The organism is Arthrobacter sp. K5, assembly GCF_040448525.1.
In the GTDB taxonomy this organism is placed as follows: domain Bacteria; phylum Actinomycetota; class Actinomycetes; order Actinomycetales; family Micrococcaceae; genus Arthrobacter; species Arthrobacter globiformis.
The window spans coordinates 2,687,897-2,744,746 of record NZ_CP159279.1 but is presented as its reverse complement, the minus strand read 5'-3'; the positions used below and the strand labels follow the sequence as shown (position 1 = coordinate 2,744,746).

The 56,850-nt window shown below is 67.8% G+C and carries 49 protein-coding genes, 1 tRNA gene and 2 riboswitches (1 of these 52 running past the window's edge); of the genes, 25 read left to right on the top strand and 25 right to left on the bottom strand.

Annotated elements, in window-relative coordinates; all coding sequences use genetic code 11:
* Positions 1-922: the 3' portion of an amino acid permease gene (locus tag ABRP34_RS12435; protein ID WP_003803293.1), read on the top strand. It extends 539 nt beyond the left edge of the window; 922 of the gene's 1,461 nt are visible here — the last part of the coding sequence; the start codon falls outside the window, past its left edge; the stop codon is at positions 920-922.
* Positions 923-1,202: 280 nt separating this feature from the next.
* A complete protein-coding gene (locus ABRP34_RS12430) occupies positions 1,203-4,727 on the top strand; it encodes a bifunctional proline dehydrogenase/L-glutamate gamma-semialdehyde dehydrogenase (RefSeq protein ID WP_353710421.1) in 3,525 nt (1,174 codons plus the stop codon).
* 82 nt (positions 4,728-4,809) lie between these two features.
* Here ABRP34_RS12430 and ABRP34_RS12425 read toward each other — a convergent pair whose 3' ends face one another.
* On the bottom strand, positions 4,810-5,064 hold the full coding sequence (locus ABRP34_RS12425; RefSeq protein WP_353710420.1) for a hypothetical protein: 255 nt from the start codon (positions 5,062-5,064) through the stop codon (positions 4,810-4,812).
* A gap of 136 nt (positions 5,065-5,200) precedes the next feature.
* Positions 5,201-6,055, bottom strand: coding sequence for a LysR substrate-binding domain-containing protein (locus ABRP34_RS12420; RefSeq protein ID WP_003803288.1), 855 nt, complete (start codon positions 6,053-6,055; stop codon positions 5,201-5,203).
* Between the two features lie 133 nt (positions 6,056-6,188).
* On the opposite strand from ABRP34_RS12420, the gene ABRP34_RS12415 reads away from it, so the two are divergent.
* Complete coding sequence (locus ABRP34_RS12415; RefSeq protein WP_353710419.1) at positions 6,189-7,517, top strand: MFS transporter; 1,329 nt, start codon at positions 6,189-6,191, stop codon at positions 7,515-7,517.
* Positions 7,518-7,547: 30 nt separating this feature from the next.
* Here ABRP34_RS12415 and ABRP34_RS12410 read toward each other — a convergent pair.
* Positions 7,548-7,621, bottom strand: a tRNA-Gly gene (locus tag ABRP34_RS12410).
* A 242-nt stretch (positions 7,622-7,863) separates the two neighbouring features.
* On the opposite strand from ABRP34_RS12410, the gene ABRP34_RS12405 reads away from it, so the two are divergent.
* Positions 7,864-8,310, top strand: a complete 447-nt coding sequence (locus tag ABRP34_RS12405; RefSeq protein WP_003803283.1) for an SRPBCC family protein — start codon at positions 7,864-7,866, stop codon at positions 8,308-8,310.
* A gap of 4 nt (positions 8,311-8,314) precedes the next feature.
* Here ABRP34_RS12405 and ABRP34_RS12400 read toward each other — a convergent pair whose 3' ends face one another.
* Positions 8,315-10,135 carry a CAP domain-containing protein gene (locus ABRP34_RS12400; RefSeq protein ID WP_353710418.1) on the bottom strand — a complete coding sequence of 607 codons (1,821 nt, stop codon included), beginning with the start codon at positions 10,133-10,135 and terminating at the stop codon, positions 8,315-8,317.
* A 106-nt stretch (positions 10,136-10,241) separates the two neighbouring features.
* Between ABRP34_RS12400 and dcd the strand changes: the two genes are divergently transcribed.
* On the top strand, positions 10,242-10,817 hold the full coding sequence (dcd, locus tag ABRP34_RS12395) for a dCTP deaminase (RefSeq protein WP_003803277.1): 576 nt from the start codon (positions 10,242-10,244) through the stop codon (positions 10,815-10,817).
* 93 nt (positions 10,818-10,910) lie between these two features.
* On the opposite strand, the gene ABRP34_RS12390 is transcribed toward dcd, so the two are convergent.
* The 3 genes from ABRP34_RS12390 to ABRP34_RS12380 form a co-directional block, all read right to left on the bottom strand.
* A complete protein-coding gene (locus ABRP34_RS12390; RefSeq protein WP_003803275.1) occupies positions 10,911-12,095 on the bottom strand; it encodes a cation:proton antiporter in 1,185 nt (394 codons plus the stop codon).
* Positions 12,096-12,100: 5 nt separating this feature from the next.
* Complete coding sequence (locus ABRP34_RS12385) at positions 12,101-12,583, bottom strand: cation:proton antiporter regulatory subunit (RefSeq protein WP_003803273.1); 483 nt, start codon at positions 12,581-12,583, stop codon at positions 12,101-12,103.
* A gap of 123 nt (positions 12,584-12,706) precedes the next feature.
* Positions 12,707-14,110, bottom strand: coding sequence for an MFS transporter (locus ABRP34_RS12380; RefSeq protein WP_353710417.1), 1,404 nt, complete (start codon positions 14,108-14,110; stop codon positions 12,707-12,709).
* Positions 14,111-14,300: 190 nt separating this feature from the next.
* Here ABRP34_RS12380 and ABRP34_RS12375 point away from each other — a divergent pair, with 190 nt between their 5' ends.
* The 6 genes from ABRP34_RS12375 to mnhG are packed head-to-tail and all read left to right on the top strand — an operon-like array spanning position 14,301 to position 20,717.
* Complete coding sequence (locus ABRP34_RS12375) at positions 14,301-17,333, top strand: Na+/H+ antiporter subunit A (RefSeq protein WP_353710416.1); 3,033 nt, start codon at positions 14,301-14,303, stop codon at positions 17,331-17,333.
* The gene (locus ABRP34_RS12370; protein WP_003803268.1) at positions 17,330-17,908 is read left to right on the top strand and encodes a Na(+)/H(+) antiporter subunit C; all 579 of its coding nucleotides are present in this window, start codon (positions 17,330-17,332) and stop codon (positions 17,906-17,908) included. Before ABRP34_RS12375 ends, ABRP34_RS12370 begins: the two co-directional genes overlap by 4 nt.
* Positions 17,905-19,494, top strand: a complete 1,590-nt coding sequence (locus ABRP34_RS12365; RefSeq protein WP_353710415.1) for a Na+/H+ antiporter subunit D — start codon at positions 17,905-17,907, stop codon at positions 19,492-19,494. Before ABRP34_RS12370 ends, ABRP34_RS12365 begins: the two co-directional genes overlap by 4 nt.
* Positions 19,491-20,036 (top strand): Na+/H+ antiporter subunit E, encoded by a 546-nt coding sequence (locus ABRP34_RS12360; protein ID WP_353710414.1) that lies wholly within the window; start codon positions 19,491-19,493, stop codon positions 20,034-20,036. Before ABRP34_RS12365 ends, ABRP34_RS12360 begins: the two co-directional genes overlap by 4 nt.
* Positions 20,033-20,311, top strand: a complete 279-nt coding sequence (locus ABRP34_RS12355; protein WP_314194345.1) for a monovalent cation/H+ antiporter complex subunit F — start codon at positions 20,033-20,035, stop codon at positions 20,309-20,311. The genes ABRP34_RS12360 and ABRP34_RS12355 overlap by 4 nt, the downstream gene beginning before the upstream one ends.
* Positions 20,301-20,717, top strand: coding sequence for a monovalent cation/H(+) antiporter subunit G (gene mnhG / locus ABRP34_RS12350; RefSeq protein ID WP_353710413.1), 417 nt, complete (start codon positions 20,301-20,303; stop codon positions 20,715-20,717). Before ABRP34_RS12355 ends, mnhG begins: the two co-directional genes overlap by 11 nt.
* Positions 20,718-20,787: 70 nt before the next feature.
* On the opposite strand, the gene ABRP34_RS12345 is transcribed toward mnhG, so the two are convergent.
* From ABRP34_RS12345 to ABRP34_RS12335, 3 genes are all read right to left on the bottom strand, one after another.
* Positions 20,788-22,770, bottom strand: coding sequence for a hypothetical protein (locus ABRP34_RS12345; RefSeq protein ID WP_353710412.1), 1,983 nt, complete (start codon positions 22,768-22,770; stop codon positions 20,788-20,790).
* Positions 22,771-23,241: 471 nt separating this feature from the next.
* Positions 23,242-23,505 carry a DUF4235 domain-containing protein gene (locus tag ABRP34_RS12340; protein ID WP_003803257.1) on the bottom strand — a complete coding sequence of 88 codons (264 nt, stop codon included), beginning with the start codon at positions 23,503-23,505 and terminating at the stop codon, positions 23,242-23,244.
* Between the two features lie 57 nt (positions 23,506-23,562).
* Positions 23,563-24,114 (bottom strand): heme-degrading domain-containing protein, encoded by a 552-nt coding sequence (locus tag ABRP34_RS12335; protein WP_353710411.1) that lies wholly within the window; start codon positions 24,112-24,114, stop codon positions 23,563-23,565.
* 119 nt (positions 24,115-24,233) lie between these two features.
* Positions 24,234-24,377: riboswitch (TPP riboswitch) on the top strand.
* 72 nt (positions 24,378-24,449) lie between these two features.
* On the opposite strand from ABRP34_RS12335, the gene ABRP34_RS12330 reads away from it, so the two are divergent.
* Genes ABRP34_RS12330 through ABRP34_RS12320 form a run of 3 tightly spaced genes read left to right on the top strand, consistent with a single transcriptional unit; the run spans position 24,450 to position 27,531 of the window.
* Positions 24,450-25,070: an ECF transporter S component gene (locus ABRP34_RS12330; RefSeq protein ID WP_003803254.1), complete on the top strand. Its 621-nt coding sequence runs from the start codon at positions 24,450-24,452 to the stop codon at positions 25,068-25,070.
* Entirely contained in the window at positions 25,070-26,731 is a 1,662-nt protein-coding gene (locus ABRP34_RS12325) for an ABC transporter ATP-binding protein (protein ID WP_353710410.1), read from the top strand. Before ABRP34_RS12330 ends, ABRP34_RS12325 begins: the two co-directional genes overlap by 1 nt.
* Positions 26,728-27,531: an energy-coupling factor transporter transmembrane component T gene (locus tag ABRP34_RS12320; protein WP_353710409.1), complete on the top strand. Its 804-nt coding sequence runs from the start codon at positions 26,728-26,730 to the stop codon at positions 27,529-27,531. Before ABRP34_RS12325 ends, ABRP34_RS12320 begins: the two co-directional genes overlap by 4 nt.
* Here ABRP34_RS12320 and ABRP34_RS12315 read toward each other — a convergent pair.
* Positions 27,528-28,022: a GNAT family N-acetyltransferase gene (locus ABRP34_RS12315; protein WP_353710408.1), complete on the bottom strand. Its 495-nt coding sequence runs from the start codon at positions 28,020-28,022 to the stop codon at positions 27,528-27,530. The two genes, ABRP34_RS12320 and ABRP34_RS12315, sit on opposite strands and share 4 nt — an antisense overlap.
* 58 nt (positions 28,023-28,080) lie before the next feature.
* Positions 28,081-29,076 carry a hypothetical protein gene (locus tag ABRP34_RS12310; protein ID WP_353710407.1) on the bottom strand — a complete coding sequence of 332 codons (996 nt, stop codon included), beginning with the start codon at positions 29,074-29,076 and terminating at the stop codon, positions 28,081-28,083.
* Between the two features lie 238 nt (positions 29,077-29,314).
* Between ABRP34_RS12310 and ABRP34_RS12305 the strand changes: the two genes are divergently transcribed.
* From ABRP34_RS12305 to ABRP34_RS12295, 3 genes are all read left to right on the top strand, one after another.
* Positions 29,315-30,838, top strand: coding sequence for a UDP-N-acetylglucosamine 1-carboxyvinyltransferase (locus ABRP34_RS12305; RefSeq protein ID WP_353710406.1), 1,524 nt, complete (start codon positions 29,315-29,317; stop codon positions 30,836-30,838).
* 152 nt (positions 30,839-30,990) lie between these two features.
* Positions 30,991-32,223, top strand: a complete 1,233-nt coding sequence (locus ABRP34_RS12300; protein ID WP_043419079.1) for a glutamate--cysteine ligase — start codon at positions 30,991-30,993, stop codon at positions 32,221-32,223.
* A gap of 271 nt (positions 32,224-32,494) precedes the next feature.
* On the top strand, positions 32,495-33,148 hold the full coding sequence (locus ABRP34_RS12295; RefSeq protein ID WP_353710405.1) for an aspartate/glutamate racemase family protein: 654 nt from the start codon (positions 32,495-32,497) through the stop codon (positions 33,146-33,148).
* Positions 33,149-33,164: 16 nt separating this feature from the next.
* Here the strand turns inward: ABRP34_RS12295 and ABRP34_RS12290 are convergent, their stop codons facing one another.
* On the bottom strand, positions 33,165-35,726 hold the full coding sequence (locus ABRP34_RS12290; RefSeq protein WP_353710404.1) for an AMP-binding protein: 2,562 nt from the start codon (positions 35,724-35,726) through the stop codon (positions 33,165-33,167).
* Positions 35,727-35,831: 105 nt separating this feature from the next.
* On the opposite strand from ABRP34_RS12290, the gene ABRP34_RS12285 reads away from it, so the two are divergent.
* Positions 35,832-36,104, top strand: a complete 273-nt coding sequence (locus ABRP34_RS12285; RefSeq protein WP_353710403.1) for a DUF1905 domain-containing protein — start codon at positions 35,832-35,834, stop codon at positions 36,102-36,104.
* A gap of 34 nt (positions 36,105-36,138) precedes the next feature.
* Here ABRP34_RS12285 and ABRP34_RS12280 read toward each other — a convergent pair whose 3' ends face one another.
* From ABRP34_RS12280 to ABRP34_RS12265, 4 genes are all read right to left on the bottom strand, one after another.
* Complete coding sequence (locus ABRP34_RS12280) at positions 36,139-36,513, bottom strand: YegP family protein (protein ID WP_050934359.1); 375 nt, start codon at positions 36,511-36,513, stop codon at positions 36,139-36,141.
* A 343-nt stretch (positions 36,514-36,856) separates the two neighbouring features.
* Positions 36,857-38,065, bottom strand: a complete 1,209-nt coding sequence (locus ABRP34_RS12275) for an O-succinylhomoserine sulfhydrylase (RefSeq protein WP_353710402.1) — start codon at positions 38,063-38,065, stop codon at positions 36,857-36,859.
* Position 38,066: 1 nt separating this feature from the next.
* The gene (locus ABRP34_RS12270; RefSeq protein WP_003803232.1) at positions 38,067-38,477 is read right to left on the bottom strand and encodes a rhodanese-like domain-containing protein; all 411 of its coding nucleotides are present in this window, start codon (positions 38,475-38,477) and stop codon (positions 38,067-38,069) included.
* Positions 38,474-38,782 (bottom strand): DUF1737 domain-containing protein, encoded by a 309-nt coding sequence (locus ABRP34_RS12265; protein WP_003803230.1) that lies wholly within the window; start codon positions 38,780-38,782, stop codon positions 38,474-38,476. The genes ABRP34_RS12270 and ABRP34_RS12265 overlap by 4 nt, the downstream gene beginning before the upstream one ends.
* A 13-nt stretch (positions 38,783-38,795) precedes the next feature.
* Positions 38,796-38,910, bottom strand: a riboswitch (SAM riboswitch).
* 230 nt (positions 38,911-39,140) lie between these two features.
* Between ABRP34_RS12265 and ABRP34_RS12260 the strand changes: the two genes are divergently transcribed.
* The 3 genes from ABRP34_RS12260 to ABRP34_RS12250 are packed head-to-tail and all read left to right on the top strand — an operon-like array spanning position 39,141 to position 43,211.
* A complete protein-coding gene (locus ABRP34_RS12260) occupies positions 39,141-40,469 on the top strand; it encodes an NtaA/DmoA family FMN-dependent monooxygenase (protein ID WP_353710401.1) in 1,329 nt (442 codons plus the stop codon).
* A 4-nt stretch (positions 40,470-40,473) separates the two neighbouring features.
* Entirely contained in the window at positions 40,474-42,165 is a 1,692-nt protein-coding gene (locus ABRP34_RS12255; RefSeq protein ID WP_353710400.1) for an aromatic amino acid ammonia-lyase, read from the top strand.
* The gene (locus ABRP34_RS12250) at positions 42,162-43,211 is read left to right on the top strand and encodes a cysteine synthase family protein (RefSeq protein WP_353710399.1); all 1,050 of its coding nucleotides are present in this window, start codon (positions 42,162-42,164) and stop codon (positions 43,209-43,211) included. The genes ABRP34_RS12255 and ABRP34_RS12250 overlap by 4 nt, the downstream gene beginning before the upstream one ends.
* Positions 43,212-43,244: 33 nt before the next feature.
* Here ABRP34_RS12250 and ABRP34_RS12245 read toward each other — a convergent pair whose 3' ends face one another.
* A complete protein-coding gene (locus ABRP34_RS12245; RefSeq protein WP_353710398.1) occupies positions 43,245-44,342 on the bottom strand; it encodes an EAL domain-containing protein in 1,098 nt (365 codons plus the stop codon).
* A gap of 152 nt (positions 44,343-44,494) precedes the next feature.
* Positions 44,495-45,427, bottom strand: coding sequence for an aminodeoxychorismate lyase (locus ABRP34_RS12240; protein ID WP_003803221.1), 933 nt, complete (start codon positions 45,425-45,427; stop codon positions 44,495-44,497).
* 93 nt (positions 45,428-45,520) lie between these two features.
* Here ABRP34_RS12240 and cls point away from each other — a divergent pair, with 93 nt between their 5' ends.
* Positions 45,521-46,996 (top strand): cardiolipin synthase, encoded by a 1,476-nt coding sequence (gene cls / locus ABRP34_RS12235; RefSeq protein ID WP_353710397.1) that lies wholly within the window; start codon positions 45,521-45,523, stop codon positions 46,994-46,996.
* Positions 46,997-47,067: 71 nt separating this feature from the next.
* Here the strand turns inward: cls and pabB are convergent, their stop codons facing one another.
* The 5 genes from pabB to ABRP34_RS12210 all read right to left on the bottom strand — a co-directional run bounded on the left by pabB (position 47,068) and on the right by ABRP34_RS12210 (position 51,981).
* Positions 47,068-49,125: an aminodeoxychorismate synthase component I gene (pabB, locus tag ABRP34_RS12230; RefSeq protein WP_353710396.1), complete on the bottom strand. Its 2,058-nt coding sequence runs from the start codon at positions 49,123-49,125 to the stop codon at positions 47,068-47,070.
* A gap of 115 nt (positions 49,126-49,240) precedes the next feature.
* Positions 49,241-49,807 (bottom strand): low molecular weight protein-tyrosine-phosphatase, encoded by a 567-nt coding sequence (locus ABRP34_RS12225; protein WP_353710395.1) that lies wholly within the window; start codon positions 49,805-49,807, stop codon positions 49,241-49,243.
* Between the two features lie 116 nt (positions 49,808-49,923).
* Entirely contained in the window at positions 49,924-50,547 is a 624-nt protein-coding gene (locus ABRP34_RS12220) for a LysE family transporter (RefSeq protein WP_003803213.1), read from the bottom strand.
* 57 nt (positions 50,548-50,604) lie between these two features.
* Positions 50,605-51,420, bottom strand: coding sequence for a methyltransferase domain-containing protein (locus ABRP34_RS12215; RefSeq protein ID WP_353710394.1), 816 nt, complete (start codon positions 51,418-51,420; stop codon positions 50,605-50,607).
* Positions 51,421-51,471: 51 nt separating this feature from the next.
* The gene (locus ABRP34_RS12210; RefSeq protein ID WP_353710393.1) at positions 51,472-51,981 is read right to left on the bottom strand and encodes a MarR family transcriptional regulator; all 510 of its coding nucleotides are present in this window, start codon (positions 51,979-51,981) and stop codon (positions 51,472-51,474) included.
* Positions 51,982-52,138: 157 nt separating this feature from the next.
* On the opposite strand from ABRP34_RS12210, the gene ABRP34_RS12205 reads away from it, so the two are divergent.
* On the top strand, positions 52,139-54,319 hold the full coding sequence (locus ABRP34_RS12205; RefSeq protein WP_353710392.1) for an efflux RND transporter permease subunit: 2,181 nt from the start codon (positions 52,139-52,141) through the stop codon (positions 54,317-54,319).
* Here ABRP34_RS12205 and ABRP34_RS12200 read toward each other — a convergent pair.
* Complete coding sequence (locus ABRP34_RS12200; protein ID WP_353710391.1) at positions 54,316-55,278, bottom strand: NAD-dependent epimerase/dehydratase family protein; 963 nt, start codon at positions 55,276-55,278, stop codon at positions 54,316-54,318. The two genes, ABRP34_RS12205 and ABRP34_RS12200, sit on opposite strands and share 4 nt — an antisense overlap.
* A 152-nt stretch (positions 55,279-55,430) precedes the next feature.
* On the opposite strand from ABRP34_RS12200, the gene ABRP34_RS12195 reads away from it, so the two are divergent.
* A complete protein-coding gene (locus ABRP34_RS12195) occupies positions 55,431-56,153 on the top strand; it encodes a TetR/AcrR family transcriptional regulator (RefSeq protein WP_353710390.1) in 723 nt (240 codons plus the stop codon).
* Positions 56,154-56,280: 127 nt separating this feature from the next.
* Complete coding sequence (locus tag ABRP34_RS12190) at positions 56,281-56,703, top strand: hypothetical protein (RefSeq protein ID WP_353710389.1); 423 nt, start codon at positions 56,281-56,283, stop codon at positions 56,701-56,703.
* Positions 56,704-56,850 lie beyond the last annotated feature (147 nt).

The following is a 56,850-nucleotide window of genomic DNA, read 5'->3' as shown; positions in this document are numbered from 1 at the left end:
CTGGATCCTCTCGCGCGGTACCAAGACTTTCGGCCGGTTTGAACTGATTGCCGTTGCCATCAAGGTTGTTTTGATCCTGTTCATCATTGGGCTGGGCGTCTTCTACATCAACACCCAGAACTTCAACCCCTTCATGCCCAGCGGCTTTGGTCCCGTCCTGGCCGGCTCGGCCACCGTGTTCTTCGCCGTGTTCGGCTACGACGCCATGAGTACCGCCGCCGAAGAGGCAACCGACGGCAAGAAGCACATGCCCAAGGCCATCGTCCTGTCCCTCATCATCGCCATGCTGCTTTACGTTGCCGCCACCCTCGTGCTCACCGGCATGCAGAACTACAAGGACATCGATCCCGCCGCCGGATTTGCTTCGGCATTCCAGGGCGTCGGCCTTCCCGTCATCGCCACCATCATCTCGGTCTTCGCCGTGCTGTCCATCCTGACCGTGATGCTCACCTTCCTCCTCGGCGTCACCCGCGTGTGGTTCTCCATGAGCCGCGACGGACTCCTCCCCGGCTGGTTCTCGAAGACGGACCGGCACGGAACCCCGCAGCGCGTGACCTGGATCGGCGGCATTGCGTCGGCCCTTTTGGCCGGCGTGTTCCCGATCAAGGCCGTCGCCGATCTCACGAATATCGGCATCCTCGCCGCATTCGTGGTGGTGTGCGTTTCCGTGATCATCTTCCGCTACACCAAGCCGGAGGCCCCGCGGACCTTCCGCCTGCCGCTGATGCCTGTGGTTCCCGCATTCGGTGTGCTGGCCTCCGCCTTCCTGATGTTCCAACTGCACTGGGAAACCTGGCTGCGTTTCGGCATCTGGCTCGTCATTGGCCTGGTGATTTACTTCGGCTACGGCAAGCGGCACTCCCTGATGAACCCGAACAGCCCGCGGCACGACGAGGCCGTGGAGATGCACACGCCCGTGTAGTTCTCTTTATCGGTCATCCGGCGCCAAACCGACAAACCCTCCCGCACCGCTCTCAGGTGCGGGAGGGTTTGTCGTTTAGCGGCGAAAGCTGCGGGAGGGTTTGTCGTTTAGCGGCGAAAGCTGAGCCGGGAGGGCGGCAAATTGGGGCCGCCAACGCAAAAACAAACCGATCGGTTTTTCTAACGTGTATCGCTCAGTAAAGATCGCTTTATCTTAAGGGAAGTGAAGCTCATACTGATGGATAAGACGATCCAATCGCACTGAAAGAACGAGGAAAGCCATGACCAACACCGCAACGGATCACCGCGTGCAGGCAGGCAAGGACGCCGCTGTTACCGGCGCCGTCGCCACCCCCTCGGCAGGGTCCGCCGTCGCCGAAGCGACGGCTCTGGCCACCGACGCCATCGCCCTCGTCCGCCGCTGGCTGACCGAAGCCAGCAAGGTTCCGGTGGACGCATCCGCCGAGCAGCTCGCCGGCGTCCTCAAGGACCCGAACGGGCTGGACTTCACCGTGGGCTTCGTGGACGGCGTAGTCCGTCCCGAGGACCTGCACGTTGCCGCCCGCAACCTCGCCGCCCTCGCCCCGAAGGTTCCCGCCTTCCTGCCCTGGTACATGCGCAGCGCGGTCCAGGCGGGCGGCCTCATGGCCCCGGTCCTGCCGCAGGTTGTCATTCCGGTGGCCCGCAAGGTCCTGCGCGAAATGGTGGGCCACCTCATCGTTGACGCCACCGACTCCAAGCTGGGCCCCGCCATCGCCAAGATCCGCAAGGACGGCATCAAGCTCAACGTGAACCTGCTCGGCGAGGCTGTGCTGGGCGAGCACGAGGCCTCCCGCCGGCTCGAGGGAACCCACACGCTGCTGGCCCGCCCGGATGTGGACTACGTCTCCATCAAGGTGTCCTCCACCGTAGCCCCGCACTCCGCCTGGGCCTTCGACGAGGCCGTGGAGCACGTCGTCGAGAAGCTCACGCCGCTGTTCGCCCGTGCAGCCTCCTTCCCGAAAGCCAAGTTCATCAACCTGGACATGGAGGAGTACAAGGACCTGGACATGACCATCGCGGTCTTCACCCGGATCCTGGACAAGCCTGAGTTCAAGAACCTGGAAGCAGGCATCGTGCTCCAGGCCTACCTTCCGGACGCACTGTCCGCCATGATCCGCCTGCAGGACTGGGCCGCCGCCCGCCGTGCCGATGGCGGCGCGGCCATCAAGGTCCGCGTGGTCAAGGGCGCCAACCTTCCCATGGAGCAGGTGGAATCCTCGCTGCACGACTGGCCGCTGGCCACCTGGGGCACCAAGCAGGACTCGGACACCAACTACAAGCGCGTCATCAACTACGCGCTGCACCCGGACCGGATCAGCAACATCCGCATCGGCGTTGCCGGCCACAACCTGTTCGACATCGCCTTCGCCTGGCTGCTGGCCAAGCAGCGCGGCGTCGAGTCGGGCATCGAATTCGAGATGCTGCTGGGGATGGCGCAGGGACAGGCCGAGGCAGTCAAGAAGGACGTCGGCTCCCTGTTGCTCTACACGCCGGTGGTCCACCCGGCCGAATTCGACGTCGCCATCGCCTACCTGATCCGCCGCCTCGAAGAAGGCGCCAGCCAGGAAAACTTCATGTCCGCCGTCTTCGAGCTCAGTGAAAACGAAGCACTCTTCGAGCGCGAAAAGCAGCGCTTCCTGTCCTCCCTGGAGAAGCTCGACGACGAGGTCCCGGCGCCCAACCGCCGGCAGAACCGCAGCCTCCCGGCCGAGCCGATGCCCCGGACCGGTTTCCGGAACACCCCGGACACGGACCCGTCCCTGCCCGCCAACCGCGACTGGGGCCGGGCCATCCTGGACCGGGTGCCGACGTCGACCCTGGGCAACGCCTCCGTTGAAGCCGCCACCATCGCGGACGCGGACACGCTCAACACCGTGATTGCCACAGCCGTGGAAAAGGGCAAGACCTGGGGTGCAATGTCCGGCGCCGAGCGCGCCGGGATCCTGCACCGCGCCGGCGACGTCCTCGAGGCCCGCCGCGCTGAGCTGCTCGAGGTCATGGCCAGCGAGACCGGCAAGACCATCGACCAGGGCGACCCCGAGGTCAGTGAGGCGGTTGACTTCGCCCACTACTACGCCGAATCCGCCCGCAAGCTCGACGACGTCGACGGCGCCACGTTCGTTCCGGCGAAGCTCACCGTGGTCACCCCGCCGTGGAACTTCCCGGTGGCCATCCCCGCCGGTTCCACGCTCGCGGCACTCGCCGCCGGCTCCGCCGTCGTCATCAAGCCCGCCAAGCAGGCCCGCCGCAGCGGCGCCGTCATGATCGAGGCGCTGTGGGAGGCGGGCGTGCCCAGGGACGTGCTCACCATGGTGCAGCTGGGTGAACGCGAACTCGGCCGGCAGCTGATCTCCCACCCCGCGGTGGACCGCGTCATCCTCACCGGCGGCTACGAGACCGCCGAACTCTTCCGCTCGTTCCGCAAGGACCTGCCGCTGCTGGCCGAAACCAGCGGCAAGAACGCCATCATCGTCACCCCCAGCGCTGACCTGGACCTCGCCGCGAAGGACGTGGCCTACTCAGCCTTCGGCCACGCCGGACAGAAGTGCTCCGCGGCCTCGCTGGTGATCCTGGTGGGCTCCGTGGCCACCTCGAAGCGGTTCCACAACCAGCTGATCGACGCCGTGACCTCCCTCAAGGTGGGCTACCCGCAGGACCCCACCAGCCAGATGGGCCCGATCATCGAGCCGGCCAAGGGCAAGCTGCTCAACGCGCTGACCACCCTCGGCGAGGGTGAGAACTGGGCCGTCGAGCCCCGCAGGCTCGACGACACCGGCCGGCTCTGGAGCCCGGGCGTGCGCTACGGCGTCAAGCGCGGCTCCTACTTCCACCTGACCGAGTTCTTCGGCCCCGTCCTCGGCGTCATGACCGCTGACACCCTGGAAGAGGCCATCGCCATCCAGAATCAGATCGAGTACGGCCTCACGGCCGGCCTGCACTCCCTCAACACCGACGAGCTGGGACTCTGGCTGGACACCATCCAGGCGGGCAACCTTTACATCAACCGCGGCATCACCGGTGCCATCGTGCAGCGCCAGCCGTTCGGCGGGTGGAAGAAGTCTGCTGTTGGTGCCGGAACCAAGGCCGGCGGCCCCAATTACCTCGCCGGCCTCGGCGGCTGGACCAGCACCGAGAGCACCCGGGGCGCCGCGGCGGGCATCGCCAACCGCAGGGTGCAGCGCCTCGTGGACGCCGTGAAGGGCGAACTCGGCGCCGCTGACATCGAGGCCCTGCAGCGGGCGCTTGGCTCCGACGCCATCGCCTGGGCGGACGAGTTCGGCACCGCCAAGGACGTCTCGGGCCTGAGCGCCGAGCGGAACATCTTCCGCTACCGTGCGCTGCCGGTCACCGTCCGGCTTTCCGACGGCGAGCCCCTCCGGGCGCTCGTCCGGACAGTTGCCGCCGGCGTACTTGCCGGTGCCCCGGTCACCGTATCGTCCGGCGTCGACCTTCCCGCCCGGCTGCGTTCCGTGCTCACCGGACTGGACATCCCCGTGACGGTGGAGGACGACGCCGCGTGGCTGGCGTCCGTAGGCAGACTCGCCGCGGCGGACAAGCTGTCCGGCGGGCGCATCCGCCTGATCGGCGGCTCCGCCGCTGAGCTGGCCGACGCGACCGGCGGCCGCCCGGACCTGGCCATCTACGCCCACGAGGTGACGGAGGCTGGCCGTGTTGAAATGCTGCCGTTCCTGCACGAACAGGCCGTCAGCATCACGGCGCACCGTTTCGGTACGCCGAACCACCTCTCCGATTCACTGATCTAGGGGCCTGCTGATCGAGCGAACAGGGCAATAGAACGGGCGGGCACCCACAAGGTGCCCGCCCGATCTGTTTGCCTGTTGCTGCTTAACCCAAATACCAGCCGGGTGGAGTCCACGACGCGGGAACGCTGTGTGCGGAAAAGTCCTCGCAGCGCGTGCAGGTGTACGCGACTTCGCCCAGCTTGCGGACGGTGCCGTCCTGGCGGTGCTTGGGCGGCACAAAGGACTCAAGGTAGATGAACTCGTCTGTTCCGCACTTTTCGCAGTTTGGTTGGCCGACATATTCGGCGTCGACGGCCATGGAGTGGTTGGTATAGCGGGGGTTTGCGGCTGTGGTCACGGCGTACCTATCCCGAACACGCGGGCGTCATTGCCAAGCAATGTTCGTTATCGAAACCTGTGTGTTATCGGCCGCTGCATGACCGCAACAGTCACAGCATAAGACAGCTGCGAACCGTTATCAATCATTTTCCGGCTCAAACAGGCTTCTTCAGGGTCCTTCCCATGATGGCCTGGGTCAGGGCATCGATGACTTCGGCGTTCGCCAAGGGGTTCCGGATCAGTGTGAAATCGACATCCCCCACAGGCGGCAGCTCGAAGCGCCGGGTGATGATTTTCAGGTCGTCCGGTACCAGCGACGAGGGCATCACGGCCACCCCGATGCCGGCGCGGACGGCCGCCAGCACGCCGCTGATCTGCTTGGTGGTGCACGTGATGCGCCACGTCCGGCCCACGGACTCGAGGGCGTCGATGGCAAGCTTGCGGCTCAGGCTCGGGGCCGGGTAGGCGATGAGCGGCACCGGATGGCCCGGCTCCAGGGCGGTCTGTTCGAGGCCCACCCAGGAGAACGTGTCGTGCTGGACCACCGTGCCGTCCTTGGCGCCGGCAACCCACTTCACGAAGACGAGGTCCAGCTGGCCGGAATTCAGGCGCTTGTACAGCTGGTCGCTCTGGCCGACCGTGAGCTCGAGGTTGATCTGCGGATAGATCTGCCGGAACTCACGCAGGATGCGCGGCAGACCGGTAATGGCGAGGTCGTCGGCGGTGCCGAAGCGCAGGCGGCCGCGCATGGCCGAACCGGAAAAGTAGCGGGCGGCGGCATCGTGGGCCGCCAGGATGCTCCGCGCGAAGCCTGCCATGGCATCGCCGTTGTCCGTCAGCCTGACGTCCCGCGTGTCCCGGCTGATCAGCGTCCGCCTGGCGGCAGTCTCAAGCTTGCGCACGTGCTGGCTGACCGTCGGCTGGGCCAGGCCCAGGCGTTCTGCCGCCTTGGTGAAGCTCAGCGTTTCGGCGACGGCGAGGAACGACCGGAGCTGGGCCGGTTCGAACATGCGTCCTCCTCGACGGCGGGGCATCATTACGTTCAGCAATGATAGTTATAGGAGCAATAGTCTTCCACAATTGGAAGGGTGCGCCATAGCGTTGAGGACATCCCCGCCGGCCCGCTCACCTGAGGAAACCCCTGTGACACCCCCACCGCCGCCGCTGGCCACCGTCACCCAGCCCGTCGCCGTCGTCAGTGAACGCCTTCCGTGGCGGCACACCTTCATCTCACTCCGGGTCCCCAACTTCAGGCTCTTCGCCACGGGCCACTTCATTGCCGTCATCGCGATCTGGATGCAGCGGATCGCCCAGGACTGGCTGGTGCTCCAGCTCTCCGGATCGGTCACCGCCGTCGGCTTCACGGTGGCGCTTCAGTTCCTGCCATCCCTGATCCTGGGACCGTGGGGCGGAATGGTCGCGGACCGGTTCGCCAAGCGCAGGATTCTCATCATGTGCCAGTCTGCCGCTGCCATCCTCGCCGCTGCGCTCGCGGCCCTCGCACTCACCGGGAGGATCGAGGTCTGGCACGTCTACGTCATCGCCCTGGTGCTCGGTTTGGTCACCGTACTGGACCAGCCAGCCCGGCAGGTCTTCGTCCACGAGCTGGTGGGGCCACGGTACCTGCGCAACGCCATCAGTGTGAACTCGACGACGTTCCAGCTGGGAGGGCTGATCGGGCCGGCCATCGCCGGGGTGCTGCTCACGGCCGTCGGTGCGGGCTGGGCCTTCGCCGCCAACGCCGCGGCCTGCTGCTCCACCGTGGCCATGCTCCTGCTGCTGCGCCGGGACGAGCTGTTCGTCAGCGCGCCGGCACCCAAGTCCAAGGGCATGCTGCGGGAAGGACTGCGGTACGCGCTGAGCAAACCCACCATCTACTGGCCGTGGCTCATGGTGGGGTTCATCTCCGTGTTCGCCATGAGCCTGCCGGTCCTGCTCGCCGCCTTCGCGGACCGCGTGTACAGCATCGGCGCCGGCGGTTACGGGATGCTCAATGCGCTCGTGGCCCTCGGGGCGCTGACCGGGGCGGTCGCCTCCACCCGTCGGCGGCAGCTCCGGCTGCGGTCGGTGGTCCTCGCGGCCGGGATGTACGGGCTGATGCTGTGCCTCTCCGCCGCCGTCCCCACCCTGCCGCTCTTCGGCGCCGCCCTGGTGCTGTCCGGGTTCTGGTGCCTGATGTTCCTCACCGCATCCAACCAGCTGGTGCAGACCAGCTCCAACATGAGCATCCGCGGCCGCGTGATGAGCCTGTACATCATGGTGCTGATCGGCGGCCAGGCCCTCGGCGGACCGATGATCGGTTTCATCGCCGAGCACTTTGATCCGCATGCCGGACTGCTGGTGGCCGGAGGGGTGCCGGCGCTCGCCGCGGCGACTGTCGCCGTCGTGCTTGCCCGCAAAGGTGAGCTGACGCTGAAGGTGGACCTGCGGAACCGGCGGGGACCACTGCGGGTGGTGCGCCGGGCGGCATGACGCCGCAGGCGGCGCGTTCAGGAGGTGGTTTGGAGCGGCTGACGGGAATCGAACCCGCGTATCAAGCTTGGGAAGCTAGCGCTCTACCATTGAGCTACAGCCGCAGTCGCACCGGAAACTGCCCGGGGCAGAACCTAGCTTAGCGCAGTTGTGCGGCGACTCCGGCCATCTGGATCACGGGTCCGGGCGCGTCGCAACACGGACGAAAGCCCTCCCGTAACTGTTCGGTAAAGGCCCGGGCGGTGCGCGGCCGCGGGCCGGTGCGGGTGACTATCCTGAATCTCGTTAGCTGCAGTAAGGGGAACGGGCTACGCAGGGTAAGGCCCGACGTCGGAAAAGGATCCCCATGGCAGGTGCAGAACACGAGGTCCTCGTTGCGCGCGACGCCATGACGGTCTACTCATTCCTCCTGGACGGCGCGAATCTGCCCATTTGGCAGGCCGACGTCCGGAGCATAGGGCTCAGCTCGGGTAGCGCCGGCAGCGTGGGAGCCAGGTACCAGGTCACCATGGACGGTCCCCGGGACCGGCCAGTGGCGCGCGATTACGAGATCACCCAGGCGCGGCCCGGCGCCGAAATACAGTTCCAGGTGGTGGCCGGTCCGTCCCTCCTGCGCGGCGGCTTTTACCTCAGCACCGAGAGCGCCGGAACCCGGGTGCGGTTCGCACTTGAGGCGCCGACACTCGGTTTCTGGAGCTTCCTCCGTCCGGCATACCGGCGCCAGCTCCGTGCGGCCGTGGGACAGCTTGCCAAGCTGCCCGCCGTCATCGAAGAGCGGACGACGGCGGACTGAGACTTCACTGGGCCAGCCGCTGGCCCGCCCATGTCCCGGGGACGGACGACGGCGGTGACAGGACTCCGGCGTCGAGACTCCAGTACTGCACGGGGCTGGTCTGCCCGGCGGTGCCGGTGCGCTGCAGGACCAGGCCGACGGAGTAGGTGCCGGTGACGCCGTGCAGTGCGCGGACGGCTGTCACATCACCCCACCCGCTGGCGACGAGTGTCCGGGTTTCGGCTTTGGGCGACGGCCCTCCGGAACCCCGGTACAGCAGAACGTTGCCGTCGCCCCGGCGGGCCAGCAGGTCCTGGAAACCGTCGCCGTCGTAATCCACCATGGCGAGCCGCGTCGCTGCGACGCCGGAAGCGATGAGGGTCCGCTGGACGAGGTCGACGGCGCCCCGGTTGGGATAGAGCCAGAGGTTTGAGTCGGAGTCGACGGCCAGCAGCTCGGGAAGCCTATTGGTGGAACACCATCCGCCGACAGCCAGCGTCATGCCCGCCCAGCCGGACTGCCCCAGCGTGACCGACGGCAGGAACCCGCCCGCCAGTTGCCCTGGATACAGGGTCAGGCGGCCATCGGACCATTGCGCCAGGACGTCGAAAACACCGTCCCGGTCCCAGTCGGTAACAAGAACCTGCCGCGCGGCCGCGAAGCCGGAGCCGATGGTTCCGGGCGGGCCGAACTGTCCGGCGCCCAGTGCGGGCCGGTTGATGAGCTGCCCCGCTGCGTCGACCGACACGATGTCCCCGGCACCCTTGATGGCCGCCGTGGCCAGGTCCAGCGTGGGCGGCATGTGCTTGACCAGGGGCTCGCACACATCTGTCGGCTGCACGGTAACCGAGGTGCTGCCACCCGGAGCGGCCGTGGTGCCGGCGGGCAGCGCCGAGTAGCCAAAGAAATTCACCACGCCCCACATGGTGTAGCGGCTCGGGGTGGTTTGCCAGTTCCCGTCGGTGAACGTGATGCCAATGCCGACGACGTTGAACCGGGGGTCGGTAAGGATGGCGTTGTGGGCCGGCGAATTCTGCCACCATTCGACGAGTTGCGCGGCGTCGCGGTCCCAGCGGACGGCAATGACCTCGCCGGCGCCGTTGTTTGGACTCATGGCGCGCGCATCTGTCCAGAAATTCGCCCGGTGTTCAATGACCTCGCGGGAGGCGATGCTGTCCGACCATTCCTGCGCCATGCCGGCAACCGTCGCGTGGTACTTCACGGCTGGCAGGCCCATAGACGCCCGGTAGGTGTTGATGGCGTTGAAGACGGCGGCCACCTGGGCGGCATTGCTGTCCGGCACCAGCGCCTGCGTTGTCAGCAGGCCCTTGGCGGCGCTGCCCGGCTCTGTGCGGGCCGTGTATAGCGGTGCGGCGAACGCCTCGGCAGGGGCCGAGAGCGGCGGGATCGAAGCTGGTTCGGGCGGGCCCTCGGGCGCTGCGGGGTGGGTGGTCTGGGTGGCCGGAGGCCGGGCGGGAGCGGGTTGCGTGGTGTGGATTGGAGCGGCGGGTGCCGCTGGTGACTGTATCGCTGCCCCGGCGGCCGCCGCTGTCCCCGCCGCTGTTGGGGTGCCAGCCGGAGGGGTGAGTGGAAGCCCGGGTGAGGGCGCCGCTTGGGCCGGGCCGCCGCCGGGCATGGCCGGTGTTCCGGCCGGAAGGGCAGCTGCTGCACCGGAACCGGAAGCCGCTTTTCGCACCGGGGCTTCCGGTGCAGGGGCAGTGGTGCCCGGCATGGCGGCAGCGGATCTGCCGGCGGGTGCCACGGTTGGCAGGCCGCTGGCCGCGGGCGTCGCCAGCGCCAGGGCGCAGGCGAGTGCAACAGCGGCCTTGGCCGCAATCCTGTTCAAAATATCCCCAGCTCTATTTCTGACCGTGTGACGTGAGACCGTCGGCCTGATTGTCCACGCAACACTAGCGGCAGGGCAGGGGACCGGCAATGGTATTTTTGACGGTGTGCTGATCTCTGACCGCGACATTCGTGCCGAAATTGATTCCGAACGGATCGTCCTCGATCCGTACGAAGCCGCGATGGTCCAGCCGTCCTCGGTGGATGTCCGGATTGACCGCTATTTCCGGCTGTTCGACAACCACAAATACGCCCACATCGACCCGGCCGAAGAGCAGCCCGAGCTGACCCGGCTGGTGGAGGTGGAAGAGGGCGAGCCGTTCATCCTGCACCCCGGGGAATTCGTGCTCGGCTCCACCTACGAAACGGTCACGCTGCCGGACGACATCGCCGCGCGACTCGAGGGCAAGTCCTCGCTCGGGCGCCTCGGCCTGCTGACGCACTCCACGGCCGGCTTCATTGATCCCGGCTTCTCCGGGCACGTCACGCTGGAGCTGTCCAACATGGCCACGCTGCCCATCAAGCTCTGGCCGGGCATGAAGATCGGCCAGCTCTGCTTCTTCCGGTTGACCTCCGCCGCGGAGTTCCCCTACGGCTCCGGCGAGTACGGCAACCGCTACCAGGGCCAGCGCGGACCCACCGCGAGCCGCAGCCACCTGAACTTCCACCGGACCGACATTTAGCGCGGCCGCCGGATTGGGGCCGGCCGGGCCGCAGGCCGGCTGGAACGGCCCCGGGCCGCCGGATTGGGGCCGGCCGGGCCGCCACGAACGGGGTCAGGCCGGCACTGGCTCCGGCCGCGCCGGGCGGGAGAACTTCTTGACGAGCGGCTCGATGTAGCGGGCGGCCAGCGGCCCCAGGACCGCCATGATCAGAACGTATGCCGTGGCCAGGGCGGCCAGCTCGGCCTCGACCGCTCCGGATGTTACGGCGAGGCCGGCGATGACAATGGAGAACTCGCCCCGGGCTATGAGCGCAGCTCCTGCGCGGAAGCGTCCCGGACGCGCAATGCCTGCACGTTTGGCGGCCCAGGCTCCGGTGATGATCTTGGTGGCCGCGGTGAGCACCGCGAGGACCAGCGCCCAGGCCAGCACCGGCGGGATGGAGGTGGGGTCCGTGTTGAGCCCGAATGCCACGAAGAAGATGGCGGCAAACAGATCCCGCAGCGGCTCAAGGATCCGCGTGGCACTATGGGCCGTGGCGCCGGAGATCGCGATGCCGAGCATAAAGGCGCCCACCGCGGCGGACACCTGCAGCGCCGCCGCCAGGCCCGAAACCAGCAGGGCGGCGCCCAGCAGGTTCAGCAGGAAAACCTCCGAATTTTCGCTGTGCACGGCTTTGGAGACGTGGTGCCCGTGCCGGAGGGCAACCAGCAGCACCACGGTGACGACAGCCAGCGAGACGCCCACGGTCTGCATGCCGCCCAGGAAGCTGACTCCGGCAAGCGTGGCGGTGAGGATCGGCAGATAGATCGCCATGGCCAGGTCCTCGAAGACCAGGATGGAGAGGACCACTGGTGTCTCGCGGTTACCGATGCGGCCAAGGTCTGTGATGACCTTGGCCGCGATACCCGAGGACGATATATACGTGACGCCGCCCATAACCATGGCGCCCGCGACTCCCCACCCGAGGAGGGCGGCCAGGGCAGCGCCGGGAACGAAGTTCAGGACGAAGTCGAGGATGCCGGCCTTCCATGATCTTCGCAGGCCGGTAACGAGTTCTGTCGCCGTATATTCCAGACCGAGCATAAGCAAGAGCAGGATGACGCCGATCTCACCCGAGAGGTGGGAAAACTCCTTCATGCCGCTCAGTTCCACCACGCCGCCCGCACCGAAGCACAGGCCGCCTACCAGATACAGCGGAATGGGGGACATCCCGATCCGCCCCGCGAGCCTCGCCAACAGGCCGAGGCAGAACACGACTGCCCCCAGTTCGATGAGCGACAGGGCCACGCGGTCCATGAGGATCAGCCGTTGCGCAGGATGTCGGCCGCAGCGTCCAGGCCTTCTTGCGTGCCGACGGCGACCAGCAGGTCGCCGGGGTGAAGGAGGACGTCGGGGCCAGGCGAAGGAACCACCTCGCCTTCACGCATGATCGCCACAATCGAAACGCCGCACCGCGTGCGGATGCGGGCTTTGCCCATGGGCTGGTTCTGGAACGGGGAGTCCGCGGCAATCGAGAATTGCCGGGTGGCGATGCCGGGAACCTCCCGGTGGGCCTCGGTCAGCGTCATGGCAAGGTGCTGGCCTCCCAGCAGATTCCCCAGACAAGCCGCTTCCTCGCCGGTCAGCGGAATCGAGGCCTGGCACGTGTCCGGGTCATCCCAGGTGGAAACGAACAGCTCGGTCTGGCCCTCGCGCAGTTCCACCACCCCGATCCGCCGGCCGGAAGCGGTCATGAAGTCCTTGCGCCTGCCCAGGCCCGGGAGGTCTGTCTCTTCCATGTACATAACATCAGCCTAGTCCGCGAACCTGCGATTTCGGCTGAAACTGGGTCCCCCTGCTGCGGGGCTTAAATGTGCGTTCGCGCTGGACCGGTGGGGCTTAAGTGTTCGTTCGCGCTCAGGGTCGGGCTAGGACTGCGGGACGACCGCGATTTCGGCTTCGCTCGGGGCCTTCACGGGCAGGAGGACCAGTAGCCCGGCCAGCAGCACCACCATGATGCCGAGGATGCCCCAGCGCTGTGCTTCCCCTTGGGCCACCAGGGGAGTGGCAACGGTGATGCACAGGGTGAACAGGGCGGGTGCGAGGAAGCTGACGGCGCGGCCGGTGGTCGCGTACAGGCCGAACAGTTCGCCGGATTCGCCCTGAGGGGCCAGCCGGGCGAGATAGGCGCGCGAGGAGGACTGCGCGGGGCCGACGAACAGGCAAAGGAACAGGCCGAAAACCCAGAACGTCGTGGAACCCGACCACGGCACGCCGAGGAACGTGTGGTTGTCGTTACCCAGCACCAGGATCACCGTCCCGGCGACCAGGAGTCCGGTGAGGGAGCTGATGATCACGGCCTTTGGCCCCACCCTGTCGTCCAGGAAGCCGCCGATGATCGCGCCCACGGCCGCCACGATGTTGCCGAAGATGGCGAAGAAGATGACCTGCGGCAGAGCGAAGCCGAAGGTTCCGGCCGCGATGATTCCGCCGAAGGTGAAGACCGCCGCCAGCCCGTCCCGGAAGATGGCGCTGGCCAGCAGGAAGAAGATGGTGTGCGGGCTGGTCCGGTAGATCGCCTTGATCCTGCGCGCCAGCAGCCCGTACGACGCCAGGAATCCGAGGCTCGCTGCGCGTCTCGGCTTGGGCAGCTCAGGGACCGCGAACATCACCGGCAGCGCGAAGATGAAGAACCACAGGGCGGAGAACACCGCCACCAGCCGGATGTTGAGGCTGTCCTGGGTGGAGGCGCCGAACCACTCGAAGCGCGGCTGCACGAAGAGCTGGAGCACGATGAGCAGGGCCACGATGCCGCCGAGGTAGCCCATGCCCCAGCCGAACCCGCTGACCTTGCCGATGTTCCGGGGCGTGGAAATCTGCGCCAGCATGGCGTTGTAATTGACGCCCGCAAACTCGAAGAACACGTTAGCCAGGGCGATCAGGGACACCCCGAGCAGGAGGAACTCGGGACGGGGAAACACGAAGAAGCACAGTGCCGTCAGGACCGCGACGGCGGCCGTGTTCACTCCCAGCCAGAGTTTGCGGCGGCCTCCGGTGTCGGACCGCTGGCCGGTGACCGGGGCGAGCAGCGCGATGGCCGCCCCGGCAATGGCCACTGCTCCGCCAAGCACCGCCGATGCCTGGTCTTCGCCGCCGAATGCCTGGGAGGTCAGATAGACGGTGAAGACGAACGTCGTCATGACCGCGTTGAACGCCGCGGACCCCCAGTCCCACGCCGCCCAGGCCAGAACACGGCCCTTGCTGGACGCCCGGGGCCCTCCTTCAAGTTCCGACGACGGCTGCGTTGCCTCGGATGCGGCTGCGGAGTTCATAGGCCGATGCTATCCGCCCGTGGCGAACAGGCAACGGAAACTCTCCCGCAGACTGGCGAAACTCGCCCTGCGCCCCGCCAGTGCGGGAAAAACTGTCAGTGCCCCCTTGATAAACTGTCGGGACCGAACCCAACGAATGACCGCCTGATCCAACTTTTGATAACCGAATTCTGACTTTGCGGAGATACCAGTGATCACAGTCCTTGCCGTGCACTTCGCGGTGGCCGCTGTGGCGCCGTTCGTCTTCCGGAAGTTCGGCCGCAACTCGTTCTATGCGCTGGCCGCGGTGCCTGCCGGTTCATTCATCTGGCTCCTGTTCCAGCACGCCGCCGTCTACGGCACGGGAGCACTCGCCGAAACTGTCCCGTGGATTCCAAGTCTCGGCATCGAATTCGCCTTCCGCATGGACGCCCTGGCATGGGTCATGTCCCTGCTGGTCCTGGGGGTGGGCGCCCTGGTGCTGGTCTACTGCGCACGCTACTTCAAGGACAAGGACAGCTACCTCGGCGGGTTCGGCGCGCAGCTGCTGGCATTCGCCGGGGCGATGTTCGGGCTGGTCACCGCGGATGACCTGCTGATGATGTTCATCTTCTGGGAACTCACCACGGTCCTGTCCTACCTCCTGATCGGCTACGCACGGACACGGCTTGCTGCCCGCCGCTCCGCGCTGCAGGCCCTCATGGTCACCACCGCCGGCGGCCTGGCCATGCTCGTCGGCCTGATCATGCTCGGCGCCAGCGCCGGCACCTACCGGATCTCGGCCATCCTGGAACAGGCACCCGGGCTGGTCTCCGGACCGGCGGCGGGAGCCGTGGGCGCCGCCGTCGTCCTCATCCTGATCGGCGCGGTCACCAAATCCGCGCTGGTCCCCTTCCACTTCTGGCTCCCGGGCGCCATGGCCGCACCAACACCCGTGAGCGCGTACCTGCACGCCGCCGCGATGGTGAAGGCCGGCGTGTACATCGTGGCGCGCCTCGCGCCGGGCTTCACGGACACCGCCTACTGGCTGCCGATGGTCCTTGGGCTCGGGCTCGCCACGATGCTGGTGGGCGGCTACCGGGCACTGCGCCAGACGGACATCAAGCTCATCCTGGCCTACGGCACCGTGAGCCAGTTGGGCTTCATCACCATGGTGGTGGGGCTCGGCAAGCCCGACGCCGCGCTCGCCGGGCTCGCCATGCTGCTGGCACACGGGCTCTTCAAGGCCACACTCTTCCTCGTGGTGGGCATCATCGACCACCAGTCCGGCACACGCGACATCCGCAAGCTTTCGGGCGTTTTCCGCTCCGCCCGGGCCCTCGGCATCGTGGCCAGCGTCGGCGCCGCCTCCATGGCCGGCATCCCGCTGCTGGGCGGCTTCGTGGCGAAGGAGTCGGTGCTCGAGGCGCTCGTGCACTTCGCCGCCGCACCCGGATACGGCCCCTGGGGCGCAGTGGCTTTGGCAGGCGTGGTGCTCGGCTCCGTGCTGACCTTTGCCTACAGCGCGCGCTTCATGTGGGGCGCGTTCGCCGTGAAACCGGGCGTCGAGCGCACCCCGTTCAAGGCCATCCGGCCCTCCTTCCTGGCGGCGCCTGCCGTCCTGAGCGTCCTCACCATCGCTTACGGCCTGTGGCCGGCTCCCGTGGATGCCTGGGTCCAGCCCTACGCGGCACTGTTTACCGAGGGAACGCACGACGCCGCTACTGCTGCTGGTGCCGCAGGGCACCTCGCGCTGTGGCACGGGCTGACCCCGGCCCTGGGCCTGACCGCCATCACCTTCGCCGCCGGTGCGGCCATGTTCTACGGACGGGCGGTGGTGGACAGGATCCAGAGCGCCGTTCCGCCCTGGTTCGACGCCGACCGCGGCTACCAGCTGACCATCGGCGCGCTGGATGACGCCGCCGTGTGGATCACCGGACGCACTCAGCGTGGTTCGCTGTATTTCTACCTGGCCGTGATCCTCAGCGTCGCCTTCGTGCTGCCCCTGTCCGCCCTGATCGCCGCGAACAAGCCTCTTCCCGAAGGGCTCTATTTCGTCGACCCCAACTCGCCCCTGCAGCTGGTGGCGGGAGCCGGGATCGTGATCGGGGCACTCGCCGCCGTCCGGGCCAACAAGCGCTTCCTTGCCGTGCTCATGGTGTCCGTCACCGGCTACGGCATCGCGCTGATGTTCGCGCTGCAGGGCGCCCCCGACCTGGCCCTGACGCAGATGCTCGTGGAGACCATCATCCTGGTGGCGTTCGTACTGGCCATGCGCAGCCTCCCGGCAGAGCTGCGGGACCGCACCAGGGGCAAGTACCGGGTGGTCCGCGTGATCATCGGCCTGTCCTTCGGCGCCACCATGATCTTCGCCGCCATCCACGCCATGGGCGCCCGCATCGCCACACCCGTCTCCCTCGAGTTCCCCAAGCTGGCATACGAGGGCGGCGGCGGGCTCAACGTCGTCAACGTCACCCTGGTGGACATCCGTGCGTGGGACACCTTCGGTGAGATCTCCGTGCTGGCGCTGGCCGCGACCGGCGTGGCAAGCCTCATCTTCGTCCGGGGCCGCGGGGACCGGCTGCGCACGGCGTCCGCCGTGGCCGAAGGCACGGTGGGCCGCCGCCACGGCGTGGACAAATCCTCGAGGGATGGCGCCGCGCTGGCGCTGACCCGCAAGTTTGCCGCGGCCACCCGGGACCCGTGGCTCGTTGCCGGGCGCACCCTGGCACCGGAGCGCCGCTCCATCATCTTCGAAGTGGTCACCCGGCTGGTCTTCCACTCGATGATCATCTTCTCGCTCTACCTGCTGCTCGCCGGCCACAATCTCCCCGGCGGCGGCTTCGCCGGTGGCCTCATGGCCGGGCTGGCCCTCACCCTGCGCTACCTTGCGGGCGGCCGCTTCGAACTGCGGGAAGCCACCCCCATCAGCGCCGGCACCCTGCTCGGGATCGGCCTTGCCACGGCCTCGCTGTCCGGCGCCGCGCCCGTTTTGCTGGGCGGCCAGGTGTTCCAGAGCGCCATCATCGAGTTCTGGCTGCCGGTCTTTGGCGACATCAAGTTCGTCACCTCCACCATCTTCGACACCGGTGTCTACATTGTCGTCGTCGGCCTGGTGCTGGACGTGCTCCGCAGCCTTGGCGCCGAAATCGACGAGCACTTTGAAGAGCGCCCCCTGCAGCAGGACGGACCGGACGGCGACGAGGGCAGCGAACCGGTGCCCACGGGTATCCCGGCCGGATCAACCCGAGGCGGCACCCCATGACCGTTAACCTGACGCTGCTCACCGTCATGGGTGCGCTCTACGCCTGCGGCATCTACCTGATCCTGGAACGCAGCCTCACCCGTGTGCTGCTGGGGCTGATGCTGCTGGCCAACGCCACCAACCTGCTGATCCTCGCCACCGGCGGCTACGCCGGGCTGGCACCCTTCTTCAGCAAGGACACGGACCCCGCATCCTACAACGACCCCTTGCCGCAAGCACTGATCCTGACGTCCATCGTCATTTCCTTCGCGGTGACCGCGTTCATGCTGGGCATCATCTACCGGACCTGGGTGCTTGCCCGCCAGGACGACATCCAGGACGACATCGAGGACCGCCGCGTGGCCGAAACCCCCAGCTTCGACGCGGAGGACGACGCCGTCATCCCCGTGGAAACCTCAGAGTTCCCGTTGCCCATGCGCGGACCGGACGGTTCCGCCGCGGCAGAGCCGACGGCGACTGTCGAAGCGGGCGGCCGGACCCTTCTGGCAGAGCACGCGGCGCTGGAAGAAAAACCGGGATCCGCCAACGTCACCGGCGCGGACACAGACACAGACACGGATGGAGGGGCGAAGTGAACCTCGCAAGCCTGGCCCCGCTCGCCGTCGTACTTCCCATCCTGGGTGCGGCGCTGACGTTCGTGCTGATCCGGCACTCCCGCGCCCAGCGCGCCGTCAGTATCAGTCTGCTCTCGCTCACCCTGCTGCTGGAGTGCCTGCTCCTGGCATCCGTCTGGAACGGGGGCACCGCAGCGGTGAACATCGGCGGCTGGGTGCCGCCGTGGGGGATCGTCCTGGTGGTGGACCAGTTCTCATCGCTGATGCTCGTGGTGTCCTCCGCGGTGAGCCTCGCCGTCCTCGTGTATGCCACCGGCCAGGGCATGGCCGACGGCGACCAGGACGCCCCCGTGTCGATCTTCCACCCGACCTACCTGATCCTCGTGGCCGGGGTCTCCAACGCGTTCCTCTCCGGGGACCTGTTCAACCTCTACGTCGGCTTCGAGATCCTGCTGACGGCAAGCTATGTGCTGATGACCCTTGGCGGCACAGGTCCGCGCATCCGTGCCGGCGTCACCTACGTGGTGGTCTCGGTGGTGTCGTCGGTGCTGTTCCTGATCGCCATCGCGATGGTCTACGGCGCGACCGGCACCATCAACATGGCGGACCTGGCCATCCAGCTGTCGGAACTGGACCAGGGAACCAAGACCCTCCTGCACGTCATGCTGCTGGTGGCCTTCGGCATCAAGGCCGCCGTTTTCCCCTTGTCCTTCTGGCTTCCGGACTCGTACCCCACCGCCCCGGCCCCGGTCACGGCCGTGTTCGCCGGCCTGCTGACCAAAGTGGGCGTCTACGCCATGGTCCGCACGGAAACCCTGCTGTTCCCCGGCGACAGCCTCAACACGCCGCTGATGGTGGTGGCGCTGCTGACCATGGTCGTCGGCATCCTGGGTGCCCTCGCCCAAAGCGACATCAAGCGTCTGCTGTCCTTCACCCTGGTCAGCCACATCGGCTACATGGTGTTCGGCCTGGCGATGTCCTCCGTGGCCGGCCTCGCGGCTGCCGTGTTCTACGTGGCACACCACATCACCATCCAGACCAGCCTCTTCCTGGTCACCGGGCTGATTGAGCGCCGCGGCGGCAGCTCCTCGGTGGACCGGCTCGCCGGGCTGGCTAAGCTGTCGCCGCTGCTGGCCCTGCTGTTCTTTGTTCCCGCCATGAATTTGGCCGGCATACCGCCGTTCTCGGGCTTCCTGGGCAAGCTCGGCCTGATCCAGGCCGGCATCGGGCTGGGAACCCCGCTGGCGTACGCCCTGGTGATCGGCGGCGTGCTGACAAGCCTCCTGACCCTCCTGGCCGTCGCCCGGGTGTGGAACCGTGCCTTCTGGCGCAAGGCCGAGGACGCGGAGCACCCCGACCCGGTACTCCTGGCGGTCCCCGCCCCGGAAAGCGGCACGACGGCGGTGCGCCTCCTGCCCCGGACCATGGTCGGGTCCACGCTGGGCCTGGTGGTCCTGGGTGTCGCGCTCACCGTGTTCGCCGGACCCCTCTTCCAAGTGGCGGACCAGTCCGCCGCGGCCATGCTGGACAGGTCCGCCTACATCCAGGCGGTGCTCGGTGACGGCGCGTCCGTCCCGGCCCTGGCGCTGAGCGGAGGCGGAAAGTGAGCCGGCAAAGGGTGTCCCTGCGGCAGGAACTGCCGCTGCTGGTCTGGCTGGTCATCGTCTGGGGAGCACTCTGGCAGGACTTCAGCCCCGGCAACCTGCTCTTCGGCGCCCTGCTGGCGGTTGCGGTGGCCCGCCTGTTCTACCTGCCGCCGGTGGAGCTGAGCGGCCGCTTCAACGTGCTGAAGGCCGTACCGTTCGCGGTGGTGTTCCTCGGCAGGGTGGTGGCCGCCAGCTGCCAGGTGTTCTACCTGGCGGTGGCCCAGGGGCCCAAGGTGACCAACGCCGTCGTGGCCGTTCCGCTGCGCAGCCATTCGGACCTGATGGTGACGGCAACCGGCCACGTGATCTCCCTGATCCCGGGGTCACTGGTTGTGGAGGTGGACAGGTCCACCTCCACGCTCTACATCCACGGGCTCAACGTGCGGAACGGGGAAGACGTCCTCAAACTGCGCAAGGAAGTCCGGGACACCGAGGCGGGGCTCATCCGGATCATGGGAACGAAAGAAGAGCTTGCCGCCCTGAAGCAGGAGGTTGGCGCATGATGGAGCTGGTCCTCACCGTCACGGCTGTGGCGCTGGCCCTCGCCGCCGCGGGTGCGATCATCCGCATCGCCCGCGGCCCGTCCCTGCTGGACCGGGTCCTCGCGGCCGACGTGCTGCTTGCCATCCTCGGGGCCGCGCTGTGCATCGACATGGCAGTGAACCGGCACCTGAACAACCTGATGCTGGTGGTGGCCGTGTCCGTCATCGGATTCATCGGCTCAGTGACGGTGGCACGCTTCGTGGCCGACAGACGGGAGCAGCCCAATGAGTCCTGAACCGAACGCCGTGGATACCCTGATCGATGCTGTGTCGGCCGTCTTCATGGTGGTGGGCGCTCTGATGTCCCTCGCCGCCGCCATCGGCCTGCTGCGCTTCCCGGACCTGATGAGCCGCATGCACGCCGCCACCAAGCCCCAGGTGCTCGGACTGTTCCTGCTGCTGGCGGCGGTGGGGCTGCAGTTGCGCACCTGGTGGGTGTGGCCGGTTCTGCTCGTGGCCTGGATCTTCCAGCTGCTCACCGTGCCGGTCTCGGCCCACATGGTGGGCCGCGCCGGCTACCGCACCAAGCACCTCCACAAGGAGCTGCTCAGCACTGATGAGCTGGAGGCCGTGGTGGTGAAGGCCGCCAAGGCGGCCCGGGAATCGGAAGAGGACGACGCCGGCAACCGCACCGCTGGTTGACGGCGGCCGAAACCACGGGCAGGGCCCCGCCTGCTGAGCAGACGGGGCCCTGAGCGGTAGCAGCGGATTTCTACCGGGTTGCGAGCACCCCGGTTGCGGTGCCGCCACGGCTGGACTGGACCAGGACGCTGGTGATCTGCCGGTTCGGTCCGGGCTTCACCCGGTAGGACCAGGCACCGAGGGTGTCGACCTGTGCTGTGCCGATCTTGGTGACGGCCCGGCCGGGCGTGGTGTCGTAGATGACCACGGTAGTGGCCGGGATCAGGACTGCCGTGTTGCCGGCCAGCGTTGAAGTGCCCGTGACCCGAAGCTCGGTGCCCAGCCGGTGGCGGGAACCGGCGACAGCAACGGTGTCCGTCTGGACCGTCAGATTCACCGTCGCCGGTGCGCTGCCGATGCCGTTCTTGTCCGTGACGATCAGCTGGATCTGGATGGGGTCGTTGGCCTTGGCTGTCAGCGGCGCCGTATCGGTGGTCTTGGCGTAGTACGGGACGGTGACGGTGGGCTTGGCGGCTGTGTCGCTGGAGAAGGTGACGGCGGGTCCGCTGACCTGGAGCCACTTGTAGCTGGCGGCACCCGTGGAGGCGCTGCCGTCCAGCTGGACTGTTCCGCCGCGCGTGACCGTGGTCGAAGCGGCGGTGGCTACCGCCGTCGTCGGCTGCGTTTCGCCGGGGACGGACCCGCTGCCGGTGTCGACGACGGGGCCGGGATCCGGGGCGGGAGTGACCGGGTCCAGCCCGACCGGAGTTGCCGAACCGCCGGTGACGGTCACGGGCAGGGACGCGGAGCCGCCGGCTGCGGTTTTCACCGTGACGGTGGCCGGGGGAGCCTTCACCGGGAACGACTTTTCGGCTGCTGTTCCGGCCGCCGGCTCATCCAGTGTGCCCAGACCGGTGACGGTCAGCGGGTAGCCAACGGAGGAGAGGGCACCGACGGTCAGGTTCGTGCCGTCATAGACAGCCTTGGTGATCAGGATGCCGCTGGGCTTGGTGACGCTGATCTGGCTGCTGCTGGCGGGCTTGTCGCCGATGTTGGTGACCTTCACCGTGGCCGGCGCGGTCCCGGTGAACTGGACCCGGGCGTAATACCTGCCCGTGTCGGGGTCACTGAGCATGGGGGTGGTTTCGAAAACCCCGGCCTGCCCGTCCACCTGGAGCTGGGCGCCGTTCCCGCTGCTGGCGAACACATCGATCATGGTGCTGTTCAGGACGGCGCTGTCGCCGTTGACTCCCTGATTGGTGGAGATCTTGCCCTGGACGGTGAACTGGTCCGTTTCCAGGGCCAGGCCGCCGCCGTTCACCGAGAACTTGTTGTAACCGAACGGGCTGCCGGTAACGGTGTGGTCCTGGCCCGGGTCTCCGAGGTAGCCTTCGGGCGCTGCCGGGGCGGCGGCCGGATCCCACTTCAGGAACGGGCCGATGTTGCTCTTCAGGGCCGTGGAGAAGTTGCCGACGGCGGGTGAAATGTCCTCGACGAGCTTGCCGTCGCCGGCGCCGTCGGTGTCGATGGTGATGGTGCCGTAGGGGTGCTGGAACGTCAGGGTGGCGTTGGCCGGTCCGCCCTTGACGACGATGCGCTGCCGCCCGAACACCACCTGGTCGCCTTCGGTGACCGTGTTGGCGAACGCTGCCTCCAGACCGAGGACCAGGACGGCGCGGCCTCCACCGGGAAGGGCCAGTTCCGAGCCGGCGAGCATGTAGAACGCCTCTTCCGGGAAGTTGTCCGGGAACGAAATGGGGGCGGTCTCGTCCGGGATGTCTCCGGGCAGGAAGCCGCAAAGCGGGTTTTCCGCGTCAAGGCAGAGCTCGACGCGGGTTTTGTTGCTGTCCTCGTACCAGGACGGGAAGCCATACTCGGTGTTGACGGGCCCGACGGCGGTCAGTCCGCCAGGGTTCTTCACCGTCACCTGTGTGGCGGCAAGCGATGTGCCGGCGCCGGTCGCGGCGAGCAGCACGGCCGTCGCGACAGCGATTCCGCGGCGGCGGGATGGGCGCGGGGCCCGATGTCGTGGGGTCAGGCGCTGGGCCGACAGGAAAGGTGGGATGGATACCATTTTTGTCTCCTCGAAAAGACGCTGATGGCATCCACCTAATGCGGCGTGGGTTGGAAAAACGTTCGGGTACGAGGTTGCAAAAACCTTGGAATCTAAGGTTTTTGGCGGCGGCGTGGGGGGACCCGTGGTGCTCCTGCCAAGGCCTTGCCAGCGCCGCCGCGGGCCGTGCCGGGGCTTGATGCCGGCGGCTGCGGGGGCACGTGACCGGCTGCCGCCGCAGGACGTGACCGGACCCGGCACCGCGGGTCTGCGGTGCCGGGTCCGGCTGTTGTGAGCCCGGCCGAGGTCATCAGCACTGCCGGGTTCAGAACATGTATAGATTGGCGTGCCGGGCTTGGAGAAACCCGGCAGGATGCCGAACCGGCCGGACCAGGCTCACCCTATGTTGGGGGGCTAAAGGGCCGGGACGATGTCCTGGCGCTGGACGATGTCCTGCGCTGGGAGATGCCTGGGTCTTGGCGAAGCTTGCCGCTAGACGATGTCCTGGGTCTTGGCGAAGCGGGTGATGGCCCGCTGGGTGCCACGGTTGGCCAGCACCTGGATCACCGCGCTCACGGAAGCGGAGACGAGGGCGAACGTCAGGGCTGTGCGCAGCGTGGTGGGGACGTCGTCCTTGTCACCCTTGGGGGGCTTCCGGCCCGTGACCTTTTCCCAGATGGTATCGACGGCCTTGGTGCCGGCGAACCCTGCCAGCAGGCTGATGCCGGTGCCAAGCAGCTTGATGAAGAAACTCATTGCGGAACTCCTCGCGTGATGAACACTGGTCTTTTCCTACCCTATCCGCATGAGGCGCTAGCCTAGCCGCATGGACCGGTGGATTTCCCGCAACGCCTGCACCACAAGGTCGTGGTCCGCCTTCTGCGGCAGCCCGGACACCGTGACCACGGCCACCGCTCCCACGTCCCGCACATAGATCGGGAAGGCTCCGCCGTGGGCAGCGTAGGTGGACTGGTCGAACCAGGCGTTGTCCTCGATCCGTCCCCCGCCGGCCCTGCCGCGCAGGCCTACCAGCAGTGAGGGCTCCTCATAGCGCACGGCAGTCCGCTGCTTGGCCCGCACCCAGCCCTCGTTGTCCGGAGTGGCTCCCTCGAGCGCAACGTGGAAGAGGACCTGTTCGCCTTTGGTGATGTCGATGGCAATGGGCAGGTTGTCCTCCTTGCCGCGTTCCACCAGTTCCAGGCCCAGCGCCAGTGCATCGTCCTTGCTGAACCTCGGGAACTGCAGTTCGGCGATTTCACCCTCGATCTGACCGATCAGGGCTTCCAGGGATCCCGCCGGCTGTTCCTCGGAGGCATCGGGGTCAAAGGCGGGCAGGGCAGTGCTGCCGGAGTCCTGTAGCGTCATGGCCCCAATGTACTCCGGACAGCTGTCCCGACGGCGCAGGAAAACTCCGGCATTGTGACAACGGCCCCGGGATTCCGGGACCTCCGAGGTGTAAACTGGACCGGCCCACAAGGGCAGATTTATCACGACAGGGGAGCGCCGCCGTCGGGATGCAAAGGCAACTGCCAGCGCAACCGCGGATGGGCGCTGAGAGTGCGGACCGCCGCAGACCCTCGAACCTGATCCGGCTAGTACCGGCGTAAGGGAGTCGAGTTCTCAAAGTGCCCGGCAGCAGGTGGCCCAGCCACCGGCAGCCGGGGGAACGCTTTCCCCTCCTGTTCCTCAGGAGGACCATCATGACAACTGCAGCAATCAAGAAAACCAGCTACAACTGGCGCGTGGCCGACATCGTCGTGGCAGCACTTATCGCCGTTGCCGGCGGCGTGATCTTCTGGGCCTGGTCCCAGGGGGCCAACCTCATCTCCACCCCCATCAACGCCGTCTACCCGCCGCTGACCGGCCTGTACGCCGGCGGCTGGATGATTCCGGCGGTCCTGGGCATGCTCATTATCCGCAAGCCCGGCGCGGCCCTGTTCTGCGAAACGGTGGCAGCCACGGGTGAACTTCTCATGGGCTCGCAGTACGGCACCACGGTGCTGATCTCCGGCGTCCTGCAGGGCCTGGGCGCGGAGCTCGTGTTCGCCGCCCTGGTGTACCGGAAGTTCAACCTCCCCGCATCGCTGCTGGCAGGCGCCGGTGCCGGGCTGTTCTGCGGCCTCAACGACTCCTTCGCACCGTGGGGCTGGAACATCGCCTACGCCGCAGGCGACAAGTTCGCGTACATCGTGTTCTGCGCCATCTCTGGCGCAGTCATCGCCGGTGCCCTGTCCTGGATCGCCACCCGGGGCCTGGCCAGGACCGGCGTGCTGAGCTCCTTCGCCTCCCGCAAGGCAGCCACGGAGCCCGTCTTCTCCTAATGCCCGGACAACACGACGGCGCGGTCCGCCCCGCCGCGGTACACGCCCGCGGGTGGGGCTGGCGCCACGCCGGCCGCACCAAACCTGCCGTCCACGCCCTGGACCTGGACATCCGCCCCGGCGAACGCGTCCTGCTGCTGGGCCCTTCCGGGGCAGGCAAGTCCACGCTGCTCCACGCCCTGGCCGGGGTGCTGGGGGACAGCGACGCGGGCAGCAGTACCGTGCACGGGACCCTGGACGCCGGGACCCTTGACACCGGGGCAGCGGACCGCGACGACCCGGATGAGAGCGGCGAGTTGCTCATCGACGGTGCGCCGCCGCGCGCGCAACGGGGCCGTGCCGGACTCATGCAGCAGGACCCGGAAACCCAGGTGGTGCTCTCCCGCCTGGGCGACGACGTCGCCTTCGGCGCCGAGAACCTCTCCGTGCCCCGCGACGAGATCTGGCGCCGCGTGCACGAGGCGCTGGACGACGTCGGACTGTCGCACCTGCCGCTGAACCACCCGACGTCGGCCCTGTCCGGCGGCCAGAAGCAGCGCCTGGCGCTCGCCGGCATACTGGCGATGCGTCCGGGACTCATTCTGCTGGACGAGCCGACCGCGAACCTCGACCCGGTCGGCGTCCTGGAGGTCCGGGACGCCGTGGGCCGCTGCCTCGACAAGACCGGGGCCACCCTGGTGGTGGTGGAGCACCGGGTCGCGGCCTGGAAAGATCTGGTGGACCGCATCGTGGTCATGCAGCCGGGGTCCGCAGCGAACGGTGCGGTGCTGATCGACGGGACGCCGGACGAGGTCCTCGAGCAGGCCCGCGGGATGCTTACCGCCGCCGGCGTCTGGGTCCCGGGCTACGTCCCCGAAACCCGGCGCCGCCTGGCTGTCCCCGGCATTGACGGCGGCCAGCTGCTGCTCGCCGCCGAAAAGCTCGCGGTGTCGCGGGAACGGCCCCGGCGCCGCGGCTTCCGCTCCGTACCGCCCGAGCCCGTACTGCGGGACGTCACGGCGCAGGTCCGGGCGGGGGAGGCGCTGACCGTCACGGGTCCCAACGGCGCCGGCAAGTCCACCTTTGCGCTGACGCTCGCCGGGCTGCTGCCTCCGGTGGACGGCAAGGTCTCCGCGACCGTTGAGTTGAGTGGCGGAGCAGGAATTGACCCTTTCAAGTGGAGGGCCGAGCAGCTGATCGCCCGGATCGGCACGGTGTTCCAGGAACCCGAGCACCAGTTCGTCACCGGCCGCGTCCTGGACGAGCTGCAGTTCGGGCCGCGCCATCTGGGCCACGGCGAGGACCGCGTTGACGAGCTGCTGGAGCGCCTTCGCCTCACGCATCTCGTGGACGCCAACCCGTACACGCTGTCCGGCGGGGAGAAACGCCGGCTGTCCGTGGCCACTGTCCTGGCCGCCCACCCGCAGGTGCTGGTCCTGGACGAGCCAACCTTCGGCCAGGATGCCAACACCTGGGCGGAGCTTGCCTCGTTCCTTTCTGAGCTGCTCGACGCCGGCACGGCGGTCGTGTCCGTCACGCACGACGAGGAGTTCACGCATGTGCTCGGCGGCACCGAGCTGCGGCTGGGCTCCGGCGGACGGCCCGAGCCGCGACCCGTGGAGCCCGGGCTCATTGTGCCCACTTCAGAAGCCGAACCAACGTCAGAACAGGCTGCGACATGAGGGAAGCACTGACACTCACCGGAAACCGGGCAGTGCTGACACGCGCCAATCCACTGGCCAAATTCGCCGCGGTCTTCCTGATCACCCTGGTGCTGGCGCTGTCCATCGACTGGATGTCCGCCTCGGTGGCGCTCGCGTGCGAGCTGCTGGTCTTTCCGCTGGCCGGGTTGACGTTTTCGCTGCTGTGGCAGCGCGGGTGGCCGCTGATCCTGGCTGCCGCTGTGGGCGGCTGGAGCACCTCCATCCTGGCGCCGGACAGCGGAAGGATACTGCTCGACGTCGGACTTTGGTCCATGAGCGAAGGTTCCCTTCAGCTGGGGCTGGGTTTTCTGCTGCGGGGCCTGGCCATCGCCCTGCCTGCGGTGCTGCTGATGAGCTGCACCGATCCCACGGACCTGGCGGACGCCCTCGCCCAGAAGGCGCGGCTTCCGCATCGTTTTGTGTTGGGGACCCTGGCCGCGATGCGGCTGGTCGGGCTGATGGCCGAGGAATGGCAGACCATCGGCATGGCCCGGCGCGCCCGCGGCGTCGGATCGCGCGGCAACCCGTGGCAGCGGATGCGGGCCACCCTCGGGCAGAGCTTCGGTCTCCTGGTCCAGGCCATCCGACGCGCCACCCGGCTTGCCGTGACCATGGAGGCCCGCGGATTCGGCGGGGCCAGCCGGACCTGGGCTCGCGTGTCCACCTTCAGTGTGCTGGACGTCTGGGTGGTGCTCGGCGGAGTGCTGATTGCCGTCGGTGCGGTGGCTGCCGCGCTGTGGGCCGGTACGTGGAACATGGTGTGGCTTGAGGGCTCCTAGCCCGCAGGCCGCGCCATCCGGACCTCGGGCAGCCCTTCCCAATCCTCGATCGTGTCCCTGGCGCCGGTGAAGTCGAAGCCGTTGCGCCGGTAGAAGGCCTGGGCGCGCGGGTTGTCCTCGGCCACCCACAGCGCGGCCGTTTCCTTCCCGATCGCGGCATCGAGCAGTTCCTGGCCCAGGCCCCTGCCATGGTGGGAGGCGAGGAGATAGATGCCCCAGAGTTCGGTCTGCTCCCGCACCCCGTCCTCGGGCGGAAACGAACCGGCAAACCCCACCAGCGTCCCGCCGTCGACCGCTACGTAATGGCGGCCCGCGTGCGGTCCGGCCAGGAGTTGCCGCCACATGGCCAGCCGCCCTTCCACGCCCTGCCTGGCCATAAAGCCCGGTGAAAGCAGGTGGGCATACGTTTCGCGCCAGCATTCCAGGTGGAGCCGAGCCAGGGCCTCAGCGTCTTCGGGTCCGGCCTGGCGGACACGGCAGGTGTGATTCATGCCGCCGAGTCTAATGTGCGCGGGTCCAATGTTCCGGATCTAACGTTCCCGGCCGGCCTCAGATGCAGGAGTGGTCGTGGTCGAAGCCGTCGGCCACGAACTGGGTGAGGACCACCCTGCCACCGGCGGTGAGGGGCGCCGCAGAACACATGCTGGCGGCCTCGCCGGCGGTGCGCGCCCCGGCTAGCCAGCTTGGCAGGGAGTAGAGGCTGCTGGCCGATCCCACTTCGCCCACGATCTGCCCCCACTGCCGGGCAGAGGAGTAGATGCCCACCCTGGCGCCGATGCTGTGGAAAAAGTCGGCCATGCCTTCGAGGTCCGCCCGGTTCGCGTTCCTGTCGCCTGACCAGCTGTTGCCCGTCTCCACGTCCAGCCACCAGAGGTACGTCCCAGGCTCGGCAATGGTGCGGAGGTAGGCGTCGTCGAAGGCCTTGGCGTACCCGTACATGTAGGCACACGCCGCGTCGTCCTGCCCCTGGCAGGTGCCGTACGGGTTGGCCACGACTTCGCCGCCGTACTCGTTGTTCGTCGGCCACCAGGAGCCGCGCAGCCCCGGGTTGGCCGTGTTCACGTAGAGCGCCAACCGCGGCTGGCCGGTCCCGCCGGCCGAGTCATCCGCCCAGTCAAGCTGCTGGTGGAGGCACGGGTTGGTAGTGTTCGCCAGACCGTTGTTGACCCCGACAATCGCGAACGCAGGGTCCTCAGGCAGGTCGCCGCTGCACTGCGGCCAGGAGACGTCATTGCCCAGCAGGGTTTCGTTGCCTGTTTCGTCGTCGCCAGGGGCTTCGTCGCCAGGCTGGGCGGAAGCGGACTGTGCCGGCTGCGGGGATGGCCGGGACGCGGGCGGTTGCGCCTGCGCGTCGCCCGTGGGAGCGGCGGAAGCCCGGGGCGAGGCCTCGGTGACGGTCGATTCGGGGGCCGGCGGCGCGCCGTCGTCGAGCCGCGGTCCCGGAACAAAACCCACGGCGGTGGCGACCATGAACGACAGCAGCGCTGAAGCCCGGCGCCCGGCCGGGCGCCTCCTGGTCAGCACAGCGGAGCTAAAAATGGACACGGCGGCCTCCCGTTCCCTTATGGCCGCAACAGGTACCGCTAGCTTGCTCCCGGTACGCGCCGAGGTCAAGGCGGGCGCAGGACGCTTGACGAAGCCGTGGGGCGCCTCCACGGATTCTGTCACACCCTCCGGACCGTTACCGTAAGTTTATGCATGTAACGGGTATATCAACGGCACTCCCCGGAAGATATCCGCATCTATGGCGACTAAATAACTCATACCTGATATATTTTTGTCCATGACTCAACAGACCGCTGAACACGTTGGCCTGCTGCTCCGCGACGCCCGCGGCCAGAAGGGGTGGACCCAGGGCCAGCTGGCCGCGGAACTTGGCACCAGCCAGAGCGCCGTGGCGCGCATGGAACAGGGCAAACAGAACCTAAGCCTGAAAATGATCCAGCGCCTGGAGACGATCTTCGGCCGCAGCATCGTCCAGCTCGGCAAACCCCAGATGACACACCTCCGCGTGGAAGGCGGCCGGACGCTTTCGGGCTCCGTTGAGGTCAACACCAGCAAGAACGCCGGGGTCGCCCTTTTGTGCGCCAGCCTCATCAACCGCGGCACCACGACGCTGCGCCGGCTGGCCCGCATCGAGGAAGTTAACCGCATCGTCGAGGTCCTGAGCAGCATCGGCGTCGAATGCACCTGGCTCAACGACAACGACCTCCGCCTGCGCCGCCCCGCGGACCTTGACCTGGCGTCCATGGACGTCGAGGCCGCGCGCCGGACCCGCAGCGTCATCATGCTCCTGGGCCCGCTGCTCGATGAGACGGACGAATACCGGCTGCCCTACGCCGGCGGCTGCGATCTGGGCATCCGCACCGTGGAGCCGCACATGCAGGCACTCCGCCAGTTCGGTCTCTCCGTGGAGGCCAGCTCGGGCTTCTACTCCGTGCAGGCACCCCCGACCGACGATCTCGACCGCTCCTTCGTGCTGACCGAACGCGGTGACACCGTGACTGAAAACGCCATCATGGCGGCTGCCCACCGCTGCGGCACCACGGTCATCCGCAACGCCAGCCCCAACTACATGGTCCAAGACCTCTGCTTCTACCTGCAGCGGCTGGGAGTGGAGATCGACGGCGTCGGGACCACCACGCTGAAGATCACCGGCAAGCCGACCATCGACGTCGACATCGAGTACTTCCCCTCGGAAGACCCCATCGAGGCGATGAGCCTGATCACCGCCGGCGTCGTCACCAACTCCGAGGTGACCATCCGCCGTGTTCCCATCGAATTCATGGAAATCGAGCTGGCCACGCTGGAGCAGATGGGCCAGCAGCTGGAGGTCTCCGGCGAGTACATGGCCCGCAACGGGCGCACCCGGCTGGTGGACGTGACCACCAAACCCTCCGAACTGCGTGCGCCCGAGGACAAGATCCACCCGATGCCGTTCCCCGGGCTGAACATCGACAACCTGCCGTTCTTCGCGGTGATCGCCGGCAACGCCGAGGGCCAGACCATGATCCACGACTGGGTCTACGAGAACCGCGCGATCTACCTGACGGAGCTGAACAAGCTGGGCGCGCGGGTGCAGCTGCTGGACCCGCACCGGATCTACGTCAACGGCCCTACCCGGTGGCGTGCCGCGGAGGTGGGCTGCCCGCCCGCGCTGCGTCCGGCTGCCTGCCTGCTGCTGGCCATGCTCGCGGCCCGCGGCGTGTCCGAGCTGCGCAACATCTACGTTATTGAGCGCGGTTACGAGGACCTCGCCGAGCGGCTCAACACCATCGGCGCCAAGATCGAGTACTTCCAGGACTGACCCCGCTTCTAGCGCGAACGGACACTTAAGCCCCATCAAGGAAGCGCGAACGAGCACTTAAGCCCCGCGACTGGCCGGTCAGGGGCCACAAGTGCCCGTTCGCGCTTCGTCATGTCGGGGACGTTTTCGCGGTGCTGGCGCACAATGTAGGCATGCGGACTTTTGGCGTGGAGGAAGAGCTCCTGATCGTTGATCCGGACAGCGGGGAACCGCTGGCGCTCGCCGATGCCCTGCTGGCGGGCCGCAAACTCGCCGCCGATGACGCCCCGGGCAAGCCCCGGTTGGTGAAGAAAAAGGCCGAAACCCAGTGCGACGACGAGATGGGCTTGAGCGCCGAACTCAAGCTTGAACAGATCGAGACCCAGACGCGTCCGTGCCTGGACCATGCCGAACTGCTGCGACAGATCCGTGCCGGCAGGGCATTGGCGGACGGCGCCGCACAGGCGCACGGTGCGCGGATTGCCGCCTTGGCCACGTCACCGCTGGCCCTCTCCAGCCACACGACGCCGGATCCGCGCTACGCCAGGATGCTGGAACGTTTCGGCCTGACCGCCCAGGAACAGCTGACCTGCGGCTTCCATGTCCACACGTTCATCGAATCCCCGGACGAAGGCGTGGCCGTGCTGGACAGAATCCGGGACAAACTGGCGGTCCTGATCGCGCTCAGCGCCAACTCGCCGTTCTGGAACGGCGTGCAAACCGGGTTCGAGAGCTACCGGACGCAGGCATGGAACCGCTGGCCGTCGTCGGGCCCGTCTGCCATTTACGGCAGTCTGTCCTCCTACCGCCGTGTGGTGACCCGGCTGCTGGACAGCGGCGTGGTGCTGGACGAGGGCATGATCTACTTCGACGCACGGCTCTCCCGGAACCATCCCACCGTGGAAGTGCGGGTGGCGGACGTCTGTCTCCGCGCCGAGGACGCCGCGCTGATCGCCGTCCTGGTCCGGGCGCTCGTGGAATCGGCATGCCGGGAATGGCGTGAAGGTGTGGAGCCCACGCCCGTGCCGACCGTGCTGCTGCGGATGGCCGCCTGGCAGGCCAGCAACTTCGGCCTGCGCGGTGAACTGCTCGACTTCGGCAGCTTCCGGCCCGTGCCCGCCGAGGATGTGGTGCGCTCGCTGGTCGACTTCCTGGAGCCGGTGCTTGCCGAGAACGGCGAGCTGGACCTGGCCCGGCGGGGCATCGAGGAGATCCTCGCGCGCGGTACTGGCGCCGCAGAGCAGCGCGGCGTCCGGCAGGTGGTGCTGGACAAAGCAGATCCCGACGACGGCGGCCTGGGTGCCGTCGTCGCACACGCCGTGCGGGCCACCCACAAGGGAGCCGAGGGGTACGTCGGCCCGAATACCGACGTCGCCCCGGAGCTACTGCGCGTCCGGCAGCTCTGACCCGCGCGGTTCCCGCAGCCCGAACGAACACTTAAGCCTCATTCCTGGCGCGCGAACTGGCAGCTAACGCCCTCACAGCGCGCGTTTGAAGGCATCACCTGCCAGTTCGCGCGGGGTGGCCGCGGCCGGCGGGGCTTAAGTGTGCGTTCGCGCCCCGGGTGGTGCGCTGGTGAGGCGGGCATGTTTCCGATGGTCATTTTCCGGCAAACCGCGTGAAACCTCGGCTGGCTAGTGTGGCATCACAAGAACCGCACGGGGGAAGGAACGCACCATGCGCGTAGGAATCATCAGGGCTTTGACCACTACCGACCGGCGCCTGCTCAACTCACACGGAAGGCTGCTCCGCGAGACCTTCGGCTTCGATGTCACAACGCGCTGCATCCAGGACCAGCCCTCCGGCGTCCACGACGCTGACTCGCTGCAGCGCGCCGTACCCAAGGTGGTGGAACTCGCGCTGGAGATGGCTCCGGACGTCGACGCGCTGGTCATCAGCTGCGCCGCCGACCCCGGTCTGCCGGAGGCACGTGCCCTGCTGGACATCCCCGTGATCGGTGCCGGCTCCGCAGCGGCTGCGGCCGCCTTCGCCTTCGGCGGCCGGGTGGGCGTCCTTGGCCTCAAGCACTCCGTGCCGGGGCCCATTTCCGATGCCCTCGGCGAGCGTATGCTCCTGATCGATGGCCCCGAGAGTGTGGAAACGCCGGACGGCTTCCTCATGCCAACTGGCATCTTCGACACTCTCGCCGCCGCCCACATGCTGGTGGACGCCGGAGCGGATGTCATCCTCGAGGCGACTACCGGACTGACGAGCATCGGCATGGCGGACGTCCTGCGGCGCAGGCTGGGAATTCCCGTTATTGACCCTGTCACGGCTGCGGGCTCCATGCTTGTCTCCGCCGTGGCATCCCGCGACCTCCAGGCCGTCTAAGCCCAGGCCGTCTGGTTCAGGAGGTGTGCGCCTTGGACCGCCTGAACCGGCGGCGGAGGTTGGCCCAGCCACTCCGGCTCAACACCCCCATGACACGCGTACACAGCGCCCAGTAGGCCACACCGGCCGCCAGGGACGCTGCCACCGCCAATGCCGGGCTGGTTGCATCCAGCAGCGGGTAGACCAGCCAGTGCACGAGGTACGCGTAGAGGGAAGCGCTGGCCAGCAGGACCGCCAGCCGCTGCAGCCCCTTGGGCACGGGAATGGTGGGCAGCCACGTGAGCAGCAGGATTCCGGCAACAAGCGTCAGCTCGCGGTGGGTGTCCCCGAAGAAGCATCCGGGAACCGTGAGCATCGCGAGGACCGATACCGCGCACCGCTGCACCCACGTCCGGGTCCGGGCAATGGCCCACCCCAGGGCAAACAGCCACAGTGTTGGCGACGGGTGGGGGATGCCGGGATCAACGATGTCATAGCGCGAGAGCAGTGCGAGGCCGGTGACGGCAAGCGGCAAGAGCAGCGGGAACCGCCGCTCCGCCCGGTCCACCCAGGGGATGGCCAGCAGGGCCGACATGCCCAGGAGGATGTAGACCAGCACCTCGATGAACCAGAAATGCCACTGCGTAGTCACGGCTTCAGGACCGACCACGGAGTTCAGGAGCAGGACGTTGGCCAGGGTGTACCGGTCGGTGATCAGGTAGGCGACCCCGATGAAGGCCATGCTGGGCACCGCCACCCGAGCCAGGCTGGTGAGTTGGCGCCTGAACCGCGGAAGCCGGTCCCCGCTGAGCTGGAACCGGGCGAAGTTGTACCCGGCCACCGCCATGAGGACGTGCGCCATCCCGGGCCATTTCATCAGCCCCACGTGCGTGCTGACGATGAGCACGATGGCCACGGCCCTGAGCACGATGCTGGTTTCGAGCGGGGCAAAGAACGGACGCATCTTCCCGGCAGGCTTTGTCCCCGCGTGCTGCTCCAGGTCGCGGACCGGCGTCACATGCCAGTCGGGCGGAAGGTGCCCCAGCAGCTGCTCCAGGCGGACGGACGTCGCCACGTAGGACAGCGAGTCGCCGCCGAGCGAAACGAACGTGTCGCCGTCGCCGATGTCCGCGCGCTCCAGCGTGTCGCGGAAGACCCGCCGCACGTCGTCGGGGCCGGCAGACGGGTCCGGACCGGGTTTTGAGGGCGCAGGTTCCGAAAGCGCAGGTTCTGACAGCGCCAGGACCGCCTGGTAGTCCACTTTGCCGGTGCCCAGGCGGGGGAGATGCTCGACGGCGTGCAGCTCCAGGGCCGCACGGGGCAGCCCGATGCCCTGCGCGAGGACCTTGGCCAGCAGCTGGGTGTCGTGGCTGCCCTCGACCGCGACGACGAGGCCCTGGTCCGTGCCCGCGCTCGCCGCTTCAACGCCGAGGTCGGCCAGGATGCGCTCCACCTGGCCGAGGTCAACCCGGAGCCCCACGATCTTGACGAACCGGCTGCGCCGCCCCACCACTTCGTAGACGCCGGACGGGTGCTGCCTGGCCAGATCCCCGGTGCGGAGTTCGTGGACTGTGCGGCCGGCGCCGAGATCCTCCGGCGTCTCCGCATAGCCGAGCATGACATTGGGCCCGGTGTAGACGAGTTCGCCGTGCTCGAGGCCGGGCACGGGCTCGATGCGGAAGGCGCCGCCCGGCACCGGGATGCCGATGGCACCGGGGTGCTCGGCGGCCAGCCCGGGCGGCAGGTAGGCCATCCGCGCGGTGGCCTCTGTCTGGCCGTACATGACGAACAGTTCCCAGCCCTTTCGGCGGCCGAGTTCGGCGTAGCCCTGCACGCGTTCGGGGGCGAGCCGGCCGCCGGCCTGGGTGACATACCGCAGGCCAGGCAGGTCCATCCCGGCAAAGCCCACGCGTTCCAGCAGTTCGAAGGTGTAGGGCACCGCGGCAAACGACGTTGCCCCGCCGGTGCGGAAAAGCTCCCAGAAGCACGGATCAACAACGGACAGGTCGGTCAGCACCAGGCCCGCACCCCGGAGCAGGTGGCTGTTGATCACGGACAGCCCGTAGCAGTAGGACATCGGCAGGGTGGTTGCGGCGCGGTCTGCCGGGCCGATGTTCAGGTACTCGGCAATCGACTCGGCATTGGCCTGCAGGTTGGTGGCGGACAGGCGCACCAGCTTCGGCGACCCGGTGGAGCCGGAGGTGCTGAGCAGAAGCGCAAGATCCGGATGGAGTTCGTGCCGGCTGCCCGCCCTGCGTTCCTCGAGCAGCGTCTGTCCGTTGGCGGAACGCAGCACGACGTCGGGGTCGTACGCGGCCACCAGGGACTCGAGCGCCGCCGGCTTGTCCTCCGGAAGCAGGATCAGCGGGTGGCCGCCAACCAGGGCAGCGAGGTAGGCCACCAGGGAGTCGACGTCATTCGCCGCCGCCAGTGCCACCAGGCGCCGCTGCGTGCCTAGCCGGAGCGCGAGTGCATCAACCCTGTCGGCGAGTTCCCGGTAGCTGAGGGTGAAACTGTCGGTAAGAATGGCGGGCCTGTCCCCGTGGCCCGCGAGATCGGCGGCGAAGGGCACCCGCGCGAAATCAAGCTGCGTGGTCACCGGAAGAGGATATTAGTTAAGCCTTACCTAAGTAAAACCGTTCCGCGGCCTGTTACGGCGTGCGATACTCGCTCCGTGAGCGAGTCTTACCAGTTCAGGGCCCCAATGTGGTTGTATCCGGGCGAATCCGGCTGGCACTTCATTACGTTGCCCGTGGATATTGCGGACCAGATCCGCGAGGAGTCCGCGGGCTTCCGCGGAGGGTTTGGCTCGGTGAAGGTGACGGCAGACATCGCCGGCCACCAGTGGCAGACCTCGATCTTTCCCGACACCGGCAGCGGCTCCTACCTGCTGCCGGTCAAGAGGGCGGTGCGGATAGCTGCCCACATAACCGCAGGGGACGACGTCGGGGTCCGGTTGGTCGTCAACAGCCCCTAGGCAGGGCCCCAAGGCGCCAGATGGCGACGGCCGGTCAGGCAGCCCCGGTCCACCGGGCCGGCGCTGCCGCCTGCCGGCGCAAGGGCGTTCCGGTGGCATCGGACGGCGTGCGCTTCTTGCCGAAACCCTGCCTGCGGTGCTCGGCCCGTGCCGACAGCGGCGACTGGGCAGGCACCTGCGGTACAGTGCATCCCTGCTCCGCGGCGTTGGCCGTCACCTGTGCTGCCGCCGGGGAAAGGTCCGTGATGAGCCCCGTCCCGGCGCATTCGCGCACGTCCGCGATCCCGGCCGCGGCCGCGCGCTTGTCCTCGAACGGCGCGGAGATCGCCAGCACAGTCCCATCGGGAGACTTCAGCCGGAACCGGAACTGGGACTCTGCATCAACAAAAACTTCAAAAACTCCGGCCATGGCGGTCCTTCCGGTCAGGGAGGCTGCCGCAGCGTCTTCGCGGCCGCGGCCCCGAACGCATCGCTGCGTCTTTCCTTGGGTGGGGTGCTGAACCGACAGGGGTTTGATCGGTTCATCGGTGTTATTAGAGTCTGCCCAGTGCGCACGGAACCTCACAAGACCATCCGTGTAAACCCTGGGTAAACCCTGCCTGTCCACCCACTAAACCGTGGCGCAGCCCCGTTCTCAAGGACGCCCGAAACGAAGGGACGTGCCGCGCAACGCACGTTCACGGCCCGCCATCGGAAGTAAGAAACAGCCGGATCCCGAAGGGCGAAATCCGGCAAGCCAGGACCCTGGAGGGTCAGATCTGCTTGAGTGCCTGCTCCAGGTCCGCGATGAGATCATCGGCGTCTTCCAGGCCCACGGACAGCCGCACCACTCCATCGCTCAGTCCGATCGCGGCGCGTCCATCCGGCCCCATGGCCCGGTGCGTCGTGGTGGCGGGATGGGTGATCAGCGACTTGGCGTCGCCAAGGTTGTTGGAGATGTCGATGATCTTCAGGGCGTCCAAAAGCGCGAAGGCGGCTTCCTTGCCCGACTGGCCTGCCGTCGTCGCAAGCTCCAGCGTGAGGACGGTGCCGCCGGCCTTCATCTGCTTGGCCGCCAGCTCGAACTGCGGGTGCGACTTGAGCAGCGGGTACTTCACCCAGTTGACGGCGGGCTGCGCCTCCAGCCATTCGGCCAGGCGCAGCGCCGTGGCGGAGGAGTGGTTCACGCGGAGCGCCATGGTCTCCAGGCCCTTGGTGAGTACCCAGGCGTTGAACGCGGAGAGTGCCGGGCCGGTGTGCCGCATGAGCTGCTTGACCGGACCGTCGATGAATTCCTTGGTGCCCAGGATGGCGCCACCCATCACCCGGCCCTGGCCGTCGATGTGCTTGGTGCCGGAGTAGACGATCACGTCCGCGCCGAGGTCTCCGCAGCGCTGCAGGAGCGGCGTGGCGAAGACGTTGTCCGCCACCACCTTGGCGCCCGCGGCGTGGGCGAGTTCGCTGACCGCGGCGATGTCCACGATTTCCTGCATGGGATTGGACGGGGATTCGAAGAAGACGGCCGTGGTGGGCACCGAGAGGGCAGCACGCCACTGCTCGAGGTCCGGACCGTCCACGAAGACGGTCTCCACGCCCCAGCGCGGGAGGATCTCGTTGAGGATCACGAAGCAGGAGCCAAACAGGGAACGGCTGGCGACCACGCGGTCCCCGGCCCCGAGCAGGGCGCCCAGGGCGGTGAACACAGCGGACATGCCGGACGCCGTCGCAAAGCACGCCTCTGTGCCTTCCAGCAGCCGGAGACGTTCCTGGAAGGTGGCCACGGACGGGTTGCCGTAGCGCGAGTACACGAAGCGTTCGTCCTCGCCGGTGAAGGCCCGTTCGGCGGCGGCGGCGGACTCGTAGACAAACCCCGAATTCAGGAAGACGGGCTCGGTGGTCTCTTGGAAATTGGTGCGGTCAAGCCCGCCGCGGACGGCCTGGGTATCGGGGCTCCAGCCGGCGGCGTCGTGATTAAAGGTCAATTTAGTTCTTTCCCAGGTTCGTCGGCAGGCCGCGGTTCTTCCAGCCGTTCACGGTCCGCTCACCATAGCGGTCGGGTTCGCCCTCGAAGCCTTCGAGGACGTTGTAGGCCGTGAAACCGGCCTGTGTGGCGGCGATGGCTGCGGCGATGGAGCGCTGGCCGGAGCGGCACAGGAACACCAGCTCCACGCGGTTGTCCTCAGGCGCCTGCTGCTTCAGCTGCTCGACGAAGTCGGGGTTGGGAATGCCGCCGGGAAACGTCCACTGGATGAACAGAGGATCATTCTCCGTGGCCTTGGTGTCCGGGATGCCGATGTGCGCCCATTCGCCCTCGGTGCGCACATCCACCAGGACGGCGCCCTCCTCGAGCTTGGCCCACGCGTCCTGCGGGGTGAGGTCTCCGGCGTAGCTCATGCGTGGCCCTCGTAGGCTTCGGCGCTGAGGTCGTCGTCGGAGTCCAGCCGGTCCACGGCGGTGGCGACGGCGGCATCTGCGGTGGCGATGGCGGCGGGCAGGACAAGGGCCTGCGCCACAATCACGCTGGTGCCGTTGAAGGTGGCGGCCGGGCTGCCGTGCAGCACGTATCCCTCGGCCAGGGCAGCCGAGATGCGCTCACAGAACGCACGGTCGTCCGGGCCCGTGATCAGGCGGTAGGACAGCTTTTCCTCAGGTTTATCCTGCTGGGACGGCAGCGTTGCAACGGCGGGGGCGTCTGACACGACGGATCTCCTTTTCTCACGCTTGCAGCTCGAAGTGGTCGATATGCCGAGTATTCACCTGAGGCACCCCGCCGTGGAAGGAGGGTTGCCGACCGGCCAGTCAGGGCTTCATGCCGGTACTCATTACTCCCCAAAAACGTAACACTGACGACGGCGGTGCGCACCGCCGCCGTCGTCATGTTCCGTAACGCATCAAAAACAATGCGGTGGGCCCACGCCCGCCGGGTTCCCTGGCCGAGCTTGCGAGGGAAGGGAGCGGGTGGGGACGGCAGTCCCCGCGCTGCGGTTACAAAGCCGGTGGCCGGGAGGATAATGACGGGAGATGAACCGCCGTAACGCCGGATGAAACCAGGCCACAGTGAATGATTCGACCGCGAATACAGTGACTCCCATGCTGCACTTTGGATGGTTTGTGGGCCACGGCTTCGGGGTTCAGGGCTGGGGGACGCCCGGCTACGGAATCGGCTATGACTGGAAGAAGCCCGCCCCCTACCAGCACGCGGTCCGGGAGTTCGAGCGGGCCGGGCTGGACCTGTTCATCATCGAGGACTCGCTCACCGTCCCCGACACCTACGGCGGCAGCGCGGAGGTTTCGCTGGCGCAGGCATCCTTTGCGCCCAAGCACGATCCTCTGGCCCTGGTGCCGTATCTGCTCTCCGCCACGGAGCACCTCGGCATCGTGCCCACCATCAGCGCCTCCTTCTATCCGCCGTTCACCGCGGCCCGGCTGCTGGCCACGCTGCAGCACTTCTCCCACGGGCAGCTGGGCTGGAACGTGGTGACCTCTGGCAGCGACCTTGCCGCGCAGAACTATGGGCTGGACCAGCAGATCGAGCACGACCTCCGCTACGAGAAGGCCGAAGAGTTCGTGGACGTCGTGCGCAAGCTCTGGCGCAGCTGGGAACCCGACGCCATCCTGGAGGACGCCCGGGCAGGCATCTTCGCCGACCACACCAAGGTCCGGCCGATCCACCACGACGGGGAGTTCTTCAAGGTCCGGGGACCTCTGAACACGGCACCGCTGCCGGAGGAACCGGTGCTGGTGCAGGCCGGGGCATCCCCGCGGGGCAAGGCCTTCGCCGGCGCGAACGCGGATGTTGCCATTGCCCTGGCCCGCGGCGTGGACGGCATGAAGGCCTACCGGGACTCCATCCGCGCCGAGGCCGCCGGGGCCGGCCGGAACCCCGACGACGTTAAGGTGCTGTTCGTCCTGAAGCCCACAGTGACCGGTTCCAGGGCCGAGGCGGAGGAGCTGCGGGCTGCCCGCCGGGAACTCACGCAGCGGGACATCGACAGCCAGCTCAACTCGATCTCCTACCTGTCCGTCATCGACTTCAAGCAGTTCGACCTCGACGCGCCCCTCCCCGAGCTCAGCACCAACAGCAACCAGGGCACGCTGGAGCATTTCTCCAAGGCCGCACCGCCGGGTTCCACCCTGCGGCAGATCCTGCAGGCACGCAGCGGCGGCGCGGGCGACAGCATCATCGGCACCGCAGAGGAAATCGCCGACTACCTCGAGGAAACCGGGGCTGCGGTGGGCGGCGACGGCTTCCTCTTCTCCGGCTTCGTGGATCCGGCCACCATTCATGGCGTGCTGGACAGGCTGGCGCCGGTGCTCCGGAGGCGGGGACTGCTGCGGACGAGCTACGGCGACGGCGGCTTCCGCCGGAACCTGCTGGACTTCTAGCGCCATGGCAGGGGCTGGTGCAAGGGCAGGAGCCGGGGGATACGACGGACCGTTGCCGGGCGTCCGGCACGGCACGTTCCTGATCGGCACAGCCCACATCCGTGCCGATGACATGGCCGCGGCAGCCGCCGATCCCGCGGTGGAGGTGGTCCTCAGTGCCGAAGCCCTCGAGCTTGTGGGCCTGTCCCGCGAGGTGGTGCAGGCCGCCATCGACTCCGGCCACCGCGTCTACGGCCTGAACACCCTGCTGGGTTCCGGCCGGGACACTCCCGTGGAGCAGGAATCCATCCTCGACTTCCAGCTGCAGGTGGTGCGCTACCACCACAGCGGCGTCGGCGAACTGCTGGACCGGGACGAAGTCCGCGCCCTCATCCTGGCAAGGCTCATCGGGTTCACCCGGGGCGGCTCGGGGGTGCGTCCGGAGACTGCCCGCTTCTATGCCGGGCTGCTCAACAGGGGCGTGGTGCCCGCCGTCCCGCGCGACGGGTCCGTCGGCTCGTCGGACCTCACCCAGTTGGCGGCGGTTGCCGCCGTCGCCATCGGTGAGGGACAGGCGCTTGCTCCCGACGGCGGCCTGCAGGACGGTGCGGAAGCGCTCACCGCCGCCGGGCTGGAACCGCTGGTGCTGGCGCCGGGCGAGGCCCTGGCGCTGGTCAGCGCCAACTCCTATTCGATCGGCGCCGGCGCGCTGGAGCTCCGCCGCATCCGGCGGCTCGCCGATCTGGCGGACACCGCGCTGGCGCTGTCCCTCGAGGCCACTGCCAGGTACGACGGCGGCGGGAACCTCAGCCCGTTCTCGCCGGCCGTGCAGTCGGCCAAGTCAGTGGACGGCCAGCGCATCTCGGCGGCCAACGTCCGGCGGCTGGTTCGCGGCGGCTGGCTGGAGGACCCGCGGCGGCAGGTATCGGTCCAGGACGCGCTGTCCTTCCGCGCCGCGCCGCAAACGCACGGTGCGTTCCGGGCGCAGGTCACGGCCCTGGCCGACGCGCTCGAGGTGGAGCTCAACGGCAGGGGCGACAACCCACTGACGGATGTCGCCTCCGGCCGGATGGTGTCCGGCGGAAACTTCCAGCCCATGCAGCTCGCCTTGGCGTTCGAGGCCCTGCGACTGGGACTGGCGCATGTCGGAATCAGCAGCGAGCGGCGGGTGGCCAAGCTCTATCCGCCGCAGCGCCTGATCCGGCAGCTCAACCTCGAGGCGGCCCGGGCCGGCACTCCACTCGCGTCCGAAGACCTGCCGGGACTGCTCTGGTACTCGGCTGCCGGCCTGCTGGCAGAGCTGAAGTTCCTGGCGGCGCCTGCCACCCTCGGTGCCCCCACCCTGTCCGCGGACGTGGAGGATCATTCCACCCTGGCCCCGCTGGCCCTCCAGCAGCTGGAGCGCTCGGTGGAGGCTGCGGCCAAGCTCCTGACCATTGAGGCGTTGACGGCCTCCTACCTGTTGGCGGAGGCGCAGGGCACGGATCTGCGGGAAGCGGAGATCCGGCAGCTTGGAGCAGGCACCGGCGCCGTCGTGGCGCGGCTGTCGGAGCTGTTGGCCGGGCAGCTGCCGGCGGCGGTGCTGGTTGACAGCACCCGTGCTGCGCTGGAGGAGCTGTTGGCAGAACTGCCCGAATTGCGGAGACCGGACGTGGGCGGGCCGAACGACCGTGGCCCGAACGAAATATATCCGGATGATGGGGGAGGAGAATCATGACCACCGTGACAGGAAGCGGCCGCCAGGCAAGGCATGTGGGGCAGGTACTGGATCCTGGGATGGACGCCGGTGCGGTGCTGGCACGGGTGGGGAACACTCCGCTGGTGCCGCTGGACGTGCTGAGCCGCGGGCTGGGGAGCACTGTCTTCGTCAAGCTCGAATCGGAGAACCCCGGCGGTTCCATCAAGGACCGGACCGCGTTGAGCATGGTCCGGGCGGCTGAGCGCAGCGGCGAGCTGCAGCCCGGCGGGACCATCGTGGAAAGCACCTCCGGGAACACCGGAATCGGGCTCGCGCTGATCGGGGCGCTGACCGGCCATCCGGTGGTGGTGGTCACGGGTGATTCCATTTCGTCGGAGAAGCTGGAGGCCCTCAACCGATACGGGGCGCGGGTGGTGTTCACCGACTGGAGCGCGCCGTCGGATTCGCCGGACAACGCGCGGGCGGTCGCGGCCCGGATCACGGCCGAAATTCCGGGCGCGTGGCGTCCGCTGCAGTTCGACAACCCGGCCAACCCGCGGGCGCACTATGAGGGGACGGCGCCGGAAATCTGGGAGCAGACGGCGGGCAGGGTGACGCACTTCGTCGCCGGCGTGGGCACCGGCGGCACCATCAGCGGGAACGGGCGGTACCTCAAGGAGAAGTCCGGCGGGCATGTGGAGGTAATCGGCGCGGACCCGTACGGTTCGGTCTACAGCGGCGGGCATCCCGGCCCGATCCTGGTGGACGGTGTGGGCAACTCCTGGCCCAAGCCCGACTGGCCGAAGGTCTTCGATCACGGTCTGCTGGACCGGTTCCTGCGGATTCCGAATGACGAGGTGTACACCACGCTGCACCGGCTGCTCAACGACGAAGGACTGTCCCTCGGGCCGTCGTCGGGCCTGACGGTGGCCGCAGCGCTCCGGGTGGCCAGGGCGGCGCCGCACGGGTCAGTGGTGGTGGCGATCGCCCCGGACACGGGCAGCAACTACCAGAGCAAGGCCTTCAACCCTGTGTGGCTGGCGGACAACCACATCCGCCTGGCCTCGGATCTTGCGGAGGACTAGGACCTGGCGGAGGACCGGACCCGCAGGAACCCGTCAGGAGGCAGGGCCGCTGGTGGCCGTCTCGCTTTCTGAACGGATCCAGGCATTCCAGTCCAGCGGGTGGACGGAGGGCCTGCCCAGCAGGTAGCCCTGCGCCGCGGCCATGCCGAGTTCGGTCACGGCCTCGAGTTCCTCCGGCGTCTCCACGCCCTGGGCGCCGAGTGCGGCATCGATGTACCGGGCGAGTTCGGCCATGGCAGCGGCCCTGAGCCGCTGGCCGGGCGAGCTTTCAATGCCCGCGATGAAGCTCCGGTCCAGTTTGATGACGTCCGGGTGCAGCTCCAGGACCTGGTCCATGGACGTGAAGCCGGCCTCGGCGCCGTTCACGGCGATCCGCAGCCCGCGGCGCCGCAGAGGAGCGATGGCGGCCGTCAGGGCCGGGTACTGGTCGAGGGGAATCGGGCCGTTCAGGTCGATGACGATCCGGTCCATGGCCAGCTGGGAATGTTCCAGCAGCCCCGTGATCCTTGGGTCCGCGCACGTTGCCGGTGTCAGGTTCAGGGCGATGAACATGTGGCCGGGCACCGCCTGCGCAGCAGAGAGGGCCCGGTGCAGTGCCGCGAGTTCAAGGTCTGTGCCCAGGCCGACGGACTCTGCCTCGTTGAACCAGTGGTCTGCGCTGGCGCCGTCGTCGCTGACGAAGCGAGTCAGGGCCTCGACCCCGATCACCTGCCCCTCCGGAAGCCGGCGGATCGGCTGGAACGCGGTCATCAGCATCTTGTCGGAAAGAATGGCTTCAATCCGGTTCCTGCTGCGCCGGGTAAAAGGAACCGGCTCAGGAGCAGCCACAGCCCGGGAAGGCACGCCGACCGGGATGGCACTGTTCTCGGCGTTGGCCAACTCTGTGGTGGCGGTGAGGTGCTCAAGCAGCACGTGTTCGGGATTATCCGGATGTGCCTCGAACAGGGCGCGCAGCTGGGCGCGGGTCCACTCGCTAGCCGGATCGGTCTCGGCGAGCAGTTCGGTGATGATCTGGCGGGCTTGCCAGCGCACGGAAATTCCACCCATGTCCCCCGGCAGCGCTGCCTGGGCCCCCAGGCCCGTGGGTGGTGAGTTTGTCCATGCGGGAAGGGAATTCTCGTCCCAAGACATCGGCTATTCCTTTATACGTACTCATTCCGGCTGAGCCCGGAACCAGGCCGCGTGCCATTACCCCTGCGGGTACGGGCAGTTGGCCGTGGAAGAAGACTACAACGCAGGGCACCGGCTTGTCCCAGATTTTTTCGAACGGTGCCCTTTTGTTACTACTCGATGCCGGCAAACAGCTCGTTCAGCTCGGCGGTCAGCTGCTTGCGGAGCGCCGGCGTGCCGATTTCGCGTCCGTCAATGTGGTTGACCGGGGCCAGGAGGCGGATGCTGGAAATCAGCCACACGGCGTCGGCGTCCACCAGGTCCTGGGGCTTCAGCGGGCCGTAGCCCAGTTCCCAGCCGGCGGCCTTGGCGGCGGCGAACAGGGCGCCCTGCGAGGTTCCGGGAAGGATGCCGCTGTCCAGCTGCGGCGTGACGAGCCGCTTAACTGTTGCGCCGCCGTCGTTCTTCTCCACGTTCGCCAGCAGCACGGTGGACGTGGGGCCCTCCAGCACGCGGCCGTCCGAGGACGTGAAGATGACGTCGTCCGCGCCCTGCTTGTGGGCGTGGCGCAGCGCGGCCATGTTCACCGCGTAGGACAGGGTCTTGGCGCCGAGCAGCAGCCACGGGGCACGCTCGGCCGCATCGCTGTCATAACCGCGGTCAAGGAGGATGACGTCGATGCCGGTCTCGCGCTGGCGCCGGCCGGCCGCGGCCACGGGGGAGACCTGCACCCAGCAGGTGGGGGCGGCGGCGCCCTCGACGCCGCGGGTGACGATGAGCTTGACCACGGCCTCGTCCAGCTCCGGCGAGGGGGCGGGGTTGTCGGAACGGAACGCCGCGACGCCGGTCTGGACTGCCCGGCGCCAGTCGTCCTGCCCCGGAATCTCAAGGTCCAGTGCCTGGGCCGAGCGGGCCAGCCGGTCCAGGTGTGCCTGGATCTTCCGTGTGTGGCCGGCGACGGCGAGCATGGACTCGAATACCCCGTCACCGCGGGTGGCGCCCAGGTCAGTGGCCATCAGCTGCGGCTTTTCGGGGTCGGCAAGCCGGCCGTTCACATAGTCGGGATCCAGGAACACCAGCACTGTGTGGGAGGTACGAGAGCTCATGCCTCAAGCTTAGTGCGGCCGGCGCCCGATAGGCTGGCCTCACCGCTCCATCCGGAATGGCTGCGAAGGCAAGAAATAACGGGGGTTTCAACTGTGTTGTGGCCATTTCCGCTGGCGGAAACACTGCCGGCCTGGCTGATCCTGCTGCTCAGCGGCGTGGATCTGGTCATCCGGGTCCTGGCCGTGGGCATCATTCCGGGCAACCGGCGGCCCACCACGGCCATGGCCTGGCTGCTGGGCATCTTCTTCGTGCCGGCCCTGGGGCTGATCCTCTTTCTGCTCTTCGGCAACTTCAAGCTCTCGCGCCGCCGCATCGAACAGCAGCAGCAGGTTAACGAGCGGGTCCGCGCCGGCAGTGCGGCGCTTTCCGATGTTGCCAGTGAGTATTCGGGTCCCGAGTGGGTTCAGTCGGCGGCCGAACTCAACCGCCGGCTCGGGTCGATCCCGCTGGTGGACGGCAACCATGTGGAGCTGATTCCCGGTTACCCCGACTCCATCCGCGCCATGACCGAGGCCGTCCGGAAGGCCAAGCGCTTCGTCAACGCCGAGTTCTACATTATGAGCACGGACCACGTCACGGATGACCTCCTCACGGCCCTCGAAGAGGCGGCGGACCGCGGCGTCGAGGTCCGCGTGCTGTTCGACCACATCGGAACGCTGCGCGTGAAGGGGTATAACAGGCTGCTGAAGCGCCTCAGGGCCAGCCGCATCCAGTGGCGGCGGATGCTTCCGCTGCTTCCCATCCACGGCCAGTGGCGCAGGCCGGACCTGCGGAACCACCGCAAGATCATGGTGATCGACGGCGAAGTCGCCTTCACGGGGTCGCAGAACCTGATCGAGCCCTCCTACAACAACCCCAAGCACCGCAAGGCAGGCCGGGAGTGGATCGAGCTGATGGCCTGCCTGCGGGGCCCGATCGTTCCCACGCTCAACGTCGTCTTCGCCACCGACTGGCTCAGCGAGACCGACGAGTCACTCGAGGACCAGCTGCAGGTGTCTGCCGAGCCGTCGCCGGGTGGCGTCACGGCCCAGGTGGTGCCCAGCGGCCCCGGCTTCACCACCGAGAACAACCTCCGGCTCTTCAACACGCTGATCTACTCGGCGCAGCACCGGATTTCCGTCTGCAGCCCCTACTTTGTGCCGGACGATTCCCTGCTCTACGCGATCACCACCGCGGCGCAGCGCGGCGTGGACGTGGAACTGTTCGTCTCGGAGAAGGGCGACCAGTTCCTGGTCCACCATGCCCAGCAGTCCTACTACGAGGCCCTGCTGCGGGCCGGCGTCCGGATCTACCTGTACAAGGCCCCGTTCGTGCTCCACGCCAAGCATTTCACCATCGACGACGAGGTGGCTGTCCTGGGTTCCAGCAACATGGACATGCGCTCCTTCTCCCTGAACCTGGAGGTTTCGGTGATGCTTGTGGGTGCGGACATCGTGAACAGCATGCGCGCCGTGGAGGACACCTACCGCGACATCTCCCACGAACTGCGGCTCGAGGACTGGATGCGCCGGCCTCTCGCGGCAAGATACGTGGACAACGTAGCCCGCCTCACGGCCACGGTCCAGTAAAAGCGCGCCAGCAGCCCGCGACCTCTGGAGCGGCTTAGAGGCCCTTTAGCCCGCGATATCTGTACAAAAACTCAATCCGGGAAGGCCGACCCGAGGGTGGAGAGCACGCCGTAGGCCTTGGTGCGGATCTCCTCGTACTCGTCCTGCGGCACGGAATCGGCCGTGATGGCCCCGCCGACGCCGAGGCTGAGCCTTACCTTTCCGCCTTCGCCGCCGTCCTGCATCACCAGGGTACGGATGGCCACCGCCAGATCTGTGGCCCCGTTCAGCGAAAAGTACCCGATCGCGCCCGAATAGACGCCGCGCGGGCCCTCCTCCAGCCCGTCCAGGATGGCCATGGTGCTGATCTTCGGCGCCCCGGTCATGGAGCCGGCCGGGAAGCAGGCGGCCACGGCTTCGGCCCGCGGCGACCCCGGCAGGAGTACGGCGTCGATGGTGCTCACCAGCTGGTGGACCGTGGCATAGCTTTCGATCTCGCACAGCCGGCTGACGGTCACCGATCCGGGCTCGGCGAAGTGGCTGAGGTCGTTCCGGAGCAGGTCCACGATCATGATGTTTTCCGCCCGGTCCTTCAGGGACGTGGCCAGATCCTCGCGCAGGGCGGCGTCGGCGTCCGGGTCAGCAGCCCGGCGGCGGGTTCCCTTAATCGGCTCGGCGCGCATGCCGCCGTCGGACGCTATCCGCAGGAAGCGCTCCGGCGACGTGCTGGCCACCGTGAGCCCGCCGAACCGCAGGTAGCTTGCAAACGGCGCCGGGTTCCGCCGGCGCAGTGCCAGGTATGCGGCCCACGGGTCGAGTGCCGGCACCTCCGCAGCGAGGGTGGTGGTGAGGCAGACCTCGTACGAATTCCCCTCGGCGATCTGATGCTGTGCCTCGGCGATCTTGCGCTTGTAGCTCGTCTCGGTGTCGCGGCCGGCAAACGTCGGGGCTGCGGCGTTCGCCGCCGGAAGTACGACGCCGGTGCTGCCGCCGGATTCTGCTGCGGCGGCCACCGCCTCACGGGCGCGGTCCAGCCAGGCCGCGGCATCCGGCGCGTCGAGGGCAAGCAGCCACACCGTGTTGTCCGTGTGGTCCAGGACCACGCCCCGGCCGGCAAAGATCAGGCCCGCATCAGGCGCATCCGAGGGGATGTCGTGCCCGCCGGTTTCCCGCTTGAGCTCATATCCGAGGTAGCCCAGCCAGCCCAGCGCAAAGTCGCACGGGTAGTCCTCCGGCCCGCGTACGGCCTTCCGTCCCCACACGGTCTCCAGCCAGCGGAAGAACGGGCCGGACACATTGGCCGTGGCGCATCCGGCGGTGATCCGGGTGACCCCGGAACTGTGCAGGACAGACTGGCCGAACGTGCCGCCGTCGTCCGCCAAAATACTGAAGCGGCTGCGTTCCGCCGCGGGGGTTTCCTTGCCGGGACCGGCTGTTCCGGCCAAACGCAGGGAGGAGTCCAGCCAGACGGCATTGCCGGACGTCGCGTACAGCGCCTGGAAAAGTATGGCGGGATCAGGACTGGCCTCGATGCGTTCCGACAGCAGGCGCAGGCCGCGCCGCGAGGAGAGCTCGGGAACCAGAGCCGTGGTGAGCGCCGGGAGGTAAGTAAGTGCCTGCAGGGCGTCCGCGGGGGCGGTGCCGTCCGCACGGTTGAGGACCCGGACATGGGCATACTGCGGGATGTCGTCCGCGGCCAGGAGTTCCGCCTCCTGCCCGGCCCACTGGTCCCAGAACGGCTCGTACGTCTCGCCGTCACGTGCCAGCGCGCGCGTGCGGCGCTCGCCGTCGGGGGCATCCGCCCAGATGACGGCATCCAGATGCGGTCTGGCGGCGGCTGCGGCGGCCCCAACACCCTCGACGATCACGATCTCGGCGGGCAGCGTGACCCGCGGGTCGCCGTCGTGATGGTTTTCCCAGTCCCAGCTGACCCACGTGGCCGCTTCGCCGCGGCTCAGGGGAGCCAGCACCGTGGTGACGTAGCGTTCGATGCCGGCCGACAGTCCGTCCCAGCCGGGATAGATGTCCTCCAGGTGGAACAGCGAGACTTTGTGGTGGTTCCGCAGTGTGGCCGCGAGCTCGATGGCCAATGTGGTTTTACCTGCGCCGGACCGCCCGTCAATGGCGATGATCACAGGTGCGGGGGTCATGAAATAGAGCGTACCTGCTGGCTGTCCCTAACCTGGTCGTTGTGAAGCGGGCTGCCGCCGGCCGGGTGGCCGTGGCGCTTGCCGCTGCAGGCCCGGTGCCAGTCCATCCGTACATTCACCGGGCAGGGGCCGCGACGGTGCCGGCCTCGTTCCGGTCAGCGGCGGGTGCGTCCTGCGCGATTGCGTCCTGCACGTAGCGGACGATGCCCGGGACAGCAGCCTGGACCTGGTCCCAGACTGCGTCGAAGTCGGCGTGGCCGCCGTACCAGGGGTCCTCGATGCCCTGCTCGAGCGGATCGCCGTCCTCCAGGGCGGGGTCGAAGCTGCGGAGCATGCGGATCCGGGACAGCGACTCGTCGTCCGGGGCCGAGGCCCGCAGCCAGCCATAGTGGTCCACGTCCAGCGCCAGTATGAGGTGCCGTTCGGTGAACCAGTCGGATTGCCATTCCCGTGCAACGTGACGGTCCGAGAAAAGGTTGTGGGCGGTGAGTTTCCGTGCAGCCCGCGGATCGATGGGGCGTCCGACCTCGTAGGCAGTAGTGCCTGCCGAATCAACGATCACGACGTCGGCGAGCCCGGCCTCCGCGAAGGCGGCACTTAGCATCAGCTCCGCCATGGGCGACCGGCAGATGTTACCCGTGCAGACGGCGATGACGCGGTATGGGCTCGTCGTTGAGTTCATTGGCTAAGCATGGAGGATGCCAACCCCGCTTGGCTAGTAAGTGCCCTTATGATCGGCGCTCTGCGTAAAGTTGGCTGGCCTGGCCGTCACAAAAGTGCGCCGGGGGTGCTTCGTGGTCAGTGGATGAATGCCAGCAGCACGCCCACCGCGACGAACAGGACACCGAAAATCCGGTTCAGAACGGTTTGGCCGTGGGCATTGTGGGTAAAGCGCTGGAACGATTTTGCCGCCGCCGCGAAGAAGAACCACATGACGAGGACGTCGATGAGCACCACGGTCGCGGCGAGCACGGCGTACTGGGGCAGGAGCGGGCTGGCGGGCCGGATGAACTGCGGCATGAAGGCCAGGAAGAACACGATGGCCTTGGGGTTGAGCAGGTTGACCCACAGTCCCCGCCGGAACATGGACCAGGCCGGCTCGTTCCGGAGCGCTGCGACTTTCTCCTGGTCCAGGTCAGGTTTGCGCAGGAACTGCCTGATGCCGAGGTACACCAAATAGGCGGCGCCGGCGTAGCGGATGGCGTTGAAGGCGACCGGGGAGCCGGCAACCAGGACGCCGACGCCGAGGGCCACAACGATGACGTGCAGGATCAGGGCGGCCTGTTGCCCCAGAATGCCCCAGATGGAGCGCTTGAATCCCGCGGTCAGCGAGTTGCTCATGGTGTTGATGGCACCTGCGCCCGGCGTGAAGCTGATGAGGACGCCGGCACCCGCGAGGGCCAGCCAAAGGGAGAGTTGCACCCATCAAGTTTAGTCGGCCCCCGGGGCGGGGCGTTCCGCTCACACGCGTGGCCCGCCTCACGCCCGGGCGATGACCTCGCCGTTGGGAATGAGGAACCAGCCGTCGTCGGTGGAGCCCCAGCGGTGCCAGCCGGCCGAGATGCGTGTGAGGTCGGCCTCCTGCGCGAAGCCGTACTCGAGGGCCTGCTCCGCGAAGGCGGAATGCAGCACGCGCTCGCCCCACACCCTGGCCTGCCAGCGGCGTTGCTGCCCGGTGGCGTAGAGCCAGTTGCTGCTGGTCGGCGCCACATCCGTGAAGCCGGCGGACTGGGCCCACGAGACGAGCCGGCGGCCGGCGTCGGGCTCGGCACCGTTCCGGCGGGCGATCCGCTGGTAGAGCTCCATCCACTCGTCGAGCTCGGAAATGGCGGGATACCAGCTCATGCCGTGGAAGTCCGCGTCACGGACGGCAACGATGCCGCCGGGCCTGGCCACCCGCCGCATTTCCCGCAGCGCCTCCACCGGATCGGTCAGGTGCTGCAGGACCTGGTGGGCGTGGACCACATCGAAGGTGTCGTCCTCGAAATCAAGGTCGTAGATGTTGCCGGCTACAAACTCAACGTTCTTCACTCCGCGGTCGGCTGCCAGCTCGCGGGCGTGGGTGATCACATCGGGGGAGCGGTCCAGTCCCGTCACCTTCCCGGGGGCCACCAGAAGCGCGAAGTCGCACGTGATGCTGCCCGGCCCGCACCCGACGTCGAGCACCGACGCGCCGGGGGTGAGGTGCGGGATGACGAACGCGGCCGAATTCTCCGCCGTCCGCGAGGCGTGGGCCCGGACCACGGACTCGTGGTGGCCGTGAGTGTAGACATCTTCCGGCTGCTGCGCGCTCATAGGGAAACGCTACTCCTTCTCCGCACCTCGGGCAGGTAGTGGAAGGGGGCGTTATGGCGCGCCGGAAGCTTCCTGGCTGGCCTGGACCGTTGCGGCGATCATCGCGTCCATGAACCGGGCGGCCGTCTCGAGTTCCTGCGCGGTGAACCCGGCCATGGCGCTGTCCATGCGGCGGGCAAGCGGCAGGAACATGGCGGAGCCGTCCCGGTACGCCTTGTCCGTCATCCGGAGCTGCACCTGCCGCCGGTCCTGCCCTTCACGGACGCGGACCAGGTGCCCGGAGCCGCACAGCCGGTCAACCAGTGCCGTGGTGGCCGGGGAGCTGAGGTTCAGTTCCTTCCGCAGCGTTCCCGGGGTGACGACGTCGCCGTTCGCTGCGTGCCTCATGACGGCGGCGAGGGCATTGAGGTCGGTCCGGTGCATGTCGTTCCGGCCGCCTGCAGAATCAACGTAGCGGTTGGCCTCCAGGGTGAACTCCTGCAGCAGCCGTACCAGGAGGTGCTGCGCGCCCGGGGCGGAGGGTCCGTCGGACTGCCGCGGGGTGTCAGGCTTCTCGGCCACGTCCGCCTCCTCTCCTCAGTGTTGCCTTCCGGAGTTTACCGTCCGGCCGTCCGCACTCCATGGGAAGTTCGTATGTATCTCCATGGTAGAGATAGTCTAAGCTGGAAGCATCATTGACGGCGGCCCGCGTGGCTGTCACGCCCAGGAGGTCTTCCGCATGAACCATGCAGCCCGTACCCCCACCATTCCGTTCTGGCTCCGGTGGCTCATCCCGGCAGTCCTCGTCGTCGGCTGGGTTGCCATTGCCGGGGTCGGCGGACCCACGTTCGGCAGGCTGGATGAGGTTTCGTCCAATGACCAGGCGTCCTTCCTCCCGGCCGGCGCGGAGGCCACCGAGGCCCGCGAGTGGCAACAGAAGTTCCAGGACTCCGGCGAGGTGCCCGCCGTCGTCGTTATTGAAAGCGGCAGCGCCCTCACGCCTGCCCAACTGGGCACGGCCGCCGGCCTGAAAGCCGCGCTGGAAGACCTGCAGCTGGGCAGCACCGTGGTGGGGCCGGTGCCTTCTCAAGACCGGAAGGCCGTGCAGTACATCGTGTCTGTGGCGGCGGCGGAGCCAGCGGACGCCGTCGAAGAGTTGCGCAACGAGGTCCGGGCGGCGGCTCCGGACGGCATGCAGATTTTCGTCACCGGTCCTGCCGGGCTCGCGGCCGACCTCACGGGAGCCTTCGCCGGCATCGACGGCATCCTGCTGCTCGTCGCGCTGGCGGCGGTATTTATCATCCTCCTGGTCGTGTACCGCTCCCTGCTCCTGCCCTTCGCCGTGCTCCTGACGTCGGTGTTCGCGCTGTGCGCCGCCATCCTGCTGGTGTTTGGCATGGCGAAGGCGGGCTGGATCCAGCTCAACGGCCAGAGCCAGGGCATCCTCTCCATCCTGGTGATCGGCGCCGCCACAGACTACGCCCTGCTCTACGTGGCCCGTTTCCGTGAAGCACTCGAGCACACGGCCAACCGCACCGCCGCCGCACTCGCCGCCTGGCGGGCCTCCTTCGCGCCGATCCTGGCATCCGGCGCCACGGTTGCGATCGCCCTGCTTTGCCTGCTGTTTTCCGACCTCAACTCCAACAAGGCGCTGGGCCCGGTGGCGGCCGCCGGCATCGTGTGCTCCCTTGTCGCCTCGCTCACCCTGCTCCCTGCCTTCGCGGCACTCCTGGGGCGTGCCGCCTTCTGGCCGTTCCGGCCCAGGCTCCTGCCCGACGAGGCGCATGAGCCGGAGCTGACCACCGGGCTGGAGGGCCAGCGCGGGCTCTGGCGTGCCACCGGAACACTGGTGTCGCGGCGTCCCCGCACTGTGTGGGTGGCATCCGTTCTCCTGCTGGTCGCGGCCTCGGCCGGGATCCTGCAGCTGAAGGCCAACGGCGTGCCGCAGACCGCCGTCATCCTCAGTGCCTCCAACGCCGTCGACGGGCAGGACGCCTTGGCGCGCCACTTCGACGCCGGCAGCGGCAGTCCCGCGGTCATCGTCGCCAGCCAGGGGAAAGCCGGCGAGGTCCTCGAAACCGTCAAGGCCACCAGCGGCGTGGGGGCCGCCTACCTCCTGGCCGAGGGCGGCGCGCCCATCACGGGAGCCCCGGGAACGCCTGCCAGCCCGGAAGTGCGGGACGGCCGGGTGCTCCTGAACGCCACCCTCGACTTCGCAGCCGATTCTGATGCTGCGGAGAATGCCGTGGCAGCGATGCGGACCAGCGTGAAAAGCGTGGACCCCGGCGCCCTCGTCGGCGGCGTGACCGCCACCGCCCTGGACACGAACACCACGGCCCAGCGCGACCTGGCCACCATCATCCCCGTTGTCCTGGCCGTCATTCTGCTCATCCTCATGGTGCTGCTGCGGTCTGTCCTCGCACCCGTCCTGCTTGTCGCCTCGGTGGTTCTGTCCTATGCGGCCGCGATGGGCGTTTCGGCCCTCGTGTTCAACAACATCCTGGGCTTCCCCGGAGCCGATGCCACCGTGCCGCTGTTCGGCTTCGTGTTCCTGGTGGCACTGGGTGTGGACTACAACATCTTCCTGATAAGCCGGGTCCGCGAGGAATCGCTGAAGCACGGGACCCGGCCTGGGATTCTGCGCGGACTGGGAGTGACCGGCGGAGTGATCACCTCGGCCGGGGTGGTCCTGGCCGCCACGTTTGCGGCCCTTGGCGTCATCCCCATCATGTTCCTGGTGCAGCTGGCCTTCATCGTGGCATTCGGGGTGCTGCTGGACACCGTCCTGGTGCGCTCGCTCCTGGTGCCCGCCCTGGCTTACGACCTGGGCCGGCGCATCTGGTGGCCGGGTAAACTCAGCCGGCCCGAAGCGCAGGAAGCCAGCAAGCTGGAAGGCCGTGCGGAAGTTTCCATCCGCTAAACGGCCGCCTGGGCCCGTCCCGTCCCTGCAGTGAGCTCCGAACGCCACCACTCCACCGTCTCCCTGGCTGCCACCTGCAGGGGAGTCGGGTGAAGACCCAGCTGTTCCTCGCTGGCCGTTGAATCCATCACGAACGGCCGCTGGAACTGGTAGAGCACCTCGCCGAGCTCCCGCATGTCGGCGGAGAACAGCCCAAGGGCGCGCAGGGCCCATCCCGGTATCGCGTTGACCTTCGCGGATGGCACGCCGGCGGTTGCGGCGAAGGCTTGAGCGATCTGGCGCTGCGTGAGCGGCGGGTTGGTGGGCGCGTGGAGCACCCGGTTCCACAGCTCAGGCTTCCCCGCGGCCCCGATCATTGCCGCGGCCAGATCGGGAACGTACGTGAAGGAATGCGGCTGGTCCGCGCTTCCCACCACCTGCAGAGGGCGACGGGCGAGGACGGCCGGCACCATGCGCTCGCCGGCGTGTGCCATCCGGACCCGGGGGCCGAAGAAATCGCCAGCCACCACGGACACGGTGTCAGCGGCGCTCGCCGCCCGTGCCCGCAGCAGCGCGGCGCGGACGCCGCGTTTGCCGCCTCCCGCCTCCCGCGGGCTGTTTTCGGTCATCACCCGCTCCGGATCGCTGTAGGAGTAAAGGCTTTCGGGAAAAACGACGACGGCGCCCGCCTCGCCTGCCGCCGCCAGGACCGTCTGTTCGGCGGCGGGCAGCTCCCGTTCCCAGGCCGCGGCGCTGTAGGAGGAGGCGTGGACGCAGTGGAAGACCGCCGCCGCACCCTCGAAAGCGTCACCCAGCAGGCCCGGGTTGGAGACATCCACCTGCAGTTTCTCGACCAGTGGGTGGCCGGGCCCGCCGCCGGAGCGGGTAAGAACCCGGACGCGCTCGCCCCGCTCCGCCAGCTGCTCGGCCACCGTCCAGCCCACAGGGCCGGCGCCGGTGACCACATAAAGACCGGACATAAATATTTCTCCTTCGTGCGGGTGGTTCCGGATGGTCCCAGGCGGTAAATGAGAGTACCGCTCTCGAAATAAGGATGCTGCCGCCGGCAAGCAAAGTCAAGAGCAGTGCTCTCATTTGTTGACACTGCTCTGATTCATGCCATGCTGGGCTGATGCCAGCCACCTCCCAGACCGACGGCGGGGAAATCCGTACGCCGCGTGAACGCGCCCGGGCGCAGACCATCGCCGACATCATCCGGCTGGGCCGGCAGCACCTGGCGGAACATGGGGCCGCCGCCCTGTCGCTCCGCGCCGTCGCCCGCGACCTGGGCGTGGTCTCCTCCGCCGTCTACCGGTACGTCGGGAGCCGCGACGAACTGCTGACCCTCCTGCTCGTGGATGCCTACAACGACCTGGGGGATGCGGTGGAGGCCGCCGTCGGGTCCGTCCCTGCGGAAGAGTCCAGGGGCCGGTTCGCTGCGCTGGCCCGCGCTGTCCGCGGGTGGGCCCTCCGGGAGCCTGCGCGCTACGGCCTCCTGTTCGGCAGTCCGGTGCCGGGCTATCAGGCTCCGGCGGAGCGGACCACGGCGCCCGGCACGCGGGTGGTCAACAGTTTGGTGCAGATTCTGGACACCGCGCACCGGGCCGGACGCCTTGCCGAGCGCGGGCCTTCCGTGCTGCCGGCGCCCCTGGCCGCCGATCTCGAGGCAATCCGGCGTGAGCTGGGCGCGGAGGTCCCGGGCGCCCTGCTGGCCCGCGGCACCCTCGTCTGGACCTCACTCTTTGGAGCCGTCAGTTTTGAAGTATTCGGGCAATATGGCGCCGGTACTTTTTCCGCGCCGGATGAACTGTTCGAGCACCACATAGCCGTCCTCGCTGATCTCGCCGGACTGTAATTCGGCCGCATCGGACCCGGCCTGGCAGCCCCATGCCTGGCCTCTGTTGCCGCCCGCGCCGGCTGAGTAGACTTCCACTGCGCCCGAACCAGGCGCAGCCCAGTCCTTTCGAAGGAGTGATCAACCGATGACCGAAAACAGTGAATCCGGCGACGCGGGCAGGACGCACAACAGCTCCAGGAATCCGGCACTCGAAGGGGGCGGCGGCCAGTACGTGGAGGGTGATTACGGCGATGCCGGCGTGGCAGGGCAGGAATCCGCCGCCGAGCCCAAGGGCGAATACCCGGCAGGGGACTATGGCGACGCCGGAACTGTTGAGCCGTCCGCCGAGGTGGAAGAAGGCGAGTACCCGGAAGGCGACTATGGCCGGGCCGGAACCGTCGGCCAGGAGTTGCCCGGGGAAGAGGAAGGCGAATACCCCGAGGGTGACTACGGCGCCGCCGGCACGGCCCCCGAAGGCGGCGCCGCCGAAGATCTGAAGGATGAGCTGATCGGCGGCCAGGTCAATGCGCCGCGGAACGACGACGGCGGCACATCCTCGGGAGGCTAGGCGCAGGTTCACGCTGGGCGAAATCCGGCAGCCGATTATCGAAGAACCCCCGGTTTACGCGGAAATACCGTGTAGCAGCCGGGGGTTCTTCCGTGCAGCGGCGTCGCCTAAAAGGCAAAGTTGAGCGTCCTCGACTCAAGTTTGGTT

Bases quoted from the DNA above. Each gene is read 5' to 3' on its own strand.
- ABRP34_RS12325 (WP_353710410.1), top strand. From the start codon at position 25,070: ATGCCCGGACAACACGACGGCGCGGTCCGCCCCGCCGCGGTACACGCC.
- ABRP34_RS12380 (WP_353710417.1), bottom strand. From the start codon at position 14,110: ATGAACTCCGCAGCCGCATCCGAGGCAACGCAGCCGTCGTCGGAACTT.
- ABRP34_RS12270 (WP_003803232.1), bottom strand. From the start codon at position 38,477: ATGAGCTACGCCGGAGACCTCACCCCGCAGGACGCGTGGGCCAAGCTC.
- ABRP34_RS12320 (WP_353710409.1), top strand. From the start codon at position 26,728: ATGAGGGAAGCACTGACACTCACCGGAAACCGGGCAGTGCTGACACGC.
- ABRP34_RS12195 (WP_353710390.1), top strand. From the start codon at position 55,431: ATGCCAGCCACCTCCCAGACCGACGGCGGGGAAATCCGTACGCCGCGT.
- ABRP34_RS12330 (WP_003803254.1), top strand. From the start codon at position 24,450: ATGACAACTGCAGCAATCAAGAAAACCAGCTACAACTGGCGCGTGGCC.
- ABRP34_RS12405 (WP_003803283.1), top strand. From the start codon at position 7,864: ATGGCAGGTGCAGAACACGAGGTCCTCGTTGCGCGCGACGCCATGACG.
- ABRP34_RS12240 (WP_003803221.1), bottom strand. From the start codon at position 45,427: ATGAGCTCTCGTACCTCCCACACAGTGCTGGTGTTCCTGGATCCCGAC.
- ABRP34_RS12255 (WP_353710400.1), top strand. From the start codon at position 40,474: ATGGCAGGGGCTGGTGCAAGGGCAGGAGCCGGGGGATACGACGGACCG.
- ABRP34_RS12215 (WP_353710394.1), bottom strand. From the start codon at position 51,420: ATGAGCGCGCAGCAGCCGGAAGATGTCTACACTCACGGCCACCACGAG.
- ABRP34_RS12285 (WP_353710403.1), top strand. From the start codon at position 35,832: ATGTGGTTGTATCCGGGCGAATCCGGCTGGCACTTCATTACGTTGCCC.
- ABRP34_RS12250 (WP_353710399.1), top strand. From the start codon at position 42,162: ATGACCACCGTGACAGGAAGCGGCCGCCAGGCAAGGCATGTGGGGCAG.
- ABRP34_RS12305 (WP_353710406.1), top strand. From the start codon at position 29,315: ATGACTCAACAGACCGCTGAACACGTTGGCCTGCTGCTCCGCGACGCC.
- ABRP34_RS12390 (WP_003803275.1), bottom strand. From the start codon at position 12,095: ATGGACCGCGTGGCCCTGTCGCTCATCGAACTGGGGGCAGTCGTGTTC.
- ABRP34_RS12315 (WP_353710408.1), bottom strand. From the start codon at position 28,022: ATGAATCACACCTGCCGTGTCCGCCAGGCCGGACCCGAAGACGCTGAG.
- pabB (WP_353710396.1), bottom strand. From the start codon at position 49,125: ATGACCCCCGCACCTGTGATCATCGCCATTGACGGGCGGTCCGGCGCA.
- ABRP34_RS12300 (WP_043419079.1), top strand. From the start codon at position 30,991: ATGCGGACTTTTGGCGTGGAGGAAGAGCTCCTGATCGTTGATCCGGAC.
- ABRP34_RS12245 (WP_353710398.1), bottom strand. From the start codon at position 44,342: ATGTCTTGGGACGAGAATTCCCTTCCCGCATGGACAAACTCACCACCC.
- ABRP34_RS12190 (WP_353710389.1), top strand. From the start codon at position 56,281: ATGACCGAAAACAGTGAATCCGGCGACGCGGGCAGGACGCACAACAGC.
- ABRP34_RS12340 (WP_003803257.1), bottom strand. From the start codon at position 23,505: ATGAGTTTCTTCATCAAGCTGCTTGGCACCGGCATCAGCCTGCTGGCA.
- ABRP34_RS12200 (WP_353710391.1), bottom strand. From the start codon at position 55,278: ATGTCCGGTCTTTATGTGGTCACCGGCGCCGGCCCTGTGGGCTGGACG.
- ABRP34_RS12205 (WP_353710392.1), top strand. From the start codon at position 52,139: ATGAACCATGCAGCCCGTACCCCCACCATTCCGTTCTGGCTCCGGTGG.
- ABRP34_RS12280 (WP_050934359.1), bottom strand. From the start codon at position 36,513: ATGGCCGGAGTTTTTGAAGTTTTTGTTGATGCAGAGTCCCAGTTCCGG.
- ABRP34_RS12370 (WP_003803268.1), top strand. From the start codon at position 17,330: ATGACCGTTAACCTGACGCTGCTCACCGTCATGGGTGCGCTCTACGCC.
- ABRP34_RS12335 (WP_353710411.1), bottom strand. From the start codon at position 24,114: ATGACGCTACAGGACTCCGGCAGCACTGCCCTGCCCGCCTTTGACCCC.
- ABRP34_RS12295 (WP_353710405.1), top strand. From the start codon at position 32,495: ATGCGCGTAGGAATCATCAGGGCTTTGACCACTACCGACCGGCGCCTG.
- ABRP34_RS12385 (WP_003803273.1), bottom strand. From the start codon at position 12,583: ATGTACATGGAAGAGACAGACCTCCCGGGCCTGGGCAGGCGCAAGGAC.
- mnhG (WP_353710413.1), top strand. From the start codon at position 20,301: ATGAGTCCTGAACCGAACGCCGTGGATACCCTGATCGATGCTGTGTCG.
- ABRP34_RS12420 (WP_003803288.1), bottom strand. From the start codon at position 6,055: ATGTTCGAACCGGCCCAGCTCCGGTCGTTCCTCGCCGTCGCCGAAACG.
- ABRP34_RS12355 (WP_314194345.1), top strand. From the start codon at position 20,033: ATGATGGAGCTGGTCCTCACCGTCACGGCTGTGGCGCTGGCCCTCGCC.
- ABRP34_RS12430 (WP_353710421.1), top strand. From the start codon at position 1,203: ATGACCAACACCGCAACGGATCACCGCGTGCAGGCAGGCAAGGACGCC.
- ABRP34_RS12345 (WP_353710412.1), bottom strand. From the start codon at position 22,770: ATGGTATCCATCCCACCTTTCCTGTCGGCCCAGCGCCTGACCCCACGA.
- ABRP34_RS12225 (WP_353710395.1), bottom strand. From the start codon at position 49,807: ATGAACTCAACGACGAGCCCATACCGCGTCATCGCCGTCTGCACGGGT.